The organism is Rheinheimera lutimaris, assembly GCF_013283795.1.
In the GTDB taxonomy this organism is placed as follows: domain Bacteria; phylum Pseudomonadota; class Gammaproteobacteria; order Enterobacterales; family Alteromonadaceae; genus Alishewanella; species Alishewanella lutimaris.
On sequence record NZ_JABSOD010000025.1, the window covers coordinates 1 to 45,979 of the forward strand.

The 45,979-nt window shown below is 50.2% G+C and carries 44 protein-coding genes, 7 tRNA genes and 1 pseudogene; 21 read left to right on the plus strand and 31 right to left on the minus strand.

Features of this window, described 5'->3' with window-relative positions; genetic code table 11:
• Positions 1 to 75: 75 nt before the first annotated feature.
• Positions 76 to 1,383, minus strand: a complete 1,308-nt coding sequence (locus HRH59_RS17010) for a peptidoglycan DD-metalloendopeptidase family protein (protein ID WP_331460201.1) — start codon at positions 1,381 to 1,383, stop codon at positions 76 to 78.
• Between the two features lie 187 nt (positions 1,384 to 1,570).
• Between HRH59_RS17010 and tyrS the strand changes: the two genes are divergently transcribed.
• Both tyrS and acnA read left to right on the plus strand, forming a co-directional pair.
• Positions 1,571 to 2,773, plus strand: a complete 1,203-nt coding sequence (tyrS, locus tag HRH59_RS17015; protein WP_173502480.1) for a tyrosine--tRNA ligase — start codon at positions 1,571 to 1,573, stop codon at positions 2,771 to 2,773.
• 130 nt (positions 2,774 to 2,903) lie between these two features.
• The gene (gene acnA, locus HRH59_RS17020; protein ID WP_173502481.1) at positions 2,904 to 5,621 is read left to right on the plus strand and encodes an aconitate hydratase AcnA; all 2,718 of its coding nucleotides are present in this window, start codon (positions 2,904 to 2,906) and stop codon (positions 5,619 to 5,621) included.
• A 42-nt stretch (positions 5,622 to 5,663) separates the two neighbouring features.
• Here the strand turns inward: acnA and HRH59_RS17025 are convergent, their stop codons facing one another.
• Positions 5,664 to 6,953, minus strand: coding sequence for a mechanosensitive ion channel family protein (locus HRH59_RS17025; protein WP_173502482.1), 1,290 nt, complete (start codon positions 6,951 to 6,953; stop codon positions 5,664 to 5,666).
• A gap of 160 nt (positions 6,954 to 7,113) precedes the next feature.
• On the opposite strand from HRH59_RS17025, the gene HRH59_RS17030 reads away from it, so the two are divergent.
• The gene (locus HRH59_RS17030) at positions 7,114 to 7,968 is read left to right on the plus strand and encodes an SPFH domain-containing protein (protein ID WP_173502483.1); all 855 of its coding nucleotides are present in this window, start codon (positions 7,114 to 7,116) and stop codon (positions 7,966 to 7,968) included.
• Positions 7,969 to 7,979: 11 nt separating this feature from the next.
• A complete protein-coding gene (locus HRH59_RS17035) occupies positions 7,980 to 8,171 on the plus strand; it encodes an Arc family DNA-binding protein (protein WP_173502484.1) in 192 nt (63 codons plus the stop codon).
• A gap of 32 nt (positions 8,172 to 8,203) precedes the next feature.
• On the opposite strand, the gene HRH59_RS17040 is transcribed toward HRH59_RS17035, so the two are convergent.
• From HRH59_RS17040 to HRH59_RS19495, 3 genes are read right to left on the minus strand one after another with little or no spacing between them, the layout of a single operon-like run.
• Positions 8,204 to 9,106: an AEC family transporter gene (locus HRH59_RS17040; protein ID WP_173502485.1), complete on the minus strand. Its 903-nt coding sequence runs from the start codon at positions 9,104 to 9,106 to the stop codon at positions 8,204 to 8,206.
• Entirely contained in the window at positions 9,106 to 9,375 is a 270-nt protein-coding gene (locus HRH59_RS17045; RefSeq protein WP_331460202.1) for a GIY-YIG nuclease family protein, read from the minus strand. The genes HRH59_RS17040 and HRH59_RS17045 overlap by 1 nt, the downstream gene beginning before the upstream one ends.
• Positions 9,372 to 9,494: a hypothetical protein gene (locus HRH59_RS19495; RefSeq protein ID WP_269435469.1), complete on the minus strand. Its 123-nt coding sequence runs from the start codon at positions 9,492 to 9,494 to the stop codon at positions 9,372 to 9,374. Before HRH59_RS19495 ends, HRH59_RS17045 begins: the two co-directional genes overlap by 4 nt.
• On the opposite strand from HRH59_RS19495, the gene HRH59_RS17050 reads away from it, so the two are divergent.
• The 3 genes from HRH59_RS17050 (at position 9,488) to HRH59_RS17060 (ending at position 12,176) form a co-directional block, all read left to right on the plus strand.
• Positions 9,488 to 10,738 (plus strand): DEAD/DEAH box helicase, encoded by a 1,251-nt coding sequence (locus HRH59_RS17050; RefSeq protein ID WP_173502486.1) that lies wholly within the window; start codon positions 9,488 to 9,490, stop codon positions 10,736 to 10,738. The genes HRH59_RS19495 and HRH59_RS17050 overlap by 7 nt on opposite strands.
• A 284-nt stretch (positions 10,739 to 11,022) precedes the next feature.
• A complete protein-coding gene (locus HRH59_RS17055) occupies positions 11,023 to 11,466 on the plus strand; it encodes an MbcA/ParS/Xre antitoxin family protein (RefSeq protein ID WP_231702549.1) in 444 nt (147 codons plus the stop codon).
• On the plus strand, positions 11,460 to 12,176 hold the full coding sequence (locus tag HRH59_RS17060; protein WP_173502487.1) for an RES family NAD+ phosphorylase: 717 nt from the start codon (positions 11,460 to 11,462) through the stop codon (positions 12,174 to 12,176). The genes HRH59_RS17055 and HRH59_RS17060 overlap by 7 nt, the downstream gene beginning before the upstream one ends.
• 9 nt (positions 12,177 to 12,185) lie before the next feature.
• Here the strand turns inward: HRH59_RS17060 and ppiC are convergent, their stop codons facing one another.
• The 4 genes from ppiC to HRH59_RS17080 all read right to left on the minus strand — a co-directional run bounded on the left by ppiC (position 12,186) and on the right by HRH59_RS17080 (position 15,572).
• Complete coding sequence (gene ppiC, locus HRH59_RS17065) at positions 12,186 to 12,464, minus strand: peptidylprolyl isomerase PpiC (protein ID WP_173502488.1); 279 nt, start codon at positions 12,462 to 12,464, stop codon at positions 12,186 to 12,188.
• Between the two features lie 271 nt (positions 12,465 to 12,735).
• Entirely contained in the window at positions 12,736 to 13,857 is a 1,122-nt protein-coding gene (gene aguA, locus HRH59_RS17070) for an agmatine deiminase (protein WP_173502489.1), read from the minus strand.
• Positions 13,858 to 14,754 (minus strand): N-carbamoylputrescine amidase, encoded by an 897-nt coding sequence (gene aguB, locus HRH59_RS17075; RefSeq protein ID WP_173502490.1) that lies wholly within the window; start codon positions 14,752 to 14,754, stop codon positions 13,858 to 13,860.
• 185 nt (positions 14,755 to 14,939) lie between these two features.
• A complete protein-coding gene (locus HRH59_RS17080) occupies positions 14,940 to 15,572 on the minus strand; it encodes a peroxiredoxin-like family protein (RefSeq protein WP_173502491.1) in 633 nt (210 codons plus the stop codon).
• A 151-nt stretch (positions 15,573 to 15,723) separates the two neighbouring features.
• On the opposite strand from HRH59_RS17080, the gene HRH59_RS17085 reads away from it, so the two are divergent.
• The gene (locus HRH59_RS17085) at positions 15,724 to 16,908 is read left to right on the plus strand and encodes an FAD-dependent oxidoreductase (protein WP_173502492.1); all 1,185 of its coding nucleotides are present in this window, start codon (positions 15,724 to 15,726) and stop codon (positions 16,906 to 16,908) included.
• A 38-nt stretch (positions 16,909 to 16,946) separates the two neighbouring features.
• On the opposite strand, the gene HRH59_RS17090 is transcribed toward HRH59_RS17085, so the two are convergent.
• The 7 genes from HRH59_RS17090 to HRH59_RS17120 form a co-directional block, all read right to left on the minus strand.
• Positions 16,947 to 17,021 (minus strand) — tRNA-Gln (locus tag HRH59_RS17090).
• A 63-nt stretch (positions 17,022 to 17,084) separates the two neighbouring features.
• Positions 17,085 to 17,159 (minus strand) — tRNA-Gln (locus tag HRH59_RS17095).
• A 63-nt stretch (positions 17,160 to 17,222) separates the two neighbouring features.
• Positions 17,223 to 17,297, minus strand: a tRNA-Gln gene (locus HRH59_RS17100).
• Between the two features lie 63 nt (positions 17,298 to 17,360).
• A tRNA-Gln gene (locus HRH59_RS17105) sits at positions 17,361 to 17,435 on the minus strand.
• A gap of 63 nt (positions 17,436 to 17,498) precedes the next feature.
• Positions 17,499 to 17,573: transfer RNA gene (locus HRH59_RS17110), tRNA-Gln, on the minus strand.
• A 131-nt stretch (positions 17,574 to 17,704) separates the two neighbouring features.
• A tRNA-Leu gene (locus HRH59_RS17115) sits at positions 17,705 to 17,789 on the minus strand.
• Positions 17,790 to 17,808: 19 nt separating this feature from the next.
• A tRNA-Met gene (locus tag HRH59_RS17120) sits at positions 17,809 to 17,885 on the minus strand.
• A 405-nt stretch (positions 17,886 to 18,290) separates the two neighbouring features.
• Between HRH59_RS17120 and HRH59_RS19600 the strand changes: the two are divergent.
• Positions 18,291 to 18,974 (plus strand): annotated as a pseudogene (locus HRH59_RS19600) (PAS domain-containing protein); the annotation flags it as partial.
• Between the two features lie 132 nt (positions 18,975 to 19,106).
• A complete protein-coding gene (locus HRH59_RS19605; RefSeq protein ID WP_408015067.1) occupies positions 19,107 to 19,514 on the plus strand; it encodes a methyl-accepting chemotaxis protein in 408 nt (135 codons plus the stop codon).
• 72 nt (positions 19,515 to 19,586) lie between these two features.
• On the opposite strand, the gene ychF is transcribed toward HRH59_RS19605, so the two are convergent.
• From ychF to lolB, 6 genes are all read right to left on the minus strand, one after another.
• Positions 19,587 to 20,678: a redox-regulated ATPase YchF gene (gene ychF, locus HRH59_RS17130; RefSeq protein WP_173502494.1), complete on the minus strand. Its 1,092-nt coding sequence runs from the start codon at positions 20,676 to 20,678 to the stop codon at positions 19,587 to 19,589.
• A 43-nt stretch (positions 20,679 to 20,721) separates the two neighbouring features.
• Positions 20,722 to 21,324 (minus strand): aminoacyl-tRNA hydrolase, encoded by a 603-nt coding sequence (pth, locus tag HRH59_RS17135; RefSeq protein WP_173502495.1) that lies wholly within the window; start codon positions 21,322 to 21,324, stop codon positions 20,722 to 20,724.
• Entirely contained in the window at positions 21,324 to 21,932 is a 609-nt protein-coding gene (locus HRH59_RS17140; RefSeq protein ID WP_173502496.1) for a 50S ribosomal protein L25/general stress protein Ctc, read from the minus strand. The genes pth and HRH59_RS17140 overlap by 1 nt, the downstream gene beginning before the upstream one ends.
• Before the next feature lie 182 nt (positions 21,933 to 22,114).
• On the minus strand, positions 22,115 to 23,050 hold the full coding sequence (locus HRH59_RS17145) for a ribose-phosphate pyrophosphokinase (RefSeq protein ID WP_178089609.1): 936 nt from the start codon (positions 23,048 to 23,050) through the stop codon (positions 22,115 to 22,117).
• A gap of 79 nt (positions 23,051 to 23,129) precedes the next feature.
• The gene (gene ispE / locus HRH59_RS17150; RefSeq protein ID WP_173502498.1) at positions 23,130 to 23,975 is read right to left on the minus strand and encodes a 4-(cytidine 5'-diphospho)-2-C-methyl-D-erythritol kinase; all 846 of its coding nucleotides are present in this window, start codon (positions 23,973 to 23,975) and stop codon (positions 23,130 to 23,132) included.
• Positions 23,972 to 24,580: a lipoprotein insertase outer membrane protein LolB gene (gene lolB, locus HRH59_RS17155; protein ID WP_331460204.1), complete on the minus strand. Its 609-nt coding sequence runs from the start codon at positions 24,578 to 24,580 to the stop codon at positions 23,972 to 23,974. The genes ispE and lolB overlap by 4 nt, the downstream gene beginning before the upstream one ends.
• A gap of 77 nt (positions 24,581 to 24,657) precedes the next feature.
• Here lolB and hemA point away from each other — a divergent pair, with 77 nt between their 5' ends.
• The 6 genes from hemA to kdsA all read left to right on the plus strand — a co-directional run bounded on the left by hemA (position 24,658) and on the right by kdsA (position 30,854).
• On the plus strand, positions 24,658 to 25,917 hold the full coding sequence (gene hemA, locus HRH59_RS17160) for a glutamyl-tRNA reductase (RefSeq protein WP_173502499.1): 1,260 nt from the start codon (positions 24,658 to 24,660) through the stop codon (positions 25,915 to 25,917).
• 18 nt (positions 25,918 to 25,935) lie between these two features.
• The gene (gene prfA, locus HRH59_RS17165) at positions 25,936 to 27,027 is read left to right on the plus strand and encodes a peptide chain release factor 1 (protein ID WP_173502500.1); all 1,092 of its coding nucleotides are present in this window, start codon (positions 25,936 to 25,938) and stop codon (positions 27,025 to 27,027) included.
• Entirely contained in the window at positions 27,028 to 27,870 is an 843-nt protein-coding gene (gene prmC / locus HRH59_RS17170; protein WP_173502501.1) for a peptide chain release factor N(5)-glutamine methyltransferase, read from the plus strand.
• Positions 27,871 to 27,967: 97 nt separating this feature from the next.
• Positions 27,968 to 29,527, plus strand: coding sequence for a response regulator (locus HRH59_RS17175; protein WP_173502502.1), 1,560 nt, complete (start codon positions 27,968 to 27,970; stop codon positions 29,525 to 29,527).
• Positions 29,528 to 29,577: 50 nt separating this feature from the next.
• Complete coding sequence (locus tag HRH59_RS17180; protein WP_173502503.1) at positions 29,578 to 29,958, plus strand: SirB2 family protein; 381 nt, start codon at positions 29,578 to 29,580, stop codon at positions 29,956 to 29,958.
• A gap of 47 nt (positions 29,959 to 30,005) precedes the next feature.
• On the plus strand, positions 30,006 to 30,854 hold the full coding sequence (gene kdsA, locus HRH59_RS17185) for a 3-deoxy-8-phosphooctulonate synthase (protein ID WP_173502504.1): 849 nt from the start codon (positions 30,006 to 30,008) through the stop codon (positions 30,852 to 30,854).
• A 45-nt stretch (positions 30,855 to 30,899) separates the two neighbouring features.
• Here the strand turns inward: kdsA and HRH59_RS17190 are convergent, their stop codons facing one another.
• From HRH59_RS17190 to HRH59_RS17205, 4 genes are all read right to left on the minus strand, one after another.
• Positions 30,900 to 31,241, minus strand: coding sequence for a DUF3718 domain-containing protein (locus HRH59_RS17190; RefSeq protein WP_173502505.1), 342 nt, complete (start codon positions 31,239 to 31,241; stop codon positions 30,900 to 30,902).
• Positions 31,242 to 31,389: 148 nt separating this feature from the next.
• Positions 31,390 to 32,133 carry a LytR/AlgR family response regulator transcription factor gene (locus HRH59_RS17195; RefSeq protein ID WP_173502506.1) on the minus strand — a complete coding sequence of 248 codons (744 nt, stop codon included), beginning with the start codon at positions 32,131 to 32,133 and terminating at the stop codon, positions 31,390 to 31,392.
• Positions 32,117 to 33,202 carry a sensor histidine kinase gene (locus HRH59_RS17200; protein ID WP_173502507.1) on the minus strand — a complete coding sequence of 362 codons (1,086 nt, stop codon included), beginning with the start codon at positions 33,200 to 33,202 and terminating at the stop codon, positions 32,117 to 32,119. Before HRH59_RS17200 ends, HRH59_RS17195 begins: the two co-directional genes overlap by 17 nt.
• A complete protein-coding gene (locus HRH59_RS17205; RefSeq protein WP_173502508.1) occupies positions 33,199 to 34,248 on the minus strand; it encodes a sensor histidine kinase in 1,050 nt (349 codons plus the stop codon). Before HRH59_RS17205 ends, HRH59_RS17200 begins: the two co-directional genes overlap by 4 nt.
• Before the next feature lie 172 nt (positions 34,249 to 34,420).
• Between HRH59_RS17205 and HRH59_RS17210 the strand changes: the two genes are divergently transcribed.
• Positions 34,421 to 35,443, plus strand: a complete 1,023-nt coding sequence (locus tag HRH59_RS17210) for a M14 family zinc carboxypeptidase (protein WP_408015066.1) — start codon at positions 34,421 to 34,423, stop codon at positions 35,441 to 35,443.
• Positions 35,434 to 36,192 carry an alpha/beta fold hydrolase gene (locus HRH59_RS17215; protein ID WP_173502510.1) on the plus strand — a complete coding sequence of 253 codons (759 nt, stop codon included), beginning with the start codon at positions 35,434 to 35,436 and terminating at the stop codon, positions 36,190 to 36,192. The genes HRH59_RS17210 and HRH59_RS17215 overlap by 10 nt, the downstream gene beginning before the upstream one ends.
• Before the next feature lie 8 nt (positions 36,193 to 36,200).
• Here the strand turns inward: HRH59_RS17215 and HRH59_RS17220 are convergent, their stop codons facing one another.
• Together HRH59_RS17220 and HRH59_RS17225 are read right to left on the minus strand one after the other, a co-directional pair.
• Positions 36,201 to 36,413 (minus strand): RNA-binding S4 domain-containing protein, encoded by a 213-nt coding sequence (locus tag HRH59_RS17220; protein ID WP_173502511.1) that lies wholly within the window; start codon positions 36,411 to 36,413, stop codon positions 36,201 to 36,203.
• A gap of 17 nt (positions 36,414 to 36,430) precedes the next feature.
• Positions 36,431 to 37,129 (minus strand): tRNA-uridine aminocarboxypropyltransferase, encoded by a 699-nt coding sequence (locus HRH59_RS17225; protein ID WP_173502512.1) that lies wholly within the window; start codon positions 37,127 to 37,129, stop codon positions 36,431 to 36,433.
• Between the two features lie 91 nt (positions 37,130 to 37,220).
• Between HRH59_RS17225 and HRH59_RS17230 the strand changes: the two genes are divergently transcribed.
• Both HRH59_RS17230 and HRH59_RS17235 read left to right on the plus strand, forming a co-directional pair.
• Positions 37,221 to 38,117: a pseudouridine synthase gene (locus HRH59_RS17230; RefSeq protein ID WP_173502513.1), complete on the plus strand. Its 897-nt coding sequence runs from the start codon at positions 37,221 to 37,223 to the stop codon at positions 38,115 to 38,117.
• Between the two features lie 170 nt (positions 38,118 to 38,287).
• Entirely contained in the window at positions 38,288 to 39,928 is a 1,641-nt protein-coding gene (locus HRH59_RS17235; RefSeq protein WP_173502514.1) for a methyl-accepting chemotaxis protein, read from the plus strand.
• Here the strand turns inward: HRH59_RS17235 and HRH59_RS17240 are convergent.
• The 3 genes from HRH59_RS17240 to HRH59_RS17250 all read right to left on the minus strand — a co-directional run bounded on the left by HRH59_RS17240 (position 39,918) and on the right by HRH59_RS17250 (position 43,671).
• On the minus strand, positions 39,918 to 40,370 hold the full coding sequence (locus HRH59_RS17240; RefSeq protein WP_173502515.1) for a YaiI/YqxD family protein: 453 nt from the start codon (positions 40,368 to 40,370) through the stop codon (positions 39,918 to 39,920). The two genes, HRH59_RS17235 and HRH59_RS17240, sit on opposite strands and share 11 nt — an antisense overlap.
• A gap of 2 nt (positions 40,371 to 40,372) precedes the next feature.
• Positions 40,373 to 42,112 (minus strand): bifunctional isocitrate dehydrogenase kinase/phosphatase, encoded by a 1,740-nt coding sequence (aceK, locus tag HRH59_RS17245; RefSeq protein WP_173502516.1) that lies wholly within the window; start codon positions 42,110 to 42,112, stop codon positions 40,373 to 40,375.
• 128 nt (positions 42,113 to 42,240) lie between these two features.
• On the minus strand, positions 42,241 to 43,671 hold the full coding sequence (locus HRH59_RS17250; protein ID WP_173502517.1) for a YfcC family protein: 1,431 nt from the start codon (positions 43,669 to 43,671) through the stop codon (positions 42,241 to 42,243).
• Between the two features lie 206 nt (positions 43,672 to 43,877).
• Here HRH59_RS17250 and HRH59_RS17255 point away from each other — a divergent pair, with 206 nt between their 5' ends.
• On the plus strand, positions 43,878 to 45,902 hold the full coding sequence (locus HRH59_RS17255) for a spermidine synthase (protein WP_331460205.1): 2,025 nt from the start codon (positions 43,878 to 43,880) through the stop codon (positions 45,900 to 45,902).
• The last annotated feature ends 77 nt before the right edge of the window (positions 45,903 to 45,979 follow it).

Consider the following 45,979-nt stretch of genomic DNA (forward strand, 5'->3'; position numbering starts at 1 on the left):
AAGAAAAATGCCGGTCAGCTTAACTGACCGGCATTAACCGTAAGGTGGCTTTTTTATGCTGGAACAGCGTACACCTTACGGCGCAGCGGTAGGGTTGCCGGTCGTTTTGGCCAATAATACCCGCTCTTTAGTCATCAGCTGAGCAATAATTGGCGCAGCTTGTTGACTGAACAGGCGTTTCTCTTCACCTTGCAGCGGTGTAGCCTGAGGTAATTTAACGGTCCTGGGGTTACGGTGTACACCGGACACTAAAAACTCATAGTGCAGGTGAGCACCGGTAACACGCCCGGTTCTGCCTAATTTACCGATGGCCTGGCCCTGGCGCACCTTGTCACCTTTTGCTACCTGACGTTTAGATAAATGCAGGTACTTAGTGACGATATTATTGGCATGCTGAATAAACACATAATGACCGTTCAGGTCATTGTAAGCGGACGCGATAACGCGGCCATCACCGGCTGCCATTATCGGTGTGCCCACCGGCGCAACATAATCTACGCCGTTGTGGGCGCGCACCGTTTTCAGTACCGGGTGTAAGCGGCGTGGGTTAAAGTTAGAGCTGACATACTGGAAGCTTACCGGCGCACGTAAAAATGCCTGACGCATACTGGCACCGTCGGGCTTGTAATAGTTGCCGTCGGTATGGCGCACAGCTTGGTACAGATGACCCTGATTTTGAAATTGTGCCGCAACGATATTGCCGTTGCTGATAAACTCGCCATCAACGTACTGGGTTTCATACAGCACGCTAAAGCTGTCACCGGCGCGGATATCCAAACCAAAGTCGATATCCCAACCAAAAATGCCGGCCAGATTCATAATTTGTGCTTCGCTTAAACCCGCGTCTATACCCGCGCTCCAGAAGTTACTGCGGATTTCCGCACTGGCGAACTGGCTACGCAGTTCTACTTCTTTTTTCAGTTCTTCAGCAACAAAAGTGCCCTCACTGTTACGGCTTACCCGCAAAGTGGTTAAATGGTTCAGGGCGTAACGTAATTCTTGTAATTCACCGGCGGCATTCAGGCCAAACTCCAGTTGTTCGCCCGGGAATAAACGCGTAAGCGTTTTTACCGGTTGGCCTAAGGCCAATAATTCCAGCATAACCTGTTGGCTGACATTGGCTTTTTTAAATAAAGCGGACAGTGCATCGCCTTTTTGAACCTGCAAGGTCGACCAACTTAATGAGGCATCTTCTTCCGGTAGCGCATGCAGTTCAGCAATGGCTTGCTCTTGCGCTAAGTCTTCAGCGCTTTGCGGAATGTCTAAACTGTAGCGTTTACCAATTTCCAAGCCTGTGCTTTTATGGCCTTTGGAGGCGGCGGCTTGCTCGGATGGTAGCAGTAGTACGACAGATAAAAACACCGTGGTGGCTACAATAAGCACCCGATGTTGTTTTGGGATTCTAGTGACTAATTGACGCATAATACCAGTCTGAATTCAACAAATGCACAAAAACCGAGCATATACGGTTTTTTTGCCTGACACCAGACTTTTGTGCGTTTCGCCCGGGCTTAACATGCTATAGAATGCGGTTTGTTGGCGCAATCAGGTGAAAAATCAGGAGAGTAAAATGGCGAATTGGGAGCTGGCTTTAGCTGAATTAAAACGCGGCTGCGAAGAAATTCTGCTCGAAGAAGAGCTTATTGCCAAATTAAAACAGGGCAAGCCTTTAAAAATCAAGGCTGGCTTTGATCCTACCGCACCGGATTTACATTTGGGCCATACGGTACTTATTAATAAATTGCGTAGCTTCCAACAGCTTGGTCACGAGGTGATTTTCCTGATTGGTGACTTCACCGGCATGATTGGTGACCCCAGCGGTAAAAATGTTACCCGTAAGCCGCTGAGCCGTGAAGATGTATTGGCCAATGCCGAAACCTATAAAGAGCAGGTGTTCAAAATTCTTGACCCGGCTAAAACCCGGGTGGCGTTTAACTCAGAGTGGATGAACGAGTTAGGGGCTGCCGGTATGATTAAGCTGGCATCCCGGCAAACCGTGGCACGGATGCTGGAGCGCGATGACTTTAAAAAGCGTTTTGCTAATAACCAGTCTATTGCTATTCATGAGTTTTTATATCCGTTGGTGCAGGGCTGGGATTCGGTTGCGCTTGAAGCAGACGTTGAAATGGGTGGTACCGATCAGCGCTTTAACCTGTTAATGGGCCGCGAGTTGCAAAAAGACGAAGGCCAACGCCCGCAAACGGTAATGATGGTACCGCTGCTTGAAGGCCTGGACGGCGTACAAAAGATGTCCAAGTCGCTGGGCAACTATGTGGGTATTACCGATGCGCCAAACGACATGTTCGGCAAGATTATGTCCATTTCTGACGAGTTGATGTGGCGTTACTACGATTTACTCAGTTTTAAGCCGCTTGAAGAAATCAGTGACTTAAAGCAGCAAGTTGCAGCGGGCGCCAACCCGCGTGACGTTAAAATTGTGTTGGCAAAAGAAATTATTGCAAGGTTCCATGATGAGGCCGCAGCAGAAGCGGCACATCAGGATTTTACCCAACGCTTTAGTAAAAACGCCTTACCGGATGATATTCCTGAGGTTACCGTAACCGCTGACGCAGATACGATGCCGATTGCGAATCTGTTAAAGGAAGCAGGCCTGGTAGACAGCACTTCAGAGGCTATCCGCATGATCAAGCAAGGTGCAGTGAAGCTAAACGGTGAAACTAAAGTTGAAGACACCCGGTTAGAAGTGGCTAAAGGCAGCAGCGACATTTATCAGGTTGGTAAGCGTAAGTTTGCTAAAATCAGCTTAGTTTAGTTAGGCTTAGCGCAACAAGCCGCGGTTTGTTGCGTATCTCTTCTGTAGCCCCGCTCACCGTTTAAGCCTCGTATCACTGTGCTGATGAACTACACTGTAGTTAAGCACAGCAATCAGTACGAGGTATGTTATGACCACGCCCAATCCTTATGCCGACCATCTTAGCGTCGATAAACAGCAGTACGGCATTTTCAGCCTGAACAAGGCGCAAGCGCAGTTTGGTGACATCAGCCGCTTGCCGTTTTCGTTAAAAGTATTGCTGGAAAACCTGTTGCGTAACCTCGATGGTGACACCGTAACTGAGGCCGATATTCAGGCATTGGTTGACTGGCAAAAAACCGGCAGCTCTGAGCGCGAAATTGCCTTTCGGCCGGCGCGGGTATTGATGCAGGACTTTACCGGCGTGCCGGCAGTGGTCGATTTGGCCGCCATGCGTGCGGCGGTGGCGGCATTGGGCGAAGATCCTGATAAGGTAAACCCGTTGTCGCCGGTAGACTTGGTAATAGATCACTCGGTAATGGTCGACCGCTACGCCACAGAGCAGGCTTTTACTGAAAACGTCGATATTGAGATGCAACGCAACCACGAGCGCTATGCGTTTCTGCGCTGGGGTGCTACAGCCTTTGCTAATTTTCGTGTCGTGCCGCCAGGCACCGGTATTTGCCATCAGGTAAACCTGGAGTATTTAGGCCAAAGCATCTGGACACAGCAAACCGACGATGGCATGTCGGCTTATCCGGATACACTGGTGGGTACTGACTCGCACACAACCATGATTAACGCCCTGGGCATTTTGGGTTGGGGCGTCGGCGGCATTGAAGCTGAGGCCGCTATGCTGGGGCAGCCGGTGTCAATGATTATTCCCGAAGTCATCGGCTTTGAATTTACCGGTGCATTGCAAGCCGGAATTACCGCAACGGATCTGGTACTTACTGTTACGCAAATGCTGCGTAAGCATGGTGTGGTGGGCAAATTTGTCGAGTTTTCCGGCGATGGCCTGAGCCAGTTATCTTTGGCAGATCGTGCCACTATCGCCAATATGGCACCGGAATACGGCGCAACCTGTGGTTTTTTCCCTGTTGATCAGATAACACTGGATTATATGCAGCTTACCGGACGTGATGCTGCAGTCATTGCCAGAGTTAAAGCTTATAGTCAGGCTCAGGGTTTGTGGCGGGAACAAGGTGCTAAGCCTATTTTTACCGATACCTTGCACCTTGATTTAAGCACTGTGGTAGCATCATTGGCCGGGCCTAAACGGCCACAGGATAAGGTGACGTTGACTGAACTGAAACAGCACTGTCGCGATGTCATTGCGCTTGATTTGAAAGTCAGCAAAGAGCGTGATGCACAAATGGTCAATGAAGGTGCAGCACAGCCGGAGGTGGCACAGCCAGACCGCAGCTTTGAACTGGATGGCCGGCGTATGCAACTGGATAACCATGCGGTAGTTATAGCTGCCATTACGTCCTGCACCAACACATCAAACCCCAGTGTGTTAATGGCTGCCGGTTTACTGGCCCAAAATGCTGTAGCCAAAGGGCTGAAACGGCAACCCTTGGTAAAAAGTTCGCTGGCGCCGGGATCTAAAGTGGTTACCCGCTATTTGCAACAGGCCGGGTTGATGCAACCGCTTGAGCAATTGGGCTTTTACCTGGTGGGTTACGGTTGTACTACTTGTATCGGCAACTCCGGACCGTTAGCTAAACCCATTGAAAACGCCATCAGCACTGCTGATTTAAATGTGTCTGCCGTGTTGTCGGGTAACCGTAACTTTGAAGGCCGCATTCATCCGTTAGTGAAATCAAACTGGCTGGCTTCACCGCCGTTAGTGGTAGCTTATGCGCTGGCCGGCACGGTCAATATTGATTTAAGTACAGAGCCATTGGGGCAGGACAGTAATGGTAATGATGTGTACTTAAAAGATATCTGGCCTGACAGCAAAGCGGTTGCAGCAGCAGTCGCTAAAGTGAACAGTGCGATGTTCAGCAAAGAATATGCTCAGGTGTTTGATGGCGACGAAAGCTGGCAGGCTATTGAAGTACCGCAGGCTAAAACGTATGCCTGGCCGGAGTCGACTTATATCCGTCAACCGGACTTTTTTCGTGGTCTTAGCCGAAAACCAAAGCCGGTGGCCGACATAGTGGGCGCCCGTTTACTGGCGGTATTGGGTGATTCTGTTACAACGGATCATATTTCACCGGCCGGTTCAATCAAGCAAAGTAGCCCTGCTGGTCAGTATCTGATGGATCATGGCATCGACAAGGCTGATTTTAATTCATACGGCTCACGGCGTGGTAACCACGAAGTGATGGTGCGCGGCACTTTTGCCAATGTGCGTATTCGCAATGAAATGCTGCCGGGTACTGAAGGCGGTGTAACACGGCATTATCCGTCGGGCGAGACCATGTCGATTTTTGATGCCGCTATGCGTTATCAGCAGCAAGAGCTGCCGTTAATCGTGGTAGCCGGTAAGGAATATGGCACCGGCTCATCACGTGATTGGGCCGCCAAGGGCACCTTAATGCTGGGTGTACGTGCGGTCTTGGCTGAATCCTTTGAACGTATTCACCGCTCCAACTTAATTGGTATGGGGGTGCTGCCACTGCAATTTGTACCCGGCACAGACAGGAAAACGCTGAAGTTAAGCGGTGAAGAAAGCTTTACGCTACGCGGCTTAAATAGCCTGAAGCCACGGCAAAAGCTGCAGCTGATTATTACCTATGCCGACGGTGCTAAGCAGGAGGTTGATGTGCATTGCCGCATAGATACCGGCAATGAGCTGGCGTACTACCAGCACGGTGGTATTTTGCATTATGTGCTGCGACGGATGATAGGCGAAGCCTGAGCGCAAGCAACGCGCCGCTAAGTTTGGCGCGTTGCTGTATCATTATTCTGATGCTGTTGGCAATTTGCCCGACTTAATATGCAGGTCACGCTGCGGGTAGGGTATGGTAATAGCGGCTTGCTTAAAGGCACGCCAGATAGCGACATTAATATCTGATTTTACCGTGTCGGCACCGTATTCCGGGTCGGCTATCCACACCCGCAGTTCCAGTTCAATACCGCTGTCGGCAAAGCTTTTTAACATCACTGTTGGTGCCGGTTCATTAAGTACCCGTTTGGATTTATTGGCACACTGTAACATCAGCGCCATGGCTTGCTCCGGATCGTCATCGTAACTGACCTGCACAACAATTTTTACCCGCACATTGCGGTCTTCATAGCTCCAGTTTATTACCTCTGAGGTGATAAGGTTCTCGTTCGGGATCAACGTATCGACCCCTTCACGGTTACGTACCACAACATAGCGGGCTTTAAGCTCGTGTACCCAGCCAAAGTTTTCGCCCACTGAAATAACATCACCCGGTTTTACGCTGCGATCCAGCACCAAAATAAAGCCGCTGATAAAGTTCGAAGCAATACGTTGTAAACCAAAGCCTAAGCCTACGCCCAGCGCACCGCCAAACACCGCCAGCGAGCTGAGGTTAATGCCCACGGCGTTTAAGGCAATTAAAAAGGCGATAGTAATCAGCAAAAACTTACTGAACTTGCTAAACCCCACCTGCATGCTGGGGCTGACATGTTTGGCTTTTTTTAACTGTTGGTTTAACAGCTCTGCCAGCCACAGTGCCAGCGTAAAGGCCAGAATAATCACCAGCGTAAGTTTTACTGCGCCCAACAGTGATATCCGGCTTTCACCCAGCGTAAACGCCAGCGCATCCATCAACTGCATTAGAGGAGTTAACCAGCCGGCCAGATGCAATACCACTAACAGCCAGATAGTCACGGCAATAACCGGCTCTGCCGATTTAACCAACGGACTGGATAAAAACGCTTTGCGCAGGATATACACCAGCAGACGAATTGCGCCCAGCGCCAGCGCTATTGGTATCAGCAGCTGCAGCAGGTTATGGCTTAGCTGATACAGGCTGAACAGTTCACTGCTGATTGCCAGCAATGCCGCCAGGCTAAACGGCAGTAAAATACGGTCTGAACTGCGCAGTGCCATATGGCGTAAGCCCTGGCCACCAGTGTCGGTTAAGCGCTGGCCAAGCATACGGTTAATCAACACCGCTATTAACACACAACCGACAATAGCCGCCAGTTGATACCAGAGTGAGGCTTGCTGTAACTGAATGACAAGTTGCTGCCACCAGGCTAAAAATTTTTCCGGCATAGGTTTTTCAGTTTACTAAGTTATTGTTTTACCTTAGCAGAAAAGCGAGGCTGCGCCCATTGCTCGGTGTGGTTTTCAGCATTTTTAGTGTAACAGTTGCATTTTATTATAATTGCGCTAAAGTGATATCAAAATAATATCATATCAAGAGGGTTTTATTATGTTGCAGGAACGCATGATTAACAGCAAAGGTGGCTTTGGCATGATTGGCGTGTTGCTACTGTTACAGCTGGCGGCCATTGCCGGTGTGGTGGTATTGCCGGCATTGCTGAAAATAGTCGCCCTGGTATTGGCAGTAGTGGTGTTTATCTGTTGGTTTGGTTTTTATATGGTGCACCCGAACCAATCTGCGGTATTGCAGTTGTTTGGCCGTTATGTCGGGACTGATCTTAATAATGGCCTGCGCTGGTCTAACCCGCTGTACAGCAAACAAAAAGTGTCATTACGGGTGCGTAATTTTGAAAGCAGTAAAATGAAGGTAAACGACAATGCCGGTAACCCGGTAGAAATTGCTGCTGTGGTGGTGTGGAAAGTGGTCGACAGTGCCGAGGCGGTGTTTGAAGTGGATAACTACGAAAACTTTGTCAATATTCAAAGCGAGTCGGCTATCCGTCATCTGGCCTCCAGTTATGCTTATGATGCCGGCAATGACGAGTCGATAAGTCTGCGCAGCAGCACTGATGAAGTCACTGAACTATTAAAGCAGGAAATTCAGGCCCGGCTTAATAAGGCCGGTGTGCAGGTGTTGGAAGCGCGTATCAGTCATTTAGCTTATGCGCCGGAAATTGCCAGCGCTATGTTGCAGCGTCAACAGGCTGCCGCCATAGTTGCCGCCCGGCAGCAAATTGTTGAGGGCGCAGTCGGTATGGTAGAAACCGCATTACAGCGTTTGTCTGAGCGTAATGTGGTTGAGCTGGATGATGAGCGCAAAGCGGCGATGGTTAGTAATTTGTTGGTGGTATTGTGCGGTGATCATCATGTGCAGCCGATAGTAAATGCCGGCACGCTATATTAACGGGAGTAGTTGTGGCCAAAAAAGCCTTCGCCTTACGTCTGGATGAAGCCATGCTAAGCGCTTTACAGCGCTTTGCCGATGATGAGTTTCGCAGCATTAACGGCCAGATAGAGTATCTGCTGCATGAGGCATTGAAAAAATCCGGCCGTTTGCCCGTGACAAAAAAGGCTGATGCAGACCCGGACAACGGGGCCGGCAGCTAATTTAACCGTGAATGTAACAGCGAATATAACAACTAGTGCAGCAGCCAGGACACCAGCGGCAGGGTAAGCAGGCCGGCTAAAATACCCAGGCCAATAATGCCGCTAACCAGGCGGGGCGCCAGCCCCGCCATTATCGCGATAGCGCCGGCTGAGATCATCGGTGGCATTGCCGCCTGAAACACACTGATACTCACCGCTGTGCCACTGTAACCCAGGCTAAACCACAGCAACGCCGCTAACGCCGGCATCATTACCAGTTTAATACCCAGCGCACTTAGCAGCGGTGATATTTCGCTTCTACTGAATTTAACTGTTAAGGCAAACCCCACCGCCACCATTACCACAGGTACCAGGGTAGCGGCAAGGTTATCAATCAACTGGCTCGCTAATGGCGGGTATTCGCTACCGCGCAGCAGCAGGCCCAGTGCCAGCGCAATAAAAGACGGGAAAGTGATAATTTTTAATGCAATGCCTTTCACTGTGGGTTTAGCGGCAGTGGGGCTGTACAGTGCCGCAATAATGGTGACGTACGTTGCCAGCGCAATGAAAGAGCCGACCTGATCGTACACCACCGCATAAGGCATAGCATTGCTGCCAAACAGCGCCTCCGTCATCGGAAAGCCCAAAAATGAAGTATTACCCAGCGGCAGCACAATCAGTAAAGCGCCGGTAACCTCGCGCGACCAATGCAACAACTTACTCAGCAGTAGTACCGTTGCAACCACTAGCAGCATTAAGAACCACGGCGTAATCGCCGGTATTAACAGCTCGGCAGAAAATTGCAGCTGCGGCACATTTTTTAAAATCAGTGCCGGTAGCGCCACGTACAGCACATACATATTCAACGCTATGCCGCTGTTCTCCGGCATGGTGGGCAAGCGGCGCAGCAGCACGCCTATCAGCAGATAGGCCAGTACCAGTAAAAAATTATCCATCAGATCTCACTTTGCTTATAGCGGGCAACCAGTGCCAGTTTGGCTGTTCTGGGCAGCTGTTTTAGTTGATGTTCGGCTTTAGCCGCAGCGCTTTTATCGGCAACAGGGCGCTGGTATACCAGGGTTAGCGGCCCTTTGCCGCGCAGCGCCTTAGCACCGCCGGTCAGCTCGCCGCTGTGCTGGCGCAGCCGCCTGACAGGGTCGGTACTGATGCCGGTATACAACAGGCCGTTGCCGGTTTGCACCATATACAGATACCAGCTGCTCACGGGGTTAACTCCGTGCAGCGCTGTTCTGCTATACTGCGCGCTTTAAGCCGTGAGCTGTGCTTCAGCGCAATAACGGCAACAGTAGTTAAGCTTTGGCAAAACAGGAATTTTAATGTCATTTCAATCTCTCGCCCTGGCGGCGCCTATTTTACGTGTTCTGTCAGAGCAAGGCTACGATGCGGCCACCCCGGTGCAGTTGCAAAGTATCCCGGTGATTCTGGCCGGTAAAGATGTGTTAGCAGGCGCGCAAACCGGCACCGGTAAAACCGCTGCTTTTACTTTACCGCTGCTGCAGCAAATGCTCAATGCGCCTAAGGTCGTAGCGCCAAATCAGGTGCGGGTATTGGTATTAACGCCCACCCGCGAGCTGGCGCAGCAAGTGTATGACAATGTGCGCAAGTATAGCCAGTACCTGAGCACCCGTTCAGCGGTGTTTTATGGCGGCGTATCGATAAGGCCGCAATATGATGAAGCAGAGCTGGGGCTGGATATCCTGGTGGCAACACCGGGCCGGCTTATTGACCACCTGCACCAGAAAACTGTCGATTTATCTGCACTTGAAGTGCTGGTGCTGGATGAAGCCGACCGCATGCTGGATATGGGCTTTATTGTCGATATTAAACGCATTATGGCCAAGCTGCCGGCCAAGCGGCAAACATTGCTGTTCTCGGCTACTTATTCCAGCGAAATTAAACAATTAGCTGATGAGCTGTTAAACAGCCCGCAACTGATAGAAGTGGCCGCAACCAATGCCACGGCCGAGCGGGTAGAGCAACTGGCGTATTTGGTCGACAAGCATCGCAAGCGCGAATTGCTGTCGCATGTAATTGGTAAAAACAACTGGCCGCAAGTGTTAGTGTTTGTCCGTACCAAACACGGCGCTGACCGCCTGGCGAAACAGCTGGCAAAAGACGGTTTGAAAAGCGCGGCTATTCATGGCGATAAAAGCCAGGGTGCCCGCACCAAAGCGCTGGCTGATTTTAAAGCCGGCAGTGTGCGTATTTTGGTAGCCACCGATATTGCCGCCCGCGGCCTGGATATTAACGAGCTGCCTTATGTGGTGAATTATGACTTGCCGCAAGTGTCGGAAGACTATGTGCATCGCATCGGTCGTACCGGGCGGGCGGGTAACAGCGGTGTGGCGCTAACGCTGATCACCCCGGAAGAAATCAAGGCACTGCAGGACATAGAAAAGCTTATACAACAGGTGATCACCGCGACAGTGTTACCCGGTTATGAGCACGACCCAACCTTCGTTGCACCGGAGCAAGCCCAGGCGCGCCATGGTGACGGACCGAAAAAACCGGCAAAGAAAGGTATGCTTAAAGCCAAGTTGCGGGCTAAGGCCTTAGGTAAGGCATAAAAGCTGTAAAGCGTAAAAAGTTGTTGATCAAGACCCGGTTGATGCGTATTACCATTGAACCGGTTTGCCCACGCCAACGCGCAGTAAACCCTTCCCTGGGGGCTCGATTATAAACTTCGTCCATGAAGTTTATCCTCCGGACCAGCACAGCTGTTCAAATTTGTTCCCGACGAATTTGTCACGCATCCATGCGTTCAACGGTTGGCTTAGAGCAAGCCGATTCTCGTTTCTGTCGCAGCGTCCGCTTGTCGGCTTCCTTTGCTCTTTATGTGGACATATTTACTATGTTGGTCTATATTGAGTCTGATTGGTTCAGGCATGAGGTGATTATGCAAGCCGTGCAGCTCGACAGACAAAGCCAGCGCCACAGCGCCGCTACCGGACTTAAAACGGTATTTGCCATTCTGGATAAATGGCAATGCTCGCCCGAGCAAATTCAGCGTACTTTGCAAATCTCCAAAGCGGCGTATTACAAGTACCGCAACGATCCTTACTGCGCCAGCCTGACGCAAGACCAGATAGAGCGCATCAGCTATGTGCTAAATATTCACAGTAGCCTGCGGCTGCTGTTCGACAACCCGCAAAACCTGTATGGTTTTATGGCACTGCCAAACCATAACCCGTATTTTAACGGTAACAGCCCGCTGGATATTATCAGCAGTGGCCAGTTTGCGGCGCTGTATGAAACTTTTAAACGTATCGATGCACTGCGTGGTGGCATGTGGTAACAGCGGTAAACTTACAGCAGGACGAGTTACCGCAGGTGAAACTACAGCGCCAAAAATGCTACCGGCTGATTAATTCGAAATATCCGCCGGTATCGGTGTTTGACGACGTGGCCGACGCCGATGAGTTTGATGCCTTATTTGCGCTGCAAGCTCTTACCAACCCCAGGTTACAGGCACAGGCCGGTAATTTAACTTTACTGCCACGCTATGAAATCCCGTTTGCTATTACCGGCTGCTCCTATGCCGTAGCGCCGTTCACCCATGTTAACCCCGCCGGTAGCCGCTTTTCTGACGGTCGTTTTGGTGTGCTGTATCTGGCTGATAGTGTACAAACCGCTGTCAGTGAGGTGGCCTATCATCAAGGTTGTTACTGGAGCAAGGTGCCGGGGTTGGCGTACGAGCGCTTTGTGTTTAGAGCATTAAGCTGTGAGTTTACTGACGTTAGCCTGACAGATTTAACCCGCTTGGCGCCACAGCATGCGGTTTACGCTAAAGATGACTACAGCGCAGCCCAGGCATTGGGGATCCACTTGCGTAATCAGGGGAGCGCCGGGGTGCAGTACTATTCGGTGCGTAACAGTGGGGCAATATGTTGGGGTCTGTTTAGCCCGCAATATGTAACGCAGATGCTGCAAAGTGCCCACTATGAAATGATCTGGCAAAATGGCAATATCAGCGCCATTAACCAAATTGTCAGCTACAGCGAATAGATCAGTTAATTAGCTGCGATACAGGGTTTTGATCAGGTGAAAGCCAAACTGAGTTTTTACCGGCCCCTGCACTTCTAACAACGGACCTTTAAACACGACATCATCAAAGGCTTTTACCATCTGGCCTTTACGAAACTCACCTAAATCGCCACCTTTTTTCCCAGACGGGCATAGCGAATGCTGCTTGGCCAGCTTGCCAAAGTCCGCGCCTTTAGCCAGCTGCAGTTTGAGTTTTTCCGCTTCTTCCCGGGTTTTTACCAGTATATGTAAGGCGCAGGCTTTGGACATGATTGGGCTCTTCACTGTTTAGGATTAAAAGATCGCTACGGTTACAACATCCGTTTTGGCTTGCCACAGCAACTCGCTCGCTGCTTACGTGCTCACTCAGACACTCTGTGACAACCAAACCGGAGTTCTAACCTACGCAGGTTTGAACCGTGCCAAAGGTGGAGCAAGGTAACAACTAAACAGGGCGTCTGCGGCAGGGAAGCCGCAGAGGAGCCTCCAGGGAAGGATTTACGGCGTCCCTGTGTTGTTACCTTGCGGAACTGTATACCTGTTAACGTGTTCCGGCTGGCTGTTGCTGGGTTATACAGTGAATATTACCCCCACCCAGCAAGATCTCGCGCCCAGGTACTGTTACCACCTTATGCTCTGGATACAAGCTCTGCAGGATCTCTGCAGCGACTTTATCGTTCGGGTCGTTAAAAGTTGGCAGAATCAAACCGCCGTTGCACAAATAGAAATTAATGTACGAGCCGGCCAGGCGCGCATTGGCCTCGCGCGGAATCGCACTCATGGTGGCATCTACGGTGGCATACTCTTCAGCGTTAGCAATAATAGGTGCCGGAACCGGTAGCTTATGCACCTTAATTTTACGGCCTTTGGCATCAGTGGCCGCTTCCAGGTAATCCAGCGCCGCTTTGCTACGGGCATACTGCGGATCTGTTGTATCATCAGTCCAGGCCAGCACCACTTCGCCAGGCTTGACAAAACAGGCCATATTATCAATGTGGCCGTCAGTTTCATCGTTAAAGATACCGTCGGTTAACCACAGTACTTTATCGATACCGAGATAATCGCGCATCTGCTGCTCAATTTGCTCACGGTTTAAATGCGGGTTACGGTTGCTGTTTAGCAAGCACTCTTCGGTGGTTAACAGTGTGCCTTCACCATCAACATGAATAGCGCCGCCTTCCAGCACAAAACCTTCGGTGCGATAACGCGGCAGTTGTTCTATACCCAGCACCTTGCTGGCAACCTGGTCGTCTTTATCCCACGGGAAATACAAACCGCCGTTTAAGCCGCCCCAAGCGTTAAAGGTCCAGTCGATACCGCGTACTTCACCTTGGGCATTAGTAACAAAAGTAGGTCCGGTATCACGACACCAGGCGTCGTTGTTTGATATCTCTACCACGCGGATCGGAAATTTTGTACCTGCATCTGTTAGCTGTACCAACGCATTAGCGTATTGGTTAGCGGAAGCGCCAACCGTTACCGGTTCAAAACCGGCAATGGCTTTGATAACAGCAACAAAAGCCTGTTGAGCTGGTTTGGCACCTAAACGCCAACTGTCGGTGCGCTCCGGCCACACCATCCATGTTTGTTTATGTGCGGCCCATTCAGCTGGCATACTAAAGCCATCAGCGCGTGGTGTGCTGTTTAGTGTTGTAAAAGCCACTTAGTTACCACCTTGTTTAACAGGTTGTTTGGTTTCGCCATCTTTGGTCATTACTGCACCGTAGATATCGATACGACGGTCACGGAAAATGCCCCAGGCACGGCGGGTGGCAGCAACAGCGTCTAAGTCAAAGGTATGCACCAGCACGGCTTCTTCTGTTTCGCCGGCTTCCTGTACCTTGGCACCGGTTTCGTCGGCAATAAAAGAGCTGCCATAGAAGGTAATATGGTAATCACCTTCGGTCTCGGTACCAATACGGTTAGAGGCAATCAGTGGCATTAAGTTGGCCGCGGCGTGGCCTTGTTGCGTGCGCTGCCAGTGATCGCGTGAGCTGATTGTTGGGTCGTGCGGCTCGCTGCCAATAGCGGTAGGGTAGAACAGCAGCTCAGCGCCCATTAATGCCATGCTGCGGGCACACTCCGGAAACCACTGATCCCAGCAAATGCCGACACCGATTTTGGCGTACTTGGTGGCGAATACTTTAAAGCCGGTATCGCCCGGCGTGAAGTAATACTTCTCGCTATAGCCCGGGCCATCCGGAATATGGCTTTTACGGTACGTTCCCAGGTTTTCACCGTCGGCGTCGATAATAACCACGCTGTTATACAGGCAGTTACCGGCACGCTCGTAAATGCTGATTGGCAATACCACGTTCAGCTCTTTGGCAATCTTAGTAAAATGCGCCACGGCTTTGTTTTCCGCCACGGTAGTGGCGAAGGCTAAATAATCCGGTTTTTGCTTCTGGCAGAAATAATTGCGTTCAAACAGCTCCTGCAGCAGGATGACCTGCGCACCTTTAGCTGCCGCATCGCGTACTAAACGCTCGCCACGGGCAATGTTTTCATCCACATTCCAGCCGCCAATCATTTGGGTTGCAGCAACGGTTACATTACGCATCAGTTATCTCCGACAGAGGGTAAAACCAACAGGCTAGCATCCATATAGATACTTGCCAAACAGGGCGCGAAAAATGCCGTATTTTCGCCCTGTCGTCAACGCTTTTTGCTAAAAAAACAGCAGCGGAAAACACATGGATGTCCGCTGCTGTAAACAGCTGATATACGACCTGAAAATAGCGGGCTTTATTGCAGCGCTAATTCAGCTGCTTTTAGCAGCAATTCGCTTTCTAAGCGGGTTTTGTAGTTGATATGCACATGGTTAAACAGCGCTTCGCCCTTGGTATTAACGATATACACCGCCGGCACCGGTAACACCACTTTCTCTGTGCCGGCTTCGGTGGTAATTAAGCTGCCGAGTTTACCTTTGTAAGCCGCGGCAGTTTTGTTATCCAAATAATAAGCCAGACCAAAAGCACTGCTGGCGGCGAAGTTAGCATCAGACAGCAAGGTATAATTTAATTTTTGGCCGCCGGTGTCTTTCAAGCTTTTACTGATCGAGGCCACGCTATCCGGCGTTATGGCAATTAACTGGTAACCTAGTTTGCTTAGCTGAGGTTCAATGTCGCGCAGGGCCGCTAACTGGGCATTGCAGTACGGGCACCAGCCGCCGCGATAAAATACCAAGACGCTGGGTTTTTGCTGTACCAGCTGCTTAAGCTCGACGGTCTGGTTATCGGCAGTAGTTAAGCTAACTGCCGGAATGGTTAAGCCATTTAGCAGCGGGGTTACCTGCTCCGGGCTTGGTGCAATTACAGGTGCGGCAATAAGTTTGATGCTGAACAAAAAAACAGTCAGCGTAATAAGGTAAATTTTCATAGCGGTTCCTGGTTGGATATCTGCGTTATTGTCCGACCAACAAAGACAGACTTAAGCCGGTTTTACTTTCAGCCAACAGGAAAAAAGCCGGTTTTCGTTTTTTAAACACTCTGACGTACAATGCCGTTATTAGTTAAGAAGAAATACGCTTATGACCAGCAAAAATGCAGTACAACAATTTGATATCAGTATCGTCGGCGGCGGCATGGTGGGTGCCGCTATTGCACTGGCACTAAGCCAGGCCGGTTTGCAGGTGGCGTTAATAGAAAAACAGCCAGTGCAGGAATTTAATAGCCAAAGCCCGGCGGATTTACGCGTCTCGTCGATTAACCTTGCCAGCGAAGCCTGGTTAAGCCAACTGGGAGCCTGGCAGGCGCTTGAGCAGATGCGGCTCTGTCCGTATCAGCGCCTGCAGGCGTTTGAGCAGCCGCACAGTATAGTCACGTTTAATGCCGCTGATATTAAGCGCAACCATCTGGGCCATATTGTTGAGAACAACCTGCTGCAGCTGGCGCTGTGGCAGCAGTTCGGTGCTAATGTCAGGCTGTTTTGCCCATCGTCGGTAACGGCGTTACAGCAAAGCGCCGACAGCGCCACACTGACGCTGGATAGCGGCGAGCAGCTGAGTAGCAAGCTGGTAGTGGCAGCCGATGGTGGCAACTCGCAACTGCGGCAGTTAGCCGGTATTGGCACTAATGGCTGGCAGTACAACCAGGCGTGTTTAGTGGCGCTGATTAATACAGCTTACCCACAGCAGGATGTCACCTGGCAGCAATTTACGCCAACCGGGCCTAAAGCCTTTTTGCCGTTGTGCGGCCAGCAAGGCTCAGTGGTGTGGTATGAAGAAGCTGCCAGAGTAAAACAACTGGCGGCACTGACGCCGGCGCAATTAACGCAGCAGTTGCTTAACGCCTTTCCGGCGCAATTGGGTGAAGTCGAAGTAGTCGCCAGCTCCTGGTTTCCGCTGGCGCGGATGGATGCCAACCGTTATTACGCTGGTCGGGTGGTTTTGGCAGGCGATGCCGCTCATACCATTAACCCGTTGGCAGGGCAGGGCGTTAACCTCGGCTTTGCTGATGCCAAATTGCTGACAGAGCTGATTATCGATGCCAGACGGCATAACAGCGATATCGGCAGTGCGCCGCTGCTACAAAGCTATCAGCGCAAGCGTAAGCCAGCCAACTTATTGATGATGAGCGCGATGGATGGTTTTTATCAGGTATTTGGTAACGATATTACGCCGCTGCGTAAGCTACGTCAGTTGGCATTAAGTGTGGCGGCGCGCAGTACTATGCTAAAAACGCTGGTGGCGCGATATGCAGTTGGGATTGAGTAAAAGCAAAAACCCGGCATAAGCCGGGTTTTTCTGTTTAATGGCAGGGGCGGCTGGATTCGAACCAACGCATGGCGGGATCAAAGCCCGCTGCCTTACCGCTTGGCTACGCCCCTCCTGAAACTAGTGTGTGAGCGTCGTTTGGCAGGAGTTTACGAAAACTACGTTCTCTGAATTAATGGCAGGGGCGGCTGGATTCGAACCAACGCATGGCGGGATCAAAACCCGCTGCCTTACCGCTTGGCTACGCCCCTACTGAAACTAGTGTGTGATCGTCGTTTGGCAGGATTTTACGAAAACTACGTTCACTGAATTAATGGCAGGGGCGGCTGGATTCGAACCAACGCATGGCGGGATCAAAACCCGCTGCCTTACCGCTTGGCTACGCCCCTACTGAAACTAGTGTGTGATCGTCGTTTGGCAGGATTTTACGAAAACTACGTTCACTGAATTAATGGCAGGGGCGGCTGGATTCGAACCAACGCATGGCGGGATCAAAACCCGCTGCCTTACCGCTTGGCTACGCCCCTACTGAAACTAGTGTGTGATCGTCGTTTGGCAGGATTTTACGAAAACTACGTTCACTGAATTAATGGCAGGGGCGGCTGGATTCGAACCAACGCATGGCGGGATCAAAACCCGCTGCCTTACCGCTTGGCTACGCCCCTGCAAAAACTTGTGTGCAACCACTTAAAAAGTGGTGCGGAGAGAGAGACTCGAACTCTCACACCTCGCGGCGCTGGAACCTAAATCCAGTGCGTCTACCAANGCAAAAACTTGTGTGCAACCACTTAAAAAGTGGTGCGGAGAGAGAGACTCGAACTCTCACACCTCGCGGCGCTGGAACCTAAATCCAGTGCGTCTACCAATTCCGCCATCCCCGCATGCACAGGTAAGTAAAAGTGGTGGCTACAGCGGGAATCGAACCTGCGACCCCAGCATTATGAGTGCTGTGCTCTAACCAGCTGAGCTATGTAGCCACTATTTACTTGACCTAAGCAAGTGGCGCGTATTATCCAGAACTGCCCCTATAGCGTCAACCGTTTTTTACCAGCTTAATCATAACTTGCGTTTGTTTGCTGTTTTTTTATGCATGCTGCTATGGTTTTAAGCAAATTATGTTGTTTGTTCACGTAGTTGCGAGTTTCTGCATTTAAAACTATTGTCTGTTTAGGAAAAGTAAAACAGGCAGCGATGATCTGCGTCTCACCTTATTCTGTTTAACAGTAACGCGCTGGAAGACTATTTTCAGGTAGTGACAGCAAATTTAACAGGAGAACCCTATGTTTGGCTGGTTTAGAAATAATCTAAAGGCAGAGAATGCCCGTCTTAAAGACGAGGTGACTCTGCTTGAGCAGGCTAATGAACGCTTTAGCAGTCAAATGATGTATCTGGTTCTGGATACGAAGGGTAATATAAAAACGTCCAATAGCAACTTTAGTCAGGAAACCCAGTTGGAATTAAATCAGCTGTCCGGGCGCAGTATTGCTGATCTGGTGCCTACAGGGCTTCGACATACAGAGCATTACAAAAAAATGTGTAGTGCTTTGAGCAGCAATAAGTTTTGGGTCGGCGCCTGGCAGATAGAAAATCATAAAGGCCAGCAGTTTTGGTTAAGGGCTGTTGTGTCACCGGTGCTGGATCAACACAACAAAATGGACCATTTTGAAGTGTTTGCCAATAACCTGACCAGAACCATCGATGCATCACGGCAATACGAAAGTATGATCAAAGCCATTCAACGCTCTACTGCCATGATTGAGTTTGACATAGAAGGACATGTACTTTTTGCTAATGATTTATTTTTGGGGGCCATGGGCTATCGCTTAGAAGATATAAAAGGCAAGCATCACCGGATGTTCTGCCCTCCTGAGATTGCTGGCAGTAAAGAATACCAACAGTTCTGGCAAAAACTCGGCCAGGGCCAGTTTATTGCGCAGCGTTTTAACAGGCTCGACCGGGCAGGCAGAGATGTGTGGCTGGAGGCATCTTACAATCCAATTGCAGACTCTACAGGCAAGTTTTACAAAGTGGTGAAGTTCGCCACTGTGATAACTGAGCAGGTAGAACAGGAGCAGGAGGTCTCTGCTGCGGCTCAGGTAGCTTTCGATACGTCAAAAGCCACAGATAGTAGTGCCCGACGTGGTATTGGCGTAATGAACGATATGACGGCAAGGATGGGGCAGCTTGAACAGCAAATGATGACAGCAGTAGAGAACATTAATGATCTGGCTAAACAATCGCAGGTTATCGGTAACATAGTGCAAAGCATCAGCAGCATTGCCGATCAAACCAACTTATTGGCATTAAATGCAGCGATAGAAGCAGCTCGTGCCGGTGAGCAGGGTAGAGGCTTTGCCGTGGTAGCAGATGAAGTCCGGCAGCTGGCATCACGCACCAGTGCTGCCACAGTAGAAATTGTTGAGGTGGTTAGCCGTAACCAGCAGCTTTCAGGCAGCGCTGTAGATATTATTGAATCAAGTCAAACGCGGGCGAAAGATGTCACTGAGTTGGTTAACCAGGCCAGATTAACAATTAATGATATTCAGGAAGCGGCACAAAAAGTGGTTGCTGCAGTTTCACAGTTTGCTAATCAGATTTCGAAGTAAGGCTATCGTAACAACAAGTGAAGTAACAATGGGCGGGGAGACCTCTCTGCGCTAAGCAGAGAGGTAACAACTTTATACGTTAAAGCGGAAATGCATTACATCGCCATCTTTTACGATGTAATCTTTACCTTCCAGGCGCCACTTACCGGCTTCTTTGGCACCGGCTTCGCCGTTGTACTGCACAAAGTCGTCATAGCCAACTACTTCAGCGCGGATAAAACCTTTTTCAAAGTCGGTGTGAATAACGCCGGCTGCTTGTGGTGCGGTGGCGCCCACAGCTACGGTCCAGGCACGTACTTCTTTTACGCCTGCGGTAAAGTAGGTGTGCAGGTTCAGCAGTGAGTAACCGCCACGGATGACCCGGTTTAAGCCCGGCTCTTCTAAGCCCATATCTGCCATAAACTCGGCTTTCTCATCGTCGTCCAGCTCTGCAATTTCAGATTCAATTGCTGCGCATACCGGTACTACTATGGCGCCTTCTTTGTCGGCAATGGCCTGTACTATGTCTAAGTAAGGGTTATTCTCAAAGCCGTCGTCCATTACGTTGGCGATATACATCGTTGGTTTAATGGTTAAGAAGTTCATATAGGCAATCAACGCCTTTTCTTCTTTATCCAGCTCAAGCTGGCGCAGGGTATGGCCTTGCTCTAAATGTGCTTTAACTTTTTCCAGTACCGCCATTTCAGCTTTAGCGTCTTTATCGCCGCCTTTCGCTTTTTTGCTAACGCGGAAAATAGCACGCTCTGCACTGTCCATATCAGACAATACTAATTCCATATTAATGGTGTCGATATCGTCAGCCGGGTCTATTTTGCCGGCAACGTGAATAATGTTTTCATCGTCAAAACAGCGCACTACGTGGCCGATAGCGTCAGTTTCGCGGATGTTCGCTAAAAACTTATTGCCCAGGCCTTCACCGCGCGATGCACCTTTTACCAAACCGGCGATATCAACAAACTCCATGGTGGTAGGCAATACGCGCTGTGGGTTAACAATTTTTGCCAGTTTATCCAGCCTTAAATCCGGTACCGGTACTACGCCGGTATTCGGTTCAATAGTACAGAACGGAAAGTTAGCCGCTTCAATGCCTGCCTTGGTTAACGCGTTAAACAGGGTGGATTTGCCTACGTTAGGTAAGCCAACGATGCCACATTTGAAACCCATAATAGTATCCTTTACGTGCTGTAATATAGTTGTACCGGCTGTATCAGCTGGCTTTAAAACTGTGTAAGCGATGCTGCGCTTTGATCAGGCCATCACGGGCCAGAATATCGAAGCAACGCGCCGCTTCATCAATACTTTGTTCAATCAGGTTTTGTTCACTGGCCGGCGCTTTGCCTAATACATAACCGGTTACCTGATCTTTGTGCCCCGGGTGGCCAATACCTAAGCGCAGGCGATAAAACCCCTGGTTATTACCAAAGCGGGAAATAATGTCGCGCAGGCCGTTGTGGCCGGCGTGGCCGCCACCCAGTTTAAATTTTGCCACACCCGGTTCCAGCGCCATTTCGTCATGCGCCACCAGAATTTGTTCGGGGGCCAGCTTGTAAAACTGTGCCATAGCCAGCACGGCTTTACCGCTTAAATTCATAAAGGTAGAGGGAATAAGTAACTTGAATTCTTGCCCGGCGCAGATAAATTTGCCGGTATAACCGAAAAACTTCGGCTCGTTTTTTAAGCTGACATTAAAGGCGTGGGCCAGCTGTTGAACAAACCAGACGCCGGCGTTGTGCCGTGTCTGGCTGTATTCCGGGCCCGGATTCCCCAGGCCCACAATCAACTGAATGGCTGATTGAGTAGTGTCAGACATTACTCAGCAGTTTCAGTTTCTTCTGCATCAGCTGCTTTACCAGCTGGTTTGTTAACAGATACAACAGCTAAGTCGTGACCTTTAGCTAACTGAACGAAAGTTACACCTTTTGGCGCTTTCAGATCAGATAAGTGCAGGTGAGCACCAACTTCAACGTCGCTCATGTTAACTTCGATAAACTCTGGTAAGTCTTTTGGCAGACAAGAGATTTCGATTTCGTTAGCAGCATGAACTACTACGCCGCCTTTTTTAACTGCAGCTTCTTCGTTAACGAAGTGAACAGGAACAACAGTGTTCAGCTCGTGGCCAGCTTCAACGCGTTGGAAGTCAACGTGCATGATTTTTGGCTTGTACGGGTGACGTTGCATAGCTTTAACGATAGCTTTTACGTCTTCTTTACCGACTTTGATAGTCAGGATGTGAGAGTAAAACGCTTCGAAGCTTTGAGCTTTTAACAGTTTAGAATGCTCTAAAGTGATAGAAACCGGGGCTTTGCTACCACCGTAAATGATAGCTGGTACTTTGTCTTCGTGACGCAGGCGGCGGCTCGCACCTTTCCCCGCGTCAGTACGGACTTCTGCACTTAATGTAAAAATTGCATCAGACATGATGTACTCCAAAAATTAAGGTTTCCCAAGACTCGCGACCAGTCTCAGGCTGGATGCCCTTTTCAGGGGCGCGACATATTACCACCGGGCAGCATAAGCTGCAAACGAAAACAACAGCAGAATTGGGGCTCATGGCAAACAATAAAGGCGCCAACCGGCGCCTTTTGCAGAGCAGCTTTGGCTTAATCGAACATAGAAGAGATAGATTCTTCGTTGCTGATACGGCGGATACACTCTGCCAGCATTTCGCTTAAAGTTAATTGGCGTACTTTAGCGACTGCTTTCATTTCAGCACTCAGCGGAATGGTATCGGTGATAATCAGCTCATCAATTACCGAGTTAGCGATATTTTCAGCTGCACCGCCGGAGAATACCGGGTGGGTAGCGTAAGCAAACACACGCTTGGCACCTTGCTCTTTTAACGCTTCTGCGGCTTTACACAAAGTGCCGCCGGTGTCGATCATGTCATCAACAATAATACAGTCACGGTCTTTCACGTCACCGATAATATGCATTACCTGGGCAACGTTAGCTTTTGGCCGGCGTTTGTCGATAATGGCTAAGTCGGCGTCGTTCAGCAATTTGGCAATAGCACGGGCACGTACCACACCACCGATATCCGGTGATACCACTACCGGCGAGGTGAAGGCTTTTTTGCGCATATCGTCCAGCAATACCGGGCTTGCGAACACGTTATCTACCGGAACGTCGAAGAAACCCTGAATTTGCTCGGCGTGCAAATCTACCGTTAATACGCGGTCTACCCCAACGCTGGATAAAAAGTCGGCAACGACTTTAGCTGTAATGGGTACCCGTGCAGAGCGCACCCGACGGTCCTGACGGGCGTAACCGAAGTACGGCATAACGGCAGTAATACGGCCGGCAGAGGCGCGACGCAGCGCATCAACCATAACGATTAATTCCATCAGGTTATCGTTAGTTGGCGCGCAAGTAGACTGGATAATGAATACATCAGAACCACGCACGTTTTCATTGATTTGGACACTAACTTCCCCATCACTGAAACGGCCGACTTCGGCATCTCCAAGTTTAATATACAGACGGCTGGCGATTTTACTTGCGAGTTCTGGTATGGCGTTACCAGCGAAAACCTTCATGTCAGGCACGGTAGGATCCTCAGGGCGGTGGTGAGTCCGGTTTATCAATTAACAGCGGCAACAACACCGCTGCGGTTACTTATTCGGTATCTGCCAACGCAGCCCACACAGGCGACTGGTTGACCCCTTTGGCAATAAAACCACGCCAGGACGGCGGTAATTGCGCAAGAGCATGCTGAGCACTGGTCTGGTCCGGGAATGCGGCGAACACACTGGCGCCAGTACCCGTCATTTGACACGGCGCGTATTCTACCAACCACTGTAAGGTTATTGCAACAATAGGGTAGAGTCGTTCAACCAGTGGCTGGCAGTCGTTATGCCATGCTGCTGTTAACACCTGGCTAGACGCTATTGGTGGGGTATTGCGTATTAAATCAGGGTGTTGGAATATTTCTGCCGTACTGATATGACAATCTGGTGTAACCACCAGGTAAACTTTCTCCGGCATTGGCAGCGGTAATAATTTTTCCCCGACGCCTTCGGCAAAAGCAGTGAAACCGCGGACAAACAGTGGTACATCTGCGCCCAATTTCAGCCCCAGCTCTGCCAGGGTGTCAAGCGATAAGCCTAACTGCCATAGCTTATTTAACCCCAGCAAGGTAGTGGCGGCATCGGAAGAGCCGCCGCCCAAACCGCCGCCCATCGGCAAGCGTTTTTGCAGATAAATATCGCAGCCCTGCACACATTTACTGTATTGCTGCAGCAAACGGGCAGCGCGCAGTACCAGGTTTTGCTCGTTTATCAGTTCGCTGTTATTGCAATCAAGCGTGATGTCGCTGTCATCACGCAGGCTAAAGGTCAGCTCATCGCCCACATCCAGCAGCTGAAACAGCGTTTGCAGGTTATGGTAGCCATCCGGGCGGCGCCCGGTGATATGTAAAAATAAATTCAGTTTTGCCACTGCCGGCAAGGTAAGTTGTGTCATTGCCAGCTCCGGATCACAATTTTAATTTGGCTGTCATTGCTTTGCAGCAGCAGCCGTTTGGGCAGTGCCAGGCTGTCGGGGAAAAAGCTCTGATACTGCAATTGCCACACTATGCCGGTGCTGTCGGTTAAATTAAACGCCGTTACCCGGCCAAATTCGTCGCGCACTATGTCGCGGCCTTTACTGCCGGGTAAGCCGCGCAGCCACAGCGGCATGTCGTGCAAAGGCATTGACCAGCCGGATAATTGCAGCAATAAGGTACTGGTATCTACGGCGCGGTAGGTTTCGCCTTTAATGGTAATAGCACTGCCTTGCGCTGTTTCGCTCAGCTCAAACAGGCTGATGCCAAGAAAATTACTTAAACGGGCGTTATAGGTGGCGCTGTTCTGCTGTTGCCAGAGCAAGTTACCGCTTAGCGACTCTTGCGGCGTTTTAATACCGACACTGGCTTGTAGCGAAAATTGCTGCAGCATAAGTATTTGCTGTTCGCGCTCGTTGGTGCTTAGCGGCGTTTCAGCCGGCACAGGGCGCTGAAATACAGTACAAGCACTGAGTAGTAAAATAATAACACTGATAAAAAACGGACGAATAAACCGATATCCCACACTAAAGTCCTTTACTGAGCTTTCTTCGCTTTTATTAAGTTGGGGCTTTTTGTACAATTCGCCCCCTGAGAATTCTGATGATACAGGTGACAGCCATTTTCGCACTCGGCATTAATCATAAAACGGCACCGGTTGCCTTGCGCGAGCAAGTTGCTTTTGCGCCGGAACAGTTGCCTGAAGCCTTGCGTGAGCTGACTACCTTAACCAGTATTTCAGATGCAGTCATCTTATCTACCTGCAACCGCACTGAGCTGTATTTTAACGGCAGCGCCAGCCAAGCGGAACAGGTAATTGCCTGGTTAGCGCAATTTCATGCGCTGGATGGCCATGAGTTACAGCCGCATTTGTATTTACACCAGGATACTGCTGCGACAGAGCACCTGATGCAAGTTGCTGCGGGGCTGGATTCTCTGGTGCTGGGCGAGCCGCAAATCTTCGGCCAGGTAAAGCAAGCTTATAACCAGGCGCGCAGTGCCGGCACCGTTAACCCGCAGTTTGAGCGCTTGTTTCAAAAAACCTTTGCCGTGGCCAAGCAGGTGCGCACAGAAACCGATATTGGCGCTAACGCGGTATCAGTAGCCTTTGCTGCAGTGAGCCTGGCAAAACAGATTTTCGGTAACCTGGCCAAAGTGCGGGTATTGCTGATTGGCGCCGGTGAAACGATTGAACTGGTGGCAAAACATCTGCAGGAGCAGGGCGCGGTGCAGCTCACTGTGGCTAACCGTACTTATGAACGTGCTGTGCATTTAGCGCAACAATTCAGTGCGTCGGCTATTACCCTGGCCCAGGTGCCGGTAAAGTTGGCTGATGCTGATATCGTTATCAGCTCTACCGCCAGCACTTTGCCTATTGTCGGCAAAGGTATGGTAGAACAGGCGCTGAAACAACGTAAGCATAAGCCGATGTTTCTGGTCGATTTAGCCGTGCCGCGTGATATTGAGCAGCAAGTGGCAGAGCTGGAGGATGCTTATCTGTATACGGTAGACGACTTACAGTCGATAGTGGCGCAAAACCTGAGTAACCGTCAGCAAGCTGCTGAACAGGCAAAACAGATGATAGCAGTAGGCGCCGCAGAGTTTGCTCAGTGGTTAACGCTGCAGGGCAGTGTCGACTGGCTGCGCGATTATCGCCAACGTTGTGAAGATGTTCGCAGTGAATTATTAGCCAAAGCGGTCAATCAGTTAGCTGCCGGACAGGATGCAGAAAAAGTGTTGGCAGAATTTTCCACTAAACTGAGTAACCGGCTGATGCACAGCCCAACCAAAGCCATTCGCCAGTTAGTGCAAGATGACGAACTGAATAAACAAACCTTGATCAACACCTTGTTAGATCTGTAATCAGGCAAATAAAACACCATGAAAGAATCGGTATACCGCAAGCTGGAAGGCTTGGCTGAGCGCTACGAAGAAGTGCAGGCGCTGTTAAGCGATGCCTCTGTGATAAGCGATCAAAGTAAATTCCGTGAGCTGTCAAAAGAATACAGTCAACTGGAAGGTATCAGCAAAGCCTTTGCTGACTATCAGCAGGCGCAGCAGGATTTAGCCTCGGCTGAAGAGATGCAAAAAGACAGTGACCCTGAGATGCGCGAAATGGCGCAGGAAGAGTATAAAGCTGCCAGAGAGCGCATTGAACAGCTGGATCAGCAGCTGCAAATTTTATTGCTGCCCAAAGATCCGAACGACAATAACAGCTGCTTTATTGAAATTCGGGCCGGCGCCGGTGGTGACGAAGCGGCTATTTTTGCCGGCGACGTGTTTCGCATGTACAGCCGTTTTGCCGAAAAACGCCGCTGGAAACTTGAAGTCATCAGCGCCAGTGACGGCGAGCATGGCGGTTATAAAGAAATTATCGTCGGGGTGCAAGGCGAGGGCGCCTACGGTACGCTGAAATTTGAATCCGGCGGCCACCGCGTGCAGCGGGTACCGGCGACCGAATCACAGGGCAGGGTGCATACTTCGGCCTGTACAGTGGCCATTATGCCGGAAGTGCCGGAAAGCGAAGCAATAGAAATTAACCCGGCCGATTTAAAAGTGGACACGTTTCGTGCCTCCGGTGCCGGTGGTCAGCACGTTAACCGTACTGACTCGGCCATTCGTATTACCCACTTACCTACCGGTATAGTGGTGGAATGTCAGGATGAGCGTTCGCAACATAAAAACCGCGCCCGCGCCATGAGCGTGCTGCAATCGCGTATTCAGGCCGCAGAAGATGAAAAACGCCGTTTGGTGGAAGAGTCTACCCGACGCTCATTAGTGGGCAGTGGCGATCGTTCCGAGCGTATTCGCACCTATAACTTTCCTCAGGGCCGTTTAACCGATCACCGCATTAACCTCACCATCTACCGCCTAAACGAGGTAATGGAGGGCGATTTAGATCAGGTACTCGAACCGTTAAAGCATGAACATCAGGCCGATTTGTTAGCCGCGCTGGCCGACGAGAACCGCTAAGTGTCAGCAGCACTGACACTGGCGCAGTGGCAAAAACAAGCACAGTTGCAGCTGGCGGCGGTTAGTCAAACCGCAGATATTGAAGCCAGGTTGTGCTTGTGTCATGTGCTTAACGTTAGCATCAGCTATCTGTACAGTTATCCGGAGCGGCTGCTTAGCGCAGCAGAACTGGCTGCGCTTACTGCACTGCTGACACAGCGTTTACAAGGCCGGCCGCTGGCGTATTTATTTGGCTACTGGCACTTTTTCGATTTACAGCTGGAAGTGGCTCCCAGCACCTTGATCCCAAGGCCTGATACTGAGCTGTTGGTAGAGCAGGCACTGGCGTTGCCGCTGCCTCAGCAAGCTAAAGTGTTGGATTTAGGTACCGGTACCGGCGCCATAGCTTTAGCCCTGGCGCATAATAAGCCGCAGTGGCAGCTTACCGCGCTGGATTATATTGCTGACGCGGTGCAACTGGCAGAGCGCAACCGGCAACGGCTGAATATCAGCAATTGCAATGTATTGCAGAGTAACTGGTTCAGTGCACTGGGCACACAGCGCTTTGATTTAATTGTCAGCAACCCGCCTTATATCGACCCTGACGATACACACTTAACCAGCTTACGCTATGAACCCATTACCGCGCTGACCGCTGCACAACAGGGCCTGGCTGATATCGCGCATATAGTGCAACAGGCACCTCAGTATTTGCACAGCAAGGGTTGGCTATATCTGGAGCATGGCTACAACCAGGCCGATGCGGTGCGGCAATTGCTGCAACAGGCTGGTTTTACTCAGATTGAGTCAAAACGCGACTATGGTAATAACTGGCGCATCAGCGGTGGTTGTATCGGTAGCTGATTTTCGTTTTTAACCGCTTTTCCTTTGACCGCGTTAGCGATACAGCATATAACTTATTGATACTTTTTTAACCAAAATCAGTGCTAAGGAAAAGCGGATGAATGATGATTTTTTATTTGCAGAAGAGCCGGAGCATGTCGAAACGGTATCGCATGGCAGCTGGAAAGTGCTAATTGTCGATGATGAACCGGAAGTACATGCCGTTACCAAGCTGGCGCTGAGTGATTTTATTTTCCAGGGTAAAAATCTGAGCTTTTTCAGTGCGTATTCCGGCGCTGAAGCAAAAGCGTTGATTGAAAAGCACCCCGATGCCGCCATTATGCTGCTGGATGTGGTAATGGAAACCGACGATGCCGGTTTATTGGTCGCCAGCTATATTCGCGAACAGTTACATAATGAGCATGTGCGTATTATTTTACGCACCGGCCAGCCCGGCCAGGCGCCGGAGCGCCAGGTGATCATTAATTACGATATTAACGATTACAAATCAAAAACCGAACTGACGGCGCAAAAACTGTTTACCGTTATTATGTCCAGCTTGCGCTCGTACCGCGATATCTTATCATTGGAGCAAAGTCGCAAGGGGCTGGAAAAAATTATCAACGCCTCGGCCAATTTATTCTCCTCGCATTCGATGGAACAATTTATTGACGGCGTATTGCAGCAACTCACCTCTATCTTAGGCTGCAATGAGGACGCCTTACTGGTCAGCTCGTCAATGGTGGCCGGTAATATCAGCGGCGAAGTGTCAGATCCGCATAAACTGGTGGTATTTGCCGGCCAGGGCGAGTTTGAAAGCAAAGAAGGTAAACCGGTGCAGGATGTACTGGCACCTGAATTAATGGATGCTTTTGAAGTAGCGCTGCAATCGCGTGGTATCGTGTATCGCGATAATTATCTGGTAGCCTACTGTACCAGTAAATTTACTCATGGTTCCTTGCTGTATATTTCCGGCTTGCCCGGAACAATGACAGAGAACCAGAAAAAGCTGATCGAGTTATTCTCGCAAAATGTACAAATTGCCTACGAAAATGTGCAACTGCAGCATGAAATTGAAGACACCCAGCGTGAAATTGTTTATCGCTTAAGCGAAGCAGTAGAGCACCGCTCGATAGAAACCGGTAATCATGTTAAGCGGGTGGCTTTTATCTGTTATGACCTGGCCAAAGCCTATGGTTTGCCGGAAGAGGAAGCGGAGCGGTTAATGTTTGCTGCGCCCCTGCACGATGTTGGCAAAGTAGGTATTCCGGATGGTATTTTAAATAAGCCGGCAAAGCTGCAGGCGCAAGAGTGGGAAGTGATGAAAACCCATACCAGCATCGGCTATGAGATACTGAAAAACTCTAAACGCAGCATTATTCAGGCCGGTGCGGTAATAGCACAAGACCACCATGAAAAATGGGATGGCAGTGGTTACCCAAACGGCAAAAAAGGTGAAGATATTCATATTTACGGCCGTATTGCTGCCTTAGCCGATGTGTACGACGCGCTGCGCCACCGTCGTTGTTATAAATCGGCCTGGTCTTTTGAGCAGGTGCTTGCCAATATTGAGGCTGAGTCGGGTAAGCAGTTTGAACCAAAATTAGTAGAAATATTTAAAAGTCGGGTCGACAAGTTAGAGGCAATACTGCAAAAATACCCCGATAGCGAACAATAATCGCAGCCAGCTTATGCTGGCTGTTTTTTTAAAAAGGAAGGTAGCGTTTTATGTATATGGCTTATAAACATTTTCACCTGTTAATGGTGGTATTAAGTGTCAGCTTTTTATTGGTGCGTTATGCCATGAGCTTAAAGCCGGCGGCGATATTACAAACGAAATTTTTTAAAATAGCACCACATGTTATCGACACCTTGCTACTGGTAAGTGCGGTATTACTGATGATTACACTGCAGCAATATCCGTTTGTGCATGCCTGGTTAACGGAAAAGTTGCTGGCGGTGCTGGCTTATATCGTGCTGGGCGTTATGGCCTTTAAAGGCCGCACGGCCGCTATTCGTTGGCTTTGCTTTTTAGGCGCCCTGGGTTGGTTAGGTCTGGTGTTGCGGGTAGCCATTACCAAGCAGCCGGTATTTTTAACAGCATTTTAATTTGATGATGGCGGGTTTTTAAAGCTGCCACTGATTACGGAAAAACTATGACTGCGCAAATTATTCAGGTTGGCAAAACACAAGTAGCCAACCATTTACCCTTCGTGCTGTTTGGCGGCATGAACGTGCTGGAATCACGTGACTTAGCAATGCGTATTGCCGAGCACTATGTGGAAGTGACCACTAAGCTGGGTATTCCGTATGTGTTTAAAGCCTCATTTGATAAGGCTAACCGCTCGTCGGTACATTCTTACCGTGGCCCGGGCATGGAAGAAGGTTTAAGAATTTTTGAAGAAATTAAACGTACCTTTAACGTACCGCTGATCACCGATGTACATGAAACACATCAGGCAGCACCGGTAGCAGAAGTGGTTGATGTGATTCAGTTGCCGGCTTTTTTGGCACGGCAAACTGATTTAGTGGTCGCGATGGCGAAAACCGGTGCGGTGATCAATGTAAAAAAACCACAATTTTTAGCGCCGCATGAAATGCGCCATATTATTACCAAGTTTAAAGAGGCCGGTAATGAGCAGGTAATACTGTGTGAGCGTGGCAGCTGCTTTGGTTACAACAACCTGGTGGTAGACATGTTGGGTATGGATGAAATGAAAAACTACGGTCCGGTAATTTTTGATGCTACCCATGCGCTGCAAAAACCCGGTGGCCGTGAAAGCTCTGCTGATGGTCGTCGTGCTCAGGCGGCGCAGCTGGCGCGCTCCGGCATGGCGCTGGGTTTAGCCGGTTTGTTTATTGAAGCCCATCCTGAACCAAACCTGGCGAAATGCGACGGCCCCTGTGCCTTACCATTAGCTAAGCTGGAAGATTATTTACTGCAGATGAAAGCGGTAGATGATTTAGTCAAAAGCTTTGCGCCTTTGGATACCGCGGCAAATTAAACAGCAGGGGCGGGACAGCAATACAACGCTGTCCCGTTGCCGGTTTTAGTTTGCTGCCGGTGCAGCAACATCATGAATAGTTACACGGCCTTTAATGCGGTCTTCATAGGGTTGCAGCATAGTGGCAACTTTTACTGCCTGGTTGGCGCGGGCAAAGTCCATTAACTGCTGGCCGTTACATACCACTTTTTCTACCGCGGTCTGTTTGCTGATACGGTAAGCTTTCAGCGTGTTGTGTAAACCCAGACGGTCATCATCTGCCGTTTCGCTGCATACCTGCACCAAAGCCTGATAGATATAACCGTTCTTCTGATAATCAGCTGCCATGGCCGATACTGCCACACCGGCACTTGCCAGAGATACTGCAAATAAAAGTGCTGTTTTCATCGTGTTGTCCTCTGTGGTTGACTATATGGCGTTTGCCATAGTGTTATTCTGGCAAAACAGAGGTTTGTTTGCTGCTGCGTTGTGCTAAGCGGTAGCGCCGTCGTTATCAAGTGATAAGCCGGCGCCTTACAGGGATAAGTGGTGGGGGTTAATGTTGTGGCAAAGCACTAAGTTGGCCGGCCCAATTTTGTTTATAGCGGCGCGAGGCATTAACTTGTTTACCGTTGCTCAGCAGAAATTCGTAATCATTATTATGCGGTTGCAGTTTGTGAACATGATGCAGATTAAGCAAGGTAGAGCGATGTATCTGCACAAACTGTTTTGGCAGGCGCTGCAGCAGCTCTTTCATGGTTTCACGTATAATCAGCGTTTCATTTAAGGTATGGATACACATATAATTGCCGGCGGCTTCAATCAGCATGATATCGATATCATCCAGCAGCAAGGTAGAAGCACCGGTTTTAAACGCCAGCTTGTTAACCGGTACCGGCGCTGCTTGCGGCGACAGTTTATCCAGCGCTGTGCGCGCGTCCAGCAGTGATTGTGCCAGGCGTTGGCGCGACACCGGCTTGAGTAAATAATCAAAAGCAAAATGTTCAAACGCCGAAAAGGCAAATTGCTCATAAGCCGTAACCAGAATAAATAATGGCCTGGTCATGGCTGAGCTTTTGGCACTTTGCTGCAAAATCTCGATACCTTTAATGCCCGGCATCTGAATATCAAGAAATACCAGATCGATATCCGCTGCGGTTTGCAGAAATTGCAAAGTATCATCGCCGTTATCAAAGCAGTCGATAATCTCAAGATTAGGATATACCGCCAGCTTGGCTTTTAAGTTACTGATCGCCAGCGGCTCGTCATCGGCAATAATAACTTTAAGTGTGGCTGTCATGCAGCGCCTCCGTTGCTATACACAGCCGGCTGTAAAAGCCGGTTGTGCTGTGGCTGAGGGTTAAAGCGGCAGCATTGCCAAACAACAGCTGCAGCCGCTCGGACAGGTTAATTAAGTTTAGTGGTTGCTGTGCATCAGGCCAGCCGGCAGTGGCGTCGGCGCCTTGCTGCGCCAGTGTAATTTGCAGTTGATTGTCGTGCAGTTGCAAACTGATGTGCAGGCAAATATTGCCGGCTTTTTCCGCTACGCTATATTGAATGGCATTTTCTGCCAGTGGCTGCAGCAGCAGTGGCGGAAAACGTAATGCCGGTAGTTGCTGTGGCAGCTGCCAGCACAGGTGCAGTCGCTCACCAAAGCGTACCTGTTGTATTGCCATATAAGCTGATAGCGCATCCAGCTCCTGTTGTAGCGGGATAAATTCATCCTGTTGGTTCTTCAGTGAATGGCGCAGGTAAGTCGATAAATGCTGAATAAGGTGCTCTGCTGCCGGGCCGCTACGTTGTACTATCAAAGCATTAAGAGCATTTAGCGTATTAAACATAAAATGCGGGTTAAGCTGATAGCGCAGCACTTTTAATCTGGCCTGGCGCGCCTGTTTTGCCAGCTGTTGCTGCTGCAGCACACCGTTGTAATGCAGCTGGTTGGTTTTTATTAGCATAAATACCGCTGCCCAACCGGCCATTGGCAGCAGAACCAGAGAAAATGCCAGAAAGTACTTTAGCACTGAGTCTACGTTTTGCATTGAATCTGAGGCGTAGTTCATCACCAGATATTGCCGCAACGGCACCAGCAGCAGCCATAACGGCAGCAGCACCAGTAGCAGGCGTTTAAACTGTTGCAGCAATGGCCTTTGCTGCAGTAATTCATGTTGCCCCAACAGGCCGGTGATAACAATATTCAGCAGAGTTATCAGGCTGTAGATCCATAAGTACGGCCAGCTGGCCTCGTTTTGCAGCGGCACCAATAGCGCAAGATGGGTGTATTTCACCAGCAGATAACTTAGCCAGTACAGCAAGTGCCAATACCAGAAATTAAGCAACTTCGGGTGTGCTGCGCCGGCTGAATTCATGCCGTTTGCCATGGTAAACAAATATCCACTTTAAAGCCCTGCTCGCTGGCGCCAATGTCCAGTCTGGCGCTGTCGCCGAAGTGCTGTAATAAGCGGTTACGGATATTATCCAGGCCAACGCCGGCGCCGCCGCTGTTAGCTTGCAAATGGCAGCCCGGGCCATCATCGCTGATACTCAAATGCAGGCTGTTGTGCTCACGTGTACCACCTATAGTGATGGTTGCCCCTTGCTTTCGTGTGGCTACAGCGTACTTAATTGCGTTTTCTACCAGCGGTTGCAGCAACAGCGCCGGAATTCTCTGGCGCTTGAGCGAGTCATCTATCTGCCAGTTAACTTTGAGTTTGTCGCCAAAGCGGGTTTTCTGCAGCTGCAAATAAGCATTGATGGCAGCCAGCTCATCGGCCAGTTGCACCAGGTTGTCCGGCGACTTGCTTAATGAGTAACGCAAAAAAGTAGCCAATTGCTCTGACATCGTTTCAGCATCATCATAGCGCTTTGCTTCCAGCAGGGCACAAACAGAATTAAGCGCATTAAAGGTAAAATGCGGGTTTAACTGATGGCTGAGTGCCTGCAATTCCAATTGCTGAATTTTCCGGCTCAGTTCATGGGTCTGAGCCAGCCGTTGCAGCTGCTGCTGGTACAGCAACACCGTGAGGTAGCAAGCCGCCCAGACGAAAAACGCCAGTACAGAAGTATCCAGGTTACCAATCAGCATACGGATATCGACAATTTCTTTATCCCACAGCAGCATCCAAAAGGCATTTTCCGCCGGAATATATACCGCGGCCACGAGCACCACACCCGGCAGCAGTTGCCAGTTACTGAATGCTTGCTGCATTAAACGCTGATAAGTCCAAACCACCAACATTGCGGTTAATAACATGGCGACCAAATCACTGGCCAGCATCATCGGCAGATAGCTCCAATCGTACGCTTTGTCGTGCAGGCTGGCGGCATGAAAAGAGCTGAGCGTGCCAAGCAGCATAATGACTAACCAGTAGTACAGATTAAAACGCAGCAATTTCCCTAAACTAACAAGCGGCATATCCGGCCCCGGCGGTTAAGTTGACTCTGAGTATAAGTGACGCCGTTGTATTTGCCGACAGTGCAGGATAACCGGATGAAAATCCGGAGTAAAGCCGGCTGCAATCTTCATAAAACTGCCATGTTAGTCTGTTGCTGCCGGGTTATGCTGTCATACAAGTTTCACTTACGGAGTGGCGTTGTTGGTTGTTGATAGCGATAGCTTGCTGCCTGAGTTGGCGCAACTGCAACAGTTGATTGACCGCGCCCCCGCGCAATTGCAGGTTGAGGTGCTGGCTACAGTGCCGCATATGACACAACGTTTGCCGATATATGCTTTATCGTTAGGCAACCGTAATGCTGCAACGCCGGCGTTACTGTTGGTCGGCGGCATACACGGCCTGGAGCGTATCGGCACTCAGGTGGTGCTGGCTTACTTACAGACTCTGCTTAGCCGCTTGTCCTGGGATCTGTGCTTACAACATACCTTACAGCAGTGCTGTATTTATTTTATTCCGCTGGTTAATCCGGCCGGTATGGCCAATGGTTGGCGAGCCAATGGCAACAGTGTCGATTTAATGCGTAATGCCCCGGTTGAGTGCACTGAAGGTGCCGCCTGGTTGGTGGGCGGCCAGCGTATCAGCCGCGCTATTCCGTGGCATCGTGGCCGCAGTGAGCAAATGGAAACAGAAAGCCGCGCCGTGGTCGATTTTGTACAGCGCGAGCTATTTTCAAGGCCGTTTTCACTGGTGCTGGATTGTCACTCCGGTTTTGGTACCACAGACAGATTATGGTTTCCTTATGCGAAAAGCCGGCGTCAGCCCATAGCGCATCTGGCGGAAATGTACCGGCTGCGGCAGTTGCTGGCGCAAACCTATCCGCATCAGAATTATATTTTTGAACCCCAGGCACAGCATTACCTGTGTCATGGTGATTTATGGGATTACCTGTATGACTGTGCTTTGGCGCATAACAGCACTATGTTGCCGTTAACGCTGGAGATGGGCTCGTGGAACTGGGTGCGGAAAAACCCGTTTCAGCTGCTGTCCAGCCTGGGGATGTTTCATCCGGTGAAACCGCACCGTGTAAAGCGGGTATTGCGCAGCCATCTGATCTTAATCAACTTTTTAATTAAAGCCACCATGTCGTATCAACATTGGTTGCCGTTACCCAACAGAGCTGAGTTACAGGCCGAGGCGCAGCGGCTATGGTACTAGCTGCAGCGGCGCCGGTATTACTGATCCGTGGCCTCAGTCGTGAGCAGCGCCATTGGGGCCGGTTCCGGCCGATGCTGGCCGGCGCTGTAACTAACCCTGTGCTGAGCTTCGATTTTGCCGGCTGCGGCGATCTGTATCAGCAACAATCACCCTGCAGTATCAGTGCTTTGCGTCAATCGGTACGGGGGCAATTACAACAAGCATCTGAGTTTAAAGGCGAAGTGCACTTAGTGGCGATATCGCTGGGCGCCATGCTGGCGGTTGACTGGGCGGCACAGTATCCGCAGGAAGTGGCATCACTAACGCTGATTAACAGCAGCGCCAGGCCGTTATCGCCGTTTTATCAGCGCCTGCACTGGCGTAATTATGCGGCAATTTTGCGTAGCCTCTTTATGTCGGCGGCTGAGCGCGAGCAGCTGATCTTGCGCTTAACCAGCGCTACTGTGGCCAGGCATCAGGGCGTAGTAGCCAATTGGCAGTTATGGCAACAACAGCGGCCGGTAAGCAGATTAAATGCGCTGCGCCAGTTGTGGGCTGCCAGCCGGTTTAAGGTACCGCCGGCGCCGGCATGCCCAACGTTACTACTCAGTAGCCTGGGTGATAAACTGGTAAGCCCGCAGTGTACGGCAGCGTTAGCGCGCTATTGGCAAGTGCCACATATACAACATACGTGGGCTGGGCATGATTTGCCGTTAGATGACGCCAACTGGCTGGTTATGCAGTTGGCAGCTTTTATTGATACGGTTTAGCTCTGTCGTTAACCTAAGCGCATTTGCAATTTTTCGCTGCCAATTTCAATAATATCGCCGGCGTTAATTTGCCGGCGTTTGCGGGTTTCCACTTCGCCGTTTACTTTTACCAAACCGCCGTCTATCGCCGCTTTCGCTTCGCCGCCACTGCTGAGCAGGCCTTCAAATTTCAGTATTTTATACAGCTCTACCGCAGGTTTACTCAGTATTACATCACGCATGTCAGATCCTTGGCAGATTACTCTGCTGATTCAGTAAAATTAAGGTGGGGTTTGCCGACAATATAAGCGCGGCGAAATACGGCAAAGTATTCTGCCAACGCCGCTGCGGCGGCAGTGTCGTTCGCCAACGTCAGTACTTCAACCGCCACTTCGGCAGTGCACAGCTGGTGCAGGTGCGCCGCTTCGCGCAGCTGATAACTTGAGCCTTGCTGCGGTTGAATACCCAGCACCGGCAAGTTGGCCAGATAAGGGCTTTTAAACATTTTTTTAGCTTCACGCCAGGTGCCGTCCAGCATAATAAACAGCGGTATTTTGCCGCTTTGCACTGCAGTTAGCTCAAGCGGGCTGTTTATGCAACGCTCAGCCTCAGCGTACTGCTGTGGAAATACCACTATCGGCGCATAGCGCGCATCGTTAAGCAGCGCCAACATAGCAGCGTCGGGCTGGGTTCTGTCCCAGACGAAGGCATGATTATCGGCTATAACATCGGCAATAATACGGCCGGTGTTGCTGGGTTTATAGCACTCGCCGGTGTACATAATAAAGCAAAATGCACTGCTGCTGGTTATAGCCGGTTTAGCTGCACAAATGCACTCAACCGCCGGCAGTAAGCAGTACTCACAGCGTTTTACTTTACTGCCACGGGCCAAAAATACCCTGGTGGCTTTAGCCAGTTGTTGTGTGCGTAAACGCAGCACTGAATTTGTATGTGACATCTTGCTTCTGCTGACAACCGGGCGTTAAGGGGCGGCTATTGTAGCCGTTTTTGTGCTACACTGCGCGCTGATTTTTACGCCGGAAAATACCTTGTCAATAGCCCGCCAAGCTTCTGAAATTACTCTGCCTGCTGCGAATAACGGCTGGGGCACAGTGCTGCAGTTTCTTTGCAGCCAATTTCCGTTTATCAGCGAGGCTGTCTGGCGCGAGCGTATTGCAACGGGCAAGGTACACTGGTTTAACGGTGAGGCTATCACAACAGATACGCCGTTTATGCCAAGTAAACGCTTGTGTTACTACCGTGAAGTTGCTGCCGAGCCGGTTATTCCTTTTACGCACGGAATTGTTTACCGGGATGAGCATATTATCGTTGCTGACAAACCGCATTTTTTGCCGGTAACCCCTGGCGGAGAGTACGTGAATGAGTGCTTATTGGCGCGCTTGCAGCGTGAAACCGGTATAGCCGATATAGTACCGGTGCATCGTTTAGACCGTGATACGGCCGGGCTGGTGCTATTTTCCATAAACGCGCACAGCCGGCCGGCTTATTATCAGTTGTTTAGTAGCGGAACAATACGCAAGCAGTATCAAGCAGTCGCCAGATTAGCCCGAAAACAGCAGGAGCAGGAACTGCCTGTAAACTGGCATATCGCGAACCGTATTGAGAAAAGCACACCGCGTTTTATTAATGCCATAGTGCCGGGTGAGGTTAACGCCGTATCGGATATCAGCCTGATAAAGCGTAACAACGACCTGGGTTTGTTTAAGTTGACACCATACACCGGCAAAACCCACCAGTTGCGGTTGCATATGCTGAGTATCGGTTCGCCAATACTACATGACAACTATTACCCGGTGTTGCAGCCAAAACAGGCACCACAGTTTGATATGCCTCTGCATTTACTTGCCATGACATTGTCTTTTATCGACCCGATAATGAAATTGCCCCGGATATTTGTTAGTCAGCAACGACTGGACTTAAAGTAATTGTTGGCAGGTTAATCTATTTCAGGGTTATAACTGTTGGCGGCGATTGTCATTTAATAGGTTTTATTTTACAACTGTGTCAGCGCTGTTCAAAAAACTGAACTATCCTAGTTAAAAATACTATGTCAATCGCATGTTTAATGCACTTTTATAATAGGATGAGAGTAGTTATGGGCAGCCTGAAAAATTTATCAGTTAAACTACAAATTGCTTTACCTATCGTTTTATTGTCATTACTGATTGCAGTGGTTGGGATTAAAAGCCTGATCACGGTCAACGGAGTCATTGCTCAAACTGATATTGCTATTAATAACCTGACACCGGCAACAACGGCGGTTTTAAATGCAGACCGCGATCTGTATCAGGCTGAGCTTGCTATGCGTGAATATGTGTTATTAAGTGCTCAGGGGCGTCAGGTTTCTGCAGCAAGACAAGATTTCGACGATAATGTGCGCCAGGCGTTGGAACGCATGAACAAGGCATCAGCGTTGGTGCGCGAGCATGGTGTCAGTGTGATGAGCGATACTGAATTTAGTAAAGTATTTGATAGCTGGCTCAAACAGGCTGAACAGGCGATGCAATATGCCCTGGAGGGCAATGCACAACAAGCCCGCGGTTTGATTGAAGGTAGCGAAAGCGCCGCCTTTTCCACGCTGCGGGATGAGTATAATGGCTTGGGCGAGCGTATCGACAGCAGAGCTATCGTTTTAGGTAATGATTTATCTGCCTATGTCAGTCAGCAGAAAACACTGACCATTTTATTAATGCTGATTGCTATTGCTATTGCTATCGTGACCATCGTATTTAGCCCCAGCCTGATCGTTAAACCGTTAACACAGTTGAAAAACATGGTGAGTGAACTGGCCAGCGTTGGTGGTGATCTCACCCGTCGTCTGCCGGTCAGCGGTAGTAACGAAATTGGTGACGTGGCAGCGAAAACCAATGATTTTATTATCACTCTGCAAGCCATGATGCGTGATGTACAACAACAATTGATAGAGCTGGAGCAGGCTTCGGCAAATATTGCTGCGAAAACCGAACTTACAAGCAGCAAAGCCGGAGAGCAAACATCTCATATAGAACAGGTGCTTACAGCCATCCATCAAATGCAGCATGCGGTACAGGAAATTGCCGGTAATGCTTCTTTGACCAGCAATGCGACTGAAGAGGCAAACAGTGCCGCAGATAGTTCAGGCAAAGTTATTCGTCAGTCGATGCAGCAAATCAGTGTGCTGGCGAGGGACATAGAGCAGGTCGTGCAAGCTATCAGTAATTTGGAAGTCGAAAGCCGCAATATTGTTTCAGTGCTTGAAGTCATTGGCGGCATTGCTGAGCAAACTAATTTATTGGCACTCAATGCTGCTATCGAAGCGGCCAGAGCCGGCGATGCCGGGCGGGGCTTTGCGGTAGTTGCCGATGAGGTGCGTACGCTGGCATCCCGCACGCAGCAATCGACTAAAGATATCCACGATATGATTAGCCGGCTGCAAAATGGGGTAAGCCAAGCTGTTTCGGCGATGAATAATGCCAAAAATCAGGTGGCACAAACCGAGCAACATGCTGAATCTGCCAGCGGTTATCTTGACCATATTATGGCCGGTATTACCAATATTAACGATATGGCAATGCAGATTGCCGCGGCAACCGAACAGCAATCAACAGTGGCTGAACATGTCAACCAAACCGTCAACGGTATCAGTCAGAACGCAAATGAGCTATCTGATATTGCACGCGAGACCGGGAATGATGGATCTCGTGTGCGTCAACTGGTGTTGTCAGTTAGCAGCCAGGTTGGGCGTTTCAGGGTTTAGTATGCCGTTGTAGTATTTTATCCAGCTCATTAGCAAACGCCTGCCTGTCGCTCTGGTTTAGCGGCGGCGGGCCTCCGGTGTGCACGCCGCTGCCGCGCAGGGTGTCCATAAAATCACGCATGGTCAGTTTTTGTTTAATGGTGTCGTTACTGTACAGTTCGCCGCGCGGGTTTAACGCATGGCCGCCTTTTGCCAGCACGTCAGCCGCCAGCGGAATATCGGCGGTGATCACTAAATCGCCGGCCTCACAGCGGCGCACTATTTCGTTGTCAGCTTCATCAAAGCCGCTGGATACGGTAATGGCCGAGATAAACTTTGATGGTGGTACGCGGATCAGCTGGTTGGCCACCAACAGCATCGGTATTTGTTTGCGCTCGGCGGCGCGAAATAAAATATCTTTAATCACTACCGGGCAGGCATCGGCGTCGACGTAAATTTTCATCGTTAAGCGCTCTCGTCGTTATAAAAATGGTAAAAGCGCATACTGTCGGGGTAGGGGAAAATATCTTCTACCACGCCATTGCGGATATTTTGTTGTTTTTGCCGCCAATAAGCGGCATCAAGCAGTTCCGGATGTTTGCTAAATAACAACTCACGAATTTGCGGCTGCGGTGTAACAAAGGTCGCCATCTGTTCGGGGAAGACATCGCCCGGTGCGGCACACACCGTACCTTCGGCAAACATGGCATCTTCGTAGTTATCGGTTTTCGGAAAGCTTCTGAAATTTACGTCCAGCATATACTGCACTTCATCGTAATCATAAAACACCACGCGCTTATGCCGCGTTACGCCAAAGTTTTTCAGCAGCATATCGCCCGGGAAAATGTTGGCGGCAATCATTTGCTTAATTGCCCGGCCGTAGTCGTCCATAATATGGCTCTTTTCTGCCGTCGAGGCGTCTTCAAGATAGATATTCAGCGGGATCATCCGCCGTTCGATATACAGATGTTTAATCACCACCAACTCGTCTTCAAAGCTGAGGGACTCGCCGATAACCTGCTGCAGCTCCTCGAGTAACTCCGGCGAGAAACGGCTTTTCGGCAAGGCGACATAAGAGTATTCCAACGTATCGGCCATGCGGCCAACCCGGTCGTGCTTTTTTACCAGTAAGTAGCGCGCCTTTACCGTGTCACGGCCAAACTCTTTACTGGGGGCAAATTTGTCGCGGATCACTTTAAATACATAGGGAAAAGATGGCAGCGTAAACACCATCATTACCATGCCGCGAATACCGGGGGCGGCAACGAATTGATCATTGCTTTTGTCCAGATGGCTTAACAGCTCGCGGTAAAATTCGGTTTTACCCTGCTTATGCAAACCGATACTGGCATACAGCTCAGCGAGGGTTTTATGCGGCAGCAGCTCGCGTAAAAAATGCACCAGTGCCGACGGTACCTGCGTAGCCACCATAAAATACGCCCGCGAGAAGCCGAAGATAATCGTCATTTGCTTGGCGTCTGTTACAAGGGTATCGATATACAAGCCGGCACCTTCGCGGTGCAGCAGCGGAATAATAAACGGCTGCTGGCCATCGGGCGTTACGGCGCGGCCGACAATATAGGCCGCTTTATTGCGGTAAAACACTGAGCGTAAAATATCAAAGCGAATTTGATACACCGGATGGCGGCCGTGGCTGGACTGTGCCATAAAACTTTTTACAATCAGGCGTATATCACGGTCCAGGTTAATAAAGGGCGTAATAAAACCAAAGCCGGAGACAATATTACGGATAGTTTGTTTTAAGCCATCCTGGGCCGGAAAGTAGCTGTCGTAAACGGATGCAACCGGCGCCGGCAAATGCTGTTTGCTTAAGGTCGACTCGACGAAAATATTCTTATTATGGAAATACTTACGCTCAAATAACTGGCAAAACACTGAGTTGTAAAAGGTCTCGGCCAGCTCTGCCTGGGGGTGAAACGCCAGAAACTCCATATAGTGCTGCTTTACCTGCTGCCACAAGGTTTCGTTTAAACATTGTGTCGGTAGCTCGGTGGCAAGGTGGGCAATGGCCTCAGTAACGCGCTGATCGTAAAACGAAATACGCTCAGAGCTGTCTTGCTGAAAAGCCCGCCAGTCGGCCAGTTCAAATCGTTGCTTAGCTTTGGCGGTAATAGCCTGAAACAAACTGAAATGGCGGCGAAAGCCTTTTAAAATAATTTCTGCAATTTGTTTCGCCTGACTCATATTGTGGCCTGCGGTTAAGGTTTTGGCTGTTGCCTGCTTAGCGTACTCTAATCAGGAAAACGGCTAATTACCAGTAACACTGCCGGCAAAGCCTGTAGTTGCAGCATTACCGGTATGGTGCGCAGTGTTTAATCTGCCTGGTTCAGGCCGGTTGCCACCGGTGTTTCGGGCTGTACGCCCTCGCCGTAGTCAAACACTACTGCCAGTACTAATACCAGCGCTGCCGCCAGCATCAGTTTTAACAGCAGCGGGGCACAAAAGCGAAACCAGTGGCCGTAAGGAATACCGGCAATACCAATAATGCCCATTAACACCGCATTGGTGGGGATGATCATATTGGAAAAGCCATCGCCAAATTGATATGCCAGCACTGCAACCTGGCGCGGAATATCCAGCAAGTCGCTTAGCGGTACCATCAGCGGCATAGTGACATAAGCCTGACCGCTGCCGGAGGGAATAAAGAAATTCAGCAGGGTTTGAATCACCAACATCCCCACCGCAGCAGCTTCAGCGCCGACATAAGACAGCGGTAATGACATGCCGTAAACCAGCGAGTGCAGGATCTGGCCATCTTCCATGACCAGCGAAATGCCGCGTGCCACGCCAATTAACATGGCGGTGGTGGTCAGCTCCATCGCACCATCAATAAATTTCTGCGCGGCGGTATCGGCAGAAATACGGCCGATTAGCGCTGTAAACAAGCCCCAGGCAACAAAGCAGGCTCCCAACTCATACAAATACCAGCCGTGCACCCGAATGCCATAAGCCACCACAGCAATAGTGCAGACAAAGCTGGCTAAAATCAGCTTATGGTTCAGCGCCAGTTGCGGGTAAGTTACGGTTTGCTTATTACCCAGCGGGCAGGGTAAGTCGGCTACCATCGAGTTTGCAGGATCGGCCAATACCTTTTTCGCATAGCTCCAGACATGATGAAAGCCAATTAATACAAAGGGCACAAAGATGGCGAATCTTAACCAATTGCCGGACAGTGGCGGCAAATCAGCAATTTGCTGGGCAATAATTACCGTAAAAGGGTTAATAGCCGATACGCCATAACCAATACCGTAACCGGCTACCGTCATGCCTACTGCTGTCATTGCATCCAGTCGCATGGCTTTACACAGCGCCACTAAAATTAACACAAAAGGAATATATTCACCGGCGGTACCTATGGCGCTGGAAGCCATAGCAAAGCAAAACACCACCATAAAAATCAGCATTTGAGGTTTTTCGCCAAACCGGGTCAGCAGGCGGCCGATTAACGCATCTACCGTGCCGGTAGCACGGGCAATAGACAGCACGCCGCCTAATATCATGACAAAGAAAATAACATCCTGGGCACTGGCAAAGGCACGCGGTATCGCGGTTAGCAGTTGCCATGGGCTTAAGTACTGGCGCTCTTCAACCAGGGTGAAGGTGCCGGGAATTACTACAGAGCGGCCATTGGCCAGCGTTTGGCTTTCAAAAAAGCCCTGGGGCACCAACCAGGTGGCGATCATCGCCAGTACCATCATGCTGAATAATAAGGTCAGGGTGTGAGGTACTTTAAATCTTGCCATGCTTTAATGTCCCTAATGTGCAGCTAAAAGTGCAGCTCAGATTAAAATGTAAGGCGCGTTATGTGCGCTATGTTAAATAAAAAGGTGGAGTCTACCGCAACACTGTTAGCATCACAAACAGGTATTTACTGTCGCCACTTGCCTGCAGAGCGCCCTTTGTATAGGCTTGGCGCCCTTGTCTGCTGTTGATTGTTCCGGAGCCTGCTGTGGCCTTGTTTGCCCTGACGATATTTTTAAGCGCTGCACTGCTGTTTTTAATTCAGCCGATGCTGGCCAAACAATTGTTGCCGTATTTGGGTGGTGGTGCCGCAGTATGGACCGCCTGTATGTTGTTTTTTCAGGCCATGTTGCTGGCCGGTTACGCCTATGCCCATGCTTTGTGTCGTTTTTTGCCGCCATTGGCGCAGCGTTGGTTGCACAGCCTGTTATTGTTGTTAGCCCTGTTAAGTTTGCCGCTGTTATATCAGCCGGATATCACGGTATTTAGCGCTCTGCCGCCGTTGCCGGCGGTGTTGCTGTTTCTGTTATGTACCACAGGTTTACCTTATTTTTTGCTGTCGGCTACCGGGCCTTTATTGCAGCATTGGTTTGCCGGCCGCTTTACTACAGTGTCACCTTATCGCTTGTATGCGTTGTCGAATATCGGCTCTTTAGGTGGTTTGCTTGCTTATCCTTTTTTGCTGGAACCGGGCTTGTTGCTGTCAGAGCAACGGCTGTACTGGCTGTCGGGCTTTGTGGTGTTTGCTGTATGTTGCCTGGCTTTGATGTGGCTACATCTGACGGCGTTAGCGCCGTCGTACCGGGCCGGTGAGGCCAGGCTGCGGCAACCGGCGGCGTTACGCTGGCTGTTATTGTCGGCCGGCGGCGTGGTGCTGTTACTGGCGGTAACTCAGCAACTTACGCAAAACGTACCGCCCATTCCATTCTTATGGGTGGTGCCGCTGTGCTTGTATTTACTCAGTTATATCCTGGTGTTTAATAAACCGCAGTGGTACCGGCGCGGGTTGTGGCGTTATCTGTTTTGTCTGAGCATGGTGTTTGGCTTATTGCTGTTTTATCTGGGCCGCCAGTTTGATTTGCTCTCGCAGTTGTTGCTGTACCTGCTGGTATTGTTCAGCGGCTGCATGTTATGCCACGGCGAGCTGGCGCGGTTAAAGCCAGAGCCGCGTGGCTTAACCGGCTACTATTTATTGCTGGCCGCCGGCGGTGCCCTGGGTAGCCTGACAGTTAATCTGCTGGCGCCGCTGTGGTTTACGCAGCAGTGGGAATTTTTACTGGTACTGCTGGCTATTTATGTGTTGCTGTGGCCGGGCGCAGCGGGGACGCCGCGTTGGCAGCAGGCGTTGTGGTTAAGCGGCGCTGTGTTGTTTACGCTAAGTGTGCTGGCGCTGGAGTGGCAACCCGGCCGGCATAATGTCTATGCTGAACGTAATTTTTACGGCAGCCTTAGCGTGCGTGACATTAATATCGACGGCAATATGCAGCGGCGTTTAATTGACGGTACGACCAGCCACGGCGCGCAGTATTTGGCTGCGCCCTTGTCGCTGCAGGCGCAAAGCTATTATCGTGCCGGTACCGGGGCGGCGTTGGCGTTAGAGCATTTTTTACCGGCGGCGCCATCACGCACTGTACAGCAATTGCAACAGCGTAAATTTGGTTTGGTCGGGCTGGGTGCCGGGGCGTTGGCGGTGTACGGTAAGCCGGATGACACTATGCTGTTTTATGAGCTGAACCCGGCGGTGATTAAAGTGGCGACGGAGTATTTCAGCTATCTCAGTGACAGCGCTGCTACGGTTGAAATTGTACCGGGGGACGCCAGATTAATGCTGCAGGCGCAGTTGGTTTCAGGCAGCCAACAGTTTGATGTGCTGGTGCTGGATGCGTTTAGCAGCGACAGTATTCCGCAGCATTTACTTACGCTGGAAGCCATGCAGCTGTATTGGCAGCATTTGCACAGTGATGGTGTGCTGGCAGTGCATGTGTCGAATAACTATCTGGATTTAACCGGTTTATTACGCAATCAGGCCGCCAGCCTCGGCCTGCAGGCATATTTTATTGCCACCGCGGCGCAGGGCATTAACCCTGCGGCACACTGGGTGTTGCTGACAAATAATCAGCGCTTTATGCAACAGCCGCAATTACAGCAGGCTTTAAGTCCTTGGCTCAGCGCGGCGCAACCGGCTGTCAGTTGGACAGATCAACACAGTAATTTGCTGCAGGTGCTGAAATAACGCCGGCCGGCAAACGGCAAAAAAAAGCCACCCGTTAAGGGTAATGCCGATCAGATAAGAATTTTTCAGATCGGTTG

What these genes read in the sequence shown, in the direction of transcription:
- tyrS (WP_173502480.1), top strand. Translation starts at nt 1,571, where the DNA reads ATGGCGAATTGGGAGCTGGCTTTAGCTGAATTAAAACGCGGCTGCGAA.
- acnA (WP_173502481.1), top strand. Translation starts at nt 2,904, where the DNA reads ATGACCACGCCCAATCCTTATGCCGACCATCTTAGCGTCGATAAACAG.
- HRH59_RS17025 (WP_173502482.1), bottom strand. Translation starts at nt 6,953, where the DNA reads ATGCCGGAAAAATTTTTAGCCTGGTGGCAGCAACTTGTCATTCAGTTA.
- HRH59_RS17030 (WP_173502483.1), top strand. Translation starts at nt 7,114, where the DNA reads ATGTTGCAGGAACGCATGATTAACAGCAAAGGTGGCTTTGGCATGATT.
- HRH59_RS17040 (WP_173502485.1), bottom strand. Translation starts at nt 9,106, where the DNA reads ATGGATAATTTTTTACTGGTACTGGCCTATCTGCTGATAGGCGTGCTG.
- HRH59_RS17050 (WP_173502486.1), top strand. Translation starts at nt 9,488, where the DNA reads ATGTCATTTCAATCTCTCGCCCTGGCGGCGCCTATTTTACGTGTTCTG.
- HRH59_RS19495 (WP_269435469.1), bottom strand. Translation starts at nt 9,494, where the DNA reads ATGACATTAAAATTCCTGTTTTGCCAAAGCTTAACTACTGTTGCCGTT.
- HRH59_RS17055 (WP_231702549.1), top strand. Translation starts at nt 11,023, where the DNA reads ATGTTGGTCTATATTGAGTCTGATTGGTTCAGGCATGAGGTGATTATG.
- ppiC (WP_173502488.1), bottom strand. Translation starts at nt 12,464, where the DNA reads ATGTCCAAAGCCTGCGCCTTACATATACTGGTAAAAACCCGGGAAGAA.
- aguB (WP_173502490.1), bottom strand. Translation starts at nt 14,754, where the DNA reads ATGCGTAATGTAACCGTTGCTGCAACCCAAATGATTGGCGGCTGGAAT.
- HRH59_RS17080 (WP_173502491.1), bottom strand. Translation starts at nt 15,572, where the DNA reads ATGAAAATTTACCTTATTACGCTGACTGTTTTTTTGTTCAGCATCAAA.
- HRH59_RS17085 (WP_173502492.1), top strand. Translation starts at nt 15,724, where the DNA reads ATGACCAGCAAAAATGCAGTACAACAATTTGATATCAGTATCGTCGGC.
- HRH59_RS19605 (WP_408015067.1), top strand. Translation starts at nt 19,107, where the DNA reads ATGACAGCAGTAGAGAACATTAATGATCTGGCTAAACAATCGCAGGTT.
- ychF (WP_173502494.1), bottom strand. Translation starts at nt 20,678, where the DNA reads ATGGGTTTCAAATGTGGCATCGTTGGCTTACCTAACGTAGGCAAATCC.
- pth (WP_173502495.1), bottom strand. Translation starts at nt 21,324, where the DNA reads ATGTCTGACACTACTCAATCAGCCATTCAGTTGATTGTGGGCCTGGGG.
- HRH59_RS17140 (WP_173502496.1), bottom strand. Translation starts at nt 21,932, where the DNA reads ATGTCTGATGCAATTTTTACATTAAGTGCAGAAGTCCGTACTGACGCG.
- HRH59_RS17145 (WP_178089609.1), bottom strand. Translation starts at nt 23,050, where the DNA reads ATGAAGGTTTTCGCTGGTAACGCCATACCAGAACTCGCAAGTAAAATC.
- ispE (WP_173502498.1), bottom strand. Translation starts at nt 23,975, where the DNA reads ATGACACAACTTACCTTGCCGGCAGTGGCAAAACTGAATTTATTTTTA.
- hemA (WP_173502499.1), top strand. Translation starts at nt 24,658, where the DNA reads ATGATACAGGTGACAGCCATTTTCGCACTCGGCATTAATCATAAAACG.
- prfA (WP_173502500.1), top strand. Translation starts at nt 25,936, where the DNA reads ATGAAAGAATCGGTATACCGCAAGCTGGAAGGCTTGGCTGAGCGCTAC.
- HRH59_RS17175 (WP_173502502.1), top strand. Translation starts at nt 27,968, where the DNA reads ATGAATGATGATTTTTTATTTGCAGAAGAGCCGGAGCATGTCGAAACG.
- HRH59_RS17180 (WP_173502503.1), top strand. Translation starts at nt 29,578, where the DNA reads ATGTATATGGCTTATAAACATTTTCACCTGTTAATGGTGGTATTAAGT.
- kdsA (WP_173502504.1), top strand. Translation starts at nt 30,006, where the DNA reads ATGACTGCGCAAATTATTCAGGTTGGCAAAACACAAGTAGCCAACCAT.
- HRH59_RS17190 (WP_173502505.1), bottom strand. Translation starts at nt 31,241, where the DNA reads ATGAAAACAGCACTTTTATTTGCAGTATCTCTGGCAAGTGCCGGTGTG.
- HRH59_RS17195 (WP_173502506.1), bottom strand. Translation starts at nt 32,133, where the DNA reads ATGACAGCCACACTTAAAGTTATTATTGCCGATGACGAGCCGCTGGCG.
- HRH59_RS17200 (WP_173502507.1), bottom strand. Translation starts at nt 33,202, where the DNA reads ATGAATTCAGCCGGCGCAGCACACCCGAAGTTGCTTAATTTCTGGTAT.
- HRH59_RS17205 (WP_173502508.1), bottom strand. Translation starts at nt 34,248, where the DNA reads ATGCCGCTTGTTAGTTTAGGGAAATTGCTGCGTTTTAATCTGTACTAC.
- HRH59_RS17215 (WP_173502510.1), top strand. Translation starts at nt 35,434, where the DNA reads ATGGTACTAGCTGCAGCGGCGCCGGTATTACTGATCCGTGGCCTCAGT.
- HRH59_RS17220 (WP_173502511.1), bottom strand. Translation starts at nt 36,413, where the DNA reads ATGCGTGATGTAATACTGAGTAAACCTGCGGTAGAGCTGTATAAAATA.
- HRH59_RS17225 (WP_173502512.1), bottom strand. Translation starts at nt 37,129, where the DNA reads ATGTCACATACAAATTCAGTGCTGCGTTTACGCACACAACAACTGGCT.
- HRH59_RS17235 (WP_173502514.1), top strand. Translation starts at nt 38,288, where the DNA reads ATGGGCAGCCTGAAAAATTTATCAGTTAAACTACAAATTGCTTTACCT.
- HRH59_RS17240 (WP_173502515.1), bottom strand. Translation starts at nt 40,370, where the DNA reads ATGAAAATTTACGTCGACGCCGATGCCTGCCCGGTAGTGATTAAAGAT.
- aceK (WP_173502516.1), bottom strand. Translation starts at nt 42,112, where the DNA reads ATGAGTCAGGCGAAACAAATTGCAGAAATTATTTTAAAAGGCTTTCGC.
- HRH59_RS17250 (WP_173502517.1), bottom strand. Translation starts at nt 43,671, where the DNA reads ATGGCAAGATTTAAAGTACCTCACACCCTGACCTTATTATTCAGCATG.